Genomic DNA, 57,671 nt, shown 5'->3' with positions numbered 1-57,671 from the left:
TGGCGAAACGTTTCGGACTATTCATTGTTTTCCCCTCAATTCCCCGGTCGTATTGTGTAACAATTCCGCGCGATATACAAGCAGGGCGCGTTTCCAACGCGGATTCGGTGCGGATCTTTCGCGGTTCCAACGCGGATCTAGCGCGGGCGGTCTTCTCGTCCCACCAGCGCAAACGGCGTGCTATGCTCCGGTGCATGACCCTGTGCCTGTGCAACATATCGACGGTTGAGTACCTGCGTTCCGCGCGTGTCCTCCCGCGCGCGGTCATGCGATCCCTCTCCGCGGAGCGCTTCGCCCCGCGCGCGTCCGACGTCGAGCTGCTCGCACGCGGGGGATTCGCATGCCTTTCGATGCCGGTGCACCTTCTCGTCCCGCGCGCGTCCGACCGCCGTCGCCTCAAGCGCGCGACGTGCCATGCCTGCTCGGAGGCGTTGGTTCCGGGCTCGATCCTGCGCATCGCCCGCGACGTGTGCTCGGCCTCGCCGGAGCTGTGCTTTCTGCACCTGGCGAGCAGCCTGACGTTGCCGCGGCTCGTGCGGCTGGGGTTCGAGCTGTGCGGCTCGTATCGCCTGTCGGCTTCGAACCCTGCCGGCTTCGTCAAGGGCGACCCTCTCACGAGCGTTGCGGAGCTGGGGCGGTTTCTGGAGGCGGCGGGCAGCGCTCGGGGCGCGGTCCTCGCGAAGCGCGCGCTCGGCTACGTGCTGGACGGCTCGGCCTCGCCGATGGAGACGATCCTCGTCATGCTTCTGTGCCTGCCGCCCCGCTGGGGAGGATACGGGCTGCCCGCTCCTCGGATGAACGCCCGCGTGGACGTGACGAAGCGCGCGCGGATGGCGTCGGCGAAGGGCTATTACGTATGCGACCTGCTCTGGCCCGCGCAGAACGTGGCCGTGGAGTACGACAGCGACGCCTACCATACCGGAGCCGAGCGCATCGCCAGCGACGCGAGCCGGCGCAACGCCCTGTCGTACCTGGGCATCGCGGTGGTCACGGTGACGCGCGCCCAGGTGCTCGACTGCGGCGGCATGGACAAGACGGCGCGGGCGATCGCGAAGCTGCTCGGCAAGCGGCTCCGCTTCGACGATCGCACGTGGAAACCCGCCCGCCTCGCCCTGAGGCGCGAGCTTCTGAGCTTCTCGCACGAGGTCGTCTGAGGCGCGGCTGCGGCAAAGTGGCAGAGATCGCGCCAAATGTATGGATTTCAGCTGCGCAAAAACGCTTGCCGCAGCAAAACACCAGGTCGCGAAAAACCCGTCGCGCAGCCGCGCCCGAAAATCTGCACATTTGGCGCGATCTCTGCCACTTTGCCGGCGCTGCGGCCCATCGGGAGCCCTTTCCGGGTCGGCTTGCGCGTTTGTGGATGTTCTCTGACGGCGTGATGGCGGGGAAAGGGCGGCGCGTATAGTGGGGGCATGAAAAAATCCGAAGCGCTCGACATCCTGGGGCTATCCGACGGCGCGACCGACGACGCGGTCAAACAGGCCCACCGCAAGCTGGTGATCGCGCATCATCCCGACAAGTTCCCGCTGGGGTCGAAGGAGCGCGAAGACGCCGAGGAGTTCACGAAGCGCATCAACGAGGCGCGCGACGTGCTGCTCAACCGCTCGTGGACGCCCGAGTTCGACCCGCGCCGCGACCCGCGGCCCTACGCGAACCCTTACGCCCACCCCTCCGGCACCCCGAACCCCGGCGCGGGCGACCCCTTCGCCGGCTGGCCCTTCGGCCAAGCGCCCGGCCAGGGGCAGGGCCAAACCACCTACGTGTGGACGTCGTGGGACGAGCCGCGCTCCGGCGCCGCCGGCGCGGGCGGCGGCCAGCCGTTCGACCCCTTCGACCCCTTCGCGCCCTTTCGCGCGTCGGCCGAGCCGCGCAAGACCCCGCAGGAAGCCCTCGACGAAGTGAAGCGAGAGCTCGGCCGCGAGAGCCTCGTCGTGGCCGGCAAGGTGGCGCTTTTGGCGGTGTCGGCGCTGGTGGGAACCGTGGCCACTGGGCTGTTCCTGTACGTGATGATCTCCATCGTCTACGGGCTGTGGAAGCGGTTCGGCTCCTGCCTCATCGGTCTCATCGTCCCGCTCGTGCTGTTCGGCGCGCCGCTCGTGTTCATCATCGCGCCTCGGCAAGGGGCCGTCACCGCGGGGTTGGCCGTGGCGTTTCTGTTCGCCGTGCTGTTCGACGTGGTGAACGTCCGCAACCTCGTGCGCACGCTGCGCGTCGCGCGCCGCGTCGCGTCCTAGGACGCGCCCCGCCCTCCCGCGACGCGCCGCACGCTGGTCGCCGCACGCAACGCGTTTCGCCTGGATGGCAAGCGCGTGGTGTCGTCCGCGCGTCCCGCTTGCAGCTCGCCGCCTCATGCTATACTGAATCATTCCGTCATGGTTCGTCGAAGGGGGTCGCTGGTTGAAGAAAGCGCTGCTGCTTGTTATCGGCATCGTCGCAGTGTGCTTTCTCATCGCGAACGCCGATTACCTGGCGAGTTTCCTCGCGACGCTCAAAACCGGCGCGCTCGTGCCGCTGATCGCGGCCTGCGTGCTCATGCTGGCGCGCCACCTCGTGCAGGCGGCGTCCTACGATGCGGCGTTCGAGGCCGTCGGCCACAAAACCGGCTTCTGGCACAACGTCGTGCTCATCTTCTCGCTCGTGTTCATCAACACGTTCTGCCTGTTCTCGGGCGCCACGGGCGTGGCGTTCATCATCGACGACGCGCACCGCACGGGCGCGGACGCGGGCACGTCCACGAGCGGCGCCATCCTCTCGCAGATCGGCTACTTCGCCGCCATCCTCGTGATCTCGGTCATCGGCTTCCTCACCATGCTGCTGTCCGGCTCCATGAACACGCTGTTCCTCGTCGGCGGCCTCGCGCTGGCGGCGGTGCTGGCGGCGCTGTCCAGCATGTTCGTGGTGGGCTACCGCAAGCCGCGCATCCTGTTCCGCCTGTTCCTCGGCATCGAGTCGCTGATCAACAAGGCGCTCGGCCTGCTGAAGAAGCATCTCAAGCCGGCGTGGGGGCGCAAGATGGCCAGCTCGTTCATCTCGTCGGCCGGCATCCTGGCGAAGAACCCGCAGGGCACCCTGGTCACCGTGGCGTACGCGTCGTTCTCGGCCATCCTCAACATGGCGTGCCTCGTGGCCATCGGCTACGCGTTCGGCTTCGAGAACGTGGCCGCGCTCGTGGCGGCGTTCGCGGTGGCGGCCATCTCGGTCATCCTGAGCCCCACGCCGCAGGGCGTGGGCGTGGTGGAGGCGGCCATCGCCGCCATCCTCACGGCGCACGGATGCTCGCTGGCCACGGCCACGGCCATCGCGCTCGTGTACCGCGGCATCATGTTCTGGATTCCCTTCTGCATCGGCGCGCTGCTGCTGGGCCAGTCGGGGTTCTTCGCCGACAAGAAAAGCCCCACCGAGGAGCAGCGCGCGAAGGACACGGCCTGGCTGTCGGGCACCGTCGTGCTCGTCGTGGGCCTCGTGAACCTGGGGCTGGCGCTCATCCCGCAGACGTTCGAGCCGTTCACCACGCTCACGGACTGGATCAACATCGGCGGCCTGCTCATCGGCCCGGTCCTCATCGGGGGCAGCATCGTGCTCGTCGTGTTGGCCGTGGGCCTCATCCTGCGCTTCCGCACGGCGTGGGCGCTCACGCTGGGCGTGCTCGTGCTGGTGGCGGGCGCGGAGTTTTTGTACGTGAACACCGTGCAGGTGGCCGTGGCCGCCCTCGTGCTGGTAGTGTGGCTGTTCTGGAAGCGCGACGCATTCGACCGGCCCATCGTGCCGCACGACGACGCCCCGCGCCTCGTGCGCGAGTTTCGTGAGAACCTCGAACGGTTCCGCGCATGGCGCGCCGGCCGCGCGCAGGCCCGCGCGGCGGGGGAGTCCCCGCGCGCCGGGATCGGCAGCGCCATCGCCTCGCGTCGCGAGGAGGGCGCCGCGCAGCCGCGCGTGAAGAGGAAAACGGGTTGGGAACGGCGTGCTGAAAAAGGCGCGGAGATCAGCCGCGAGGCGGGCCATGAGGGTATACTGCCTTTTGGCGACGATGCCGAGCCGGTTCCCGCGGGTGCCGCCGCGGCATGGGACGCCGATGCTGCACCGACGAAGGAGGAGTCACACCATGATCGTGCTCGATGAGCCCTATGTGTCCGAACCGCTGATCGCCTGGCTCGAGGAGTCGCAGCACCCCGTGCTGGACAACGGCTTCGCGCACGCCGCAGGCGCCGGTCGCGCGCTGAACCTCGTGACGCCCGAAGAGGCCGTGTCCCGCATCGATGCGGGCGAGCGCGTGTACACGAACTCCGAGAACGCCCTGGCCTGGATCGTCGAGAACGCGCACAACGACAGCCTGTCGCGGGCCATCGGCCTGTTCAAGGACAAAGCCGCCATGCGCGCCGCGCTGGCCGGCCTCGATCCCGACCTGTTCTTCAAAACCTGCTCGGTGGACGAGCTGTTCAAGCTCGACTTCGCGCAGCTGCCGGTACCGTTCGTGCTGAAGCCCTCGGTGGGCTTCTGCAGCATGGGCGTCTACGCCATCCAGACCCGCGAGGACTGGGAGCGCGCCCTGGCCGACATCCAGAAGAACGCCTCGTCGTGGCACGAGATGTACCCCGAGAGCGTCATCGGCGCCGGGTCGTTCATCCTCGAGGGCTACCTCGAGGGCACCGAGTACGCGCTCGACGCGTACTTCGACGAGACGGGCCGCGCGCACATCCTCAACGTGCTGCGCCACGACTTCACCTCGCCCGAGGACACGTCCGATCGCATGTACGTGACGAGCGCCGCCATCGTGCGCGACACGTCCACGATGTTCACCTCCTGGCTCGACCGCGTGAACGCGCTCATCGGCGCGCGGAACTTCCCCGTGCACGTGGAGGTGCGCGTGTCGGACGGGCACGTGAGCCCCATCGAGTTCAACCCGCTGCGCTTCGCGGGCCTCGGCGGCACCGACGTCAGCTGGTACGGCTACGGCTACCGCACCTACCAGGCGTTCCTCGAGGACGACGAACCCGACTTCGACGCCGTCTTCGCCGACAAGGCCGACAAAGTGTACTCCATGTCGCTGCTGAACGCGCCGGCCGACGCCTCGGGCGACGAGGGCTTCGACTACGACGCGTTCCTCAGCCGCTTCTCGCACGTGCTGGAGATGCGCCCCTTCGACGTGAAGCGCGTGGGCAACTACGGCTTCCTGTTCCTGGAGACGGACGCGTCCACCACCGGCGAGCTGGACTTCCTCATGCGCTCGGACCTCAAGGAGTTCCTCCGCTAAGGCGGGGGAACGGGCGCGCGCGGGCATCGCGGTGAAGTTCAACATCCGAAACCTGCTCATCGGGCTGGTCATCGTCATCGTGCTGGCCGTGGTGCTGCTGCGCGGCGACCAGCTGGTCGAGCTCGTCGAGACCATCAAGCAGGGGGCCGTCATCCCGCTCATCGCGGCGGTGTGCACCCAGCTGGGCAAGTACTTCGCGCAGAGCTTCTCCTACTCGTACGCCTTCGAGGCCGTCGACGAGCACATGAACCCGCGCGAGACGCTGCCGCTCGTGTTCGGCACGTTCTTCGTGAACACCATCGCGCCGTCGCTCAACCTGGCCGGCACCACGCTCGTGGTGGACGACGCGCGCCGCCGCGGCATCGCGCCAGGCAAGGCCACGAGCGCGGCGCTGCTCATGCAGATCACCGTCGATTCGGGCTTCGCCACCATCATGCTCATCGGCTTCGCCATCCTCGCGGCCACGGTGGGGCTGTCGCCGCTGTGGTTCCTGCTGGGGCTGCTGGTCATCGCGTTGGTCAGCGCCATGGTGCTCGTCCTCGTGCTGGGCCGCAAGCGCCCGGCGCTCGTGCTGAAGGCGCTGCGCCCCATCGAGCGGCTCGTGAACCGCGTGCTCGTGCGGTTCAAGAAGAAGCCCATCGACCCGTGGGTCGAGCGCATCGTGGGGTCGTTCTCAGACGCCGCCGGGCTCATCGCGCACAACCCCAAGACCACGGCGAAGGCGTTCGGCTGCTCCATCGCGGCCAGCGCCTGCGAGCTGGCTTGCTTCAGCCTGGTGGGCGTCGCGTTCGGCGTGCACCAGCCCGAGCCGCTCATCTGCGGTTACGTGGTGGCCACGCTGTTCGCCATGATCTCTATCACGCCGCAGGGCGTGGGCGTGGTGGAAGCGGCCGTCGTGGTGGCGTTCACGTCGTTCGGCACGTCGGGCGCGGCGGGGCTGTCCATCGCGCTCGTGTACCGCGGCATCGTGTTCTGGATGCCGTTCCTCATCGGCGCCATCCTCATCCAAACCACCAAGACGTTCAAGCACGACGCGAAGCGGGCCGTGCGCGACCAGAAGGGGAAGGGCTCGTTGCAGGGTGCCACGGTCATGGCCCAGCGCCTCGACGACGAGACGGTTCCCGCGCAGGGTGCCGCCCCCGCGCAGCCGGAAATCCCCACGCAGCCGGAAATCCCTGATCAATCCCCTGAACCGCAAGGATCCTCCGACCCTTCCGCGGCCGCGCAGCCCGTCGATCCCGACCCTGCGCCCCGCGATCCGGAGCCTGTCGAGCCACCCCGCGCCCGCTGATCCGCCGCCCCGTTCGACGCGCACGCGCACCCCTTGGTGCTTCAATGTTAAATTGACACGGTCGCCGTGTTCTCCATGTTCTAGAATGGCATGATGCATTGAGGGCGGCGGTGTGCCGCCATTCAGGACGATGAGGGGATTATGAAAAAGAACATCATGCGCCGCGCGGGTGCGACGATCGCGCTCGCGGGGGCTTTGGCGCTGGCCGGCTGCGCGGGTGCGCCGACGTCTTCGGAGGAGCCGGCCGCGTCCGTGCTCGACCCGTCCGACCCGGTGCAGATCGAGCTGTGGACGTACTACAACGGCACGCAGCAGCAGGCGTTCGAGGACCTCGTGAAGGACTTCAACGCCACGCAGGGCAAGGACCTCGGCATCGTGGTGACGAGCTCCAGCCAGGGCGGCGTGAACGACCTCGCCTCCGCGGTCACCGATTCGGCGCAGGGGCTCGTGGGCTCCGCGTCGATGCCCGACGCGTTCCTGTCGTATTCCGACACGGCTTCGGTCATCGACGGATTCGGCATGGTGGCCGACCTGTCGGGCTACCTCACCGACGAGGAGAAGGCCGGCTTCGTGGAGGGCTTCCTGGAGGAAGGCGACCTCAACGGCAACGGCGGCCTCAAGGTGTTCCCGGTGGGCAAGTCCACCGAGACGCTGCAGATCAACATGACCGATTTCGAGACGTTCGCCGACGCCACGGGCACCTCGCTCGACGAGCTGGGCACCATCGAGGGCATCACGAAGGTGGCGCAGCGCTACTACGAGTGGACCGACGCGCAAACGCCGGACGTCGCGGGCGACGGCCGTCCGTTCTTCGGTCGCGATGCGATGGCGAACTACCTGATCACAGGCTCGAAGCAGCTCGGCCATGAAATCCTCGACATCGAGGGCGGCACGTGCACGCTGAGCTTCGACCGCGCCACGATGAAAACGCTGTGGGACAACTACTACGTGCCCATGGTGCAGGGCTGGTTCTCGGCCGAGGGCAAGTTCCGCTCGGACGCGGTGAAGACGGGCGACCTCGTATGCTACGTGGGCTCGTCGTCCTCGGTGGTGTACTTCCCGCAGACCGTCACGGTGGACGACGCCACGAGCTACCCCATCGAGCTGGGCGCGCTGCCGAACCCGTCGTTCGAGAACGGCCAGCCGTGCTCGCCGCAGCAGGGCGCCGGCTTCGTGGTGACGAAGTCCGACGAGAAGAAGGAAACCGCGTGCGCCGAGTTCCTCAAGTGGTTCACCGCCAAAGAGCAGAACACCGATTTCTCGGTGAGCGCCGGCTACGTGCCGGTCACCAAGGACGCGCTGACGCTTGAGAACCTCGAGGCTGCGGCCGGGTCCATCGAGGGCGCGTCGGACAATTACCTCGTGAACCTGCCGGCCACGCTGGAGACCATCGAGGCGGGCGTGTACGCGAACCCGCCCTTCAAGGGCGGCGTGGAAGCGCGCGCCATCCTGGAGCGCACGCTGTCGGACAAGGCCGTGGCCGATCGTGCCGCGGTGGTCGAGGCCGTCGCGGCGGGCGCGTCGACCGAGGAGGCGCTGGCCCCCTATCTGGACGACGCCGTGTTCGACGCATGGCTGGCCGACCTGGAGACGCAGCTCAAGGGAGCGATCGCGTAATATTGAGCATGCGCTCCGGACAGAAACGGAAAGGCAAGCGGCGAGGGGTGACGTTCCGCGCCCTCGTCGCCTTGCCGTTTTGCGTCGCGCTGGCCATCCAGGGCGTCGTGTGCTCGGCGGTGCTCGCCCGCAGCGAGATGCTCGGGCAGATGGAGACCGACGCGTACGACCTGTTCTCGGAGCGCGTGTCGAGCCGCGCGAGCTATCTCGAGAACGACATGATCTTCCGCTGGTCGGACTTCGACCCCCTCGTGGACAGCGTGACCGCCGACATCGACGAGACGCTCGCGGCCTACGGCGCCACGTCGGCCGATATCGAAACCGGGTCCGACTTGGCGCTTTCCCTCATCGAGTCCACGTCCGACGACCTGCTGTCGTTCTCGCACCGCGCCGAGGTGGACGGCGTGTACCTCGTGCTGACGAACAGCTCGGAGGGGGAGGCCGACAACCGGTCCGCGCTGTACATCCGCGACTCGAACCCCAAGGTCGACGTCGACAACGGCTCCGACCTCATGCTGGCCGCCTGCCCCATCAGCGTCGGGCGCCAGCTGGGCATCACGCTGGACAGCATGTGGTCGGCCACGTTCCCGCTGGCGGCCGAAGGCGACGCCCAGAGCGCGTTCTACTACGAGCCGCTGCGCGCGGCCGAGCAGTACCCCGATGCGAACGCCGGCGACCTGGGGTATTGGGGCCGTCCGGTGGATCTCGGCTGGGCCGGCACCTCGTCCATCACCTACAGCAAGCCCGTCCGCGACTCCCAGGGCGGCATCGTGGGCGTCATCGGCGTGGAGGTGCGCGTCGACCGCATCGCCTCGTTCTTCCCGTACCGCGACCTCAACGAAAGCGGCAACGGCTCGTACGTGCTCGCCATCACGGGCGAGGACGGCGGCTTCTCCCGCGACGGCGGCGTCGCGCCGCTGTCCGGCGCGGACCGCACCTACGAGGCGCTGGCCACCACGGGCGGCTCGCAGAGCCTCTACCTGGAGGATTCGTCGTTCACCGCCTCGATCGGCGAGGGCGGCCGCATGGTGGTGGATCCCACCGATCCCTCGTCCGACGCGCGCGCCATCGCGGGCGCGTCGGAGATCCAGCTGTACGACAGCACGTCGCCGTTCGCCGACGACCACTGGGCGCTCGTGGGCCTCGAGCGCGAGGACGAGCTGTTCTCCGCATCGAAGTCGTTGGCCGGCAACCTCGCCACCGTGTTCGTCATCTCGCTCGTGGTGGGCCTCGTGATCGCGGTCATCACCGCCTGGGTGTCGTCTTCGCGCCTGCGCCATCTCATGTCCGAGGTGCGCGCGGCCCAGCCCGAGCAGCCCATCGCGTTCACGCCGACGGGCATCGTGGAGGTTGACGAGTTGTCCGAGGCCATCGAGTCGATGGGCACCGAGGTGGCCCTGACCGCGTCGCGCCTGTCGCGCATCCTGCGCCTGTCCGACCGCGGCATCGGCGCCTTCGAGTACAGCCACGAGACCGGCGTCATCACCTACACCGACGGGTTCTTCGCCACGCTCGCCGTGCTCGAGCCGCCCGATCCGTCGTACTTCGACCCGCACCGCATCGCGTCGGGAACGCTGAACGCGGAGGAGTTCCAGCGCTTCATGAAGTGGTACTCCCCCTACGTCGAGGTGGAGGACGAGGGCCGCTACCTCATCTCGGGCCCGCACCGCACGTCGTGGGTGCGGATCGTCGTGGTCGAGAGCCGCGAGCACAGCCGCGTGCTGGGCCTTGTGGAGGACGTGACGCACGAGATCGAGACGCGCCGCCGCATCGAGCACGAGCGCGACCACGACATCCTCACGGGGCTGTTCAACCGCCGTGCGTTCGAGCAGGAGGTGACCGACCTGCTGGCGGAGCGCCCGCCCGCGTTCGGCGCCATGCTGATGCTCGACCTCGACAACCTCAAGTTCATCAACGACATCTACGGGCACGACTGGGGCGACCTCTACATCAAGGCGGCCGGTCGCGTGGTGGACGACGCGTTCCGGGACAAGGGGTTCTACTCGCGCATCTCCGGCGACGAGTTCCTCGTGTTCGTGGACGTGTGTCCCGACCGCGCGGCGGCGGAGGCGCTGTTCGACACGTTTCGGACCCTGCTCGACGCCAGCTCCATCGTAGCGCCCGACGGCAAGGTGCTCAAGGTGCGCGCGTCCATGGGCGCGGCGTTCTATCCCGATGACGCGGTCGATTACGCGCACTTGCGCGAGTACGCCGACTTCGCCATGTACCTGGCGAAGAGCAGCCGCAAGGGCGACCTGTTCTCGTTCGACCGGCAGAGCTACGAGGAGAAGTCGTTCATCGTGAACAACAAGGAGGACCTCAACCGCCTGCTGGAGGAGAACCTCGTCGAGTACCACTTCCAGCCCATCGTGGACCTGCGCGAAGGGGAGGTCATGGCCTACGAGGCGCTCATGCGCTCGAAGCTGGATACCATCCCCACGCCCGACCAGGTGCTGGCCCTCGCGCGCTCGCAGTCGAAGCTCTACCGCGTGGAGCACCTCACGTTCTTCGGCGCGCTCGAGGCGTTCTCGCGCTATCCCGAAGCGCACGGGGCGACCCTGTTCGTGAACAGCATCGCCACGCAGCGCCTGTCGGCCGACGACGAGCTCGTGCTGAGCGAGCGGTATCCCAGCCTGCTCAAGCACCTCGTCATCGAGATCACCGAGAGCGACTACAGCCGCGAGATGGCCCTGTACAAAGAGGCGCTCGCGCGACGCTTCGGCGGGCGCCTGGCCATCGACGACTTCGGCAGCGGCTACAACGGCGAGACGTCGCTGCTCGACTACCACGTGGACTTCGTGAAGATCGACATGGAGATCGTGCGCGACATCGACGTGGCGAAGGACCACCAGGACATCGCCCGCAACCTGATCGGGTACGCGCACGACCGCGGCATCCAGGTGATAGCGGAGGGCGTGGAAACCGAGGCCGAGCTGCGCGCGCTGCGCGTCCTGGGCGCCGACTACGTGCAGGGCTACCTGGCCGGCAGGCCCGCCCCCGAGCCGCGCGACATCCCCGACGAGATCAAGCGCCTCATCCGCGGCCTGGACGACGAAGCTTAAGCCGGGACGGGCGCGCCGGTCTGTCCGGTGCCGCGGCGCGACGGGGCGGGTATACTTGACGAAAAACCAGCAGTCCGGCCGCCGCCTCGCGGCGGCTTCGCGAAGGAGGCTTCCATGGCGTTGACCGATACGCTGCACATCGAGACCGTTTCCGCCGACAAGCGCCACGTCGAGGCGGTCATGCCCATCACGCCCGAGGTGTTCCAGCCGCACGGCTACCTGCACGGCGGCGCGACCATCGCGCTGCTGGAAACGGTGGCCAGCATCGGCACCGAGCAGAACACCGACTTCGACAAGGAGCGCCCATTCGGCATCGACGTGCAGGTGCGCCACCGCAAGAGCGGCAAGGGGGGCACGCTGCGCGGCGTGGCCGACCTCGACCGCGAGGAGGTTTCGGAGCGTACGGGGGCCGTCAAGCAGTACTGGAACGTGACGGCCTACGACGACGCGGGCGACGTGGTGTCCGACGGCGTCATCATGACGAAGATCGTGTCGCTCGACCGTCTCGCCCAGAAGGAGCGCGAGCGCGCGACGAGCTAAGCGGCCGTCCGCGGCAGCGCGATGACGACGACGGTGCCGCGCGGGTCGTTGGCGGCGAGCGCGATGGTGCCGCCGTGCGCCTCGACGATGGACCGCGCGAGCGACAGCCCCAGGCCGTGGCCGCCCGTCTCGCGCGAGCGGGCCTTGTCGGCGCGGTAGAACCGCTCGAAGACGCGCTCGCGGTCGGCGGGGTCGATGCCGCAGCCCGTGTCGGCCACCTCGATGACGCACTTCGCCCCCGACGCGCGCGTGCGCACGGCGATCTCGTCGCCGGGCGCGGTGTACTTCAACGCGTTGTCCAGCACGATTCCCAGCAGCTGCCGCAGCTTGTCGGCATCGGCTTCGACGGCCTGGCCGACCGCCGTTTCCACGGCGAGCCGCTTGCCCTGCACCGAGGCGAAATCGTCGTAGGCGGCGGCCACGTCGCGCACGAGCGCGTCGACGTCCACCGTGCTCGCGTCGAGCGTCGCGCGCCCGGCGTCGTCGAGCGACAGCGCCATGAGGTCGTCCACGAGCCGCGCGAGCCGCTTCGTCTCCGACGTGATGGCGCTCACGTCCTCGAACCGGTCGACGATGCGGCTGTCGGGATGGTCGAGCAGCAGCTCGCCCGTGGTCTGTATCACGGCGAGCGGCGTGCGCAGCTCGTGCGAGGCGTTCTGCACGAATTCCGTCTGCGCGCGCCAGTTCTCCACGATGGGCTTGAGCGTGCGCCGCGACAGCAGGTAGCTGGCCGCGGCCGACACGACCACCGCGGCGGCGAGGTAGAGGACGAGCGTGCGCGTGAAGCCGTCGAGGATGGCCAGCTCGGAGTCCACGTTGACGAGCACCTGCAGGTAGGTGGGCGCATCGTCGCCCACCAGGTCGTACGTGATGCCGCGGTACACGTGCCCGCCCGCCGACACCTGGTAGATGCGGTCGAGGTCGCCCGCATCGAAGGGGACGTCGTTCAGGTAGGCGGGGTAGGTGGCGTAGAGGCCCACCGTGTCGAGCAGGGCTCCCTGCGCGTCGCGCACGAGCGTGATGAACTGCGGGTCGGCATCGACGATGCCCCGCTGGATGGAGTAGGAGAGCTCGGCGGCCACGTCGTCAGGCGCGGTGGCGTCCGCATCGTCGGCGTCGTTCGCATCGTCCGCATCGTCCGCATCGGCGTCGTCGACGGTGTTCGCGCGCGGGGTTGCGGCCTCGGTTCCGGTCGTCGTCCGGTCGAACGTGATGAGGTCCGCGTCCGTGCCGATGGATTCCAGGTTCTCGTCGGCCGAGCGGAAGATGTTCGCGCTCACCATGGAGTAGATGCCGACGCCCAGCAGGGCGAACAGCAGCGCGAACACGAAGAACAGCAGCGCCGTCTGCTTGGCCAGCTCGCGGCGGATCAGCGTGCGCTCAGACATGGTCCTCCTCGGCGAACAGGTAGCCGGCTCCGCGGATGGTCTTGATGTAGCGGTCGTACCCCGAGGGGGCCAGCGCCTTGCGCAGCGCGCTCACGTACACCTCAACCACGTTCGACGACGTGTCGGACAGAAACCCCCAGATCTTGTCGAACAGGCGGTCCTTCGAGATGAGGCTGCCTTCATGGCTGACGAGGTACTCCAAGACGTCGTACTGCTTGCCCTTGAGCGCCAGCGGCTGCCCGTCGATGGCGGCCCGCTTCGTCTGCGTGTGCAGCACGAGGCCCTTGAACGCGATGGTGGTCACGTCGGCGCGCCCCGTCGCGCGCCGCAGGATGGCCTCGATGCGCGCGAGCAGCTCGTCGCGGTCGAAGGGCTTCGTGAGGTAGTCGTCGGCGCCCGAGCGCAGGCCGCGCAGCTTGTCGGCCGTCGTGCCCTTCGCCGTCAGCATGAGCACGGGCGTGCGCACCCCGCGCGCCCGCAGCGCCTCGAGCACCGAGAAGCCGTCGCGCCCGGGCAGCATCACGTCGAGCACGACGAGGTCGTACACGTCCTGCGCGGCGTAGAACAGGCCTTCCTCGCCGTCGAATGCCTGATCGACGGCGTAGGCGTCCCGCAAGCTGCGGGCTATGGCGTTTGAGAGGAGACGATCGTCCTCCACGATCAGCAGTTTCATGCCGCCATTCTAGCACGAGCAACCTTAACGGAGCCTGAAACGAGGGCGCCTCGCCGCCCCTTCCGTTCCCGCTCTTCCCGAACTCGCATCTCGTCCTTCCCGCTTCAGGAAGTTTTAAGGCGCCTTTCGCTAGACTGGCCGCCGTCAGGCAAGCGAAGCGATGCGCGAAGCGCGCAGTGAGGAGCAGACTATGAAGTCGAAGGGATTCAAGATCATCGTGGGCGTGCTGGTTGCCGTGATCGTGGTGTTGGGAGGGCTGCTGGCGGTCAAGACCTTCGCCCCGGCCGAGATGGGGCAACCCGCCACGTCGTCCGGCGAGCCCATTCCGGATGGCGCCGTGGAAGACATCACCTTCTCGGAAGCGCCCTCGGCCTCGGCCGACGAGGCGTAGCCGTCCCGCGAGCGAAAGAGAGCGTTCATCATGAAGAGCATCGTAGGAAAATCCCTCGTCGTCGTGCTGCTGCTCGCCTTGGCGGGCGGCCTGGCCGTCTGGCTCGCGTACGGCGACGAGATCAAGGGCGCCGTTGCGGGGGAGCCGCAGGAAGCGCCGCCGCTCACCGCGCCCGTGACGCGCGGGTCGGTGCAGCAGGCCGTCACCGGCGTGGGCGAGGTGAAGCCGCTGGCAACCGAGAAGCTGAAGTCGGCCGACAGCTGGCATTGGCTCGAGTCGTTCGACGCGCCGCTCAACAAGCGCATCGCGGCCGGCGAGAAGCTCGTGACGTTCGCGAACGGCGAGACGTGGGTCGCCCCGTACGACCTCGTGGTCACCGACTACACGCTGCCCGAGAAGAACAAGGGCGCCGTGACGAAGGACGATCACTTCATCGAGGTGCAGCGCATCGACAAGGTGAACATCGTGCTGCCGGTGTCCGAGACCGACCTGGCGGCGCTCGCCGAAGGGCAGGGGGTGAGGGTGAGGCTCGGCGCCGACGAGGCGCGCGCGTACGACGGCGTCATCTCGAACATCAACGAGGTGGGCACGTACGGGGCGACCGGCTCCAAGTTCGCCATCACGGTGGAGGTGCCCAACGACGGCAGCATCAAGCTGGGCATGTCCGCCAACCTGTCCATCACCGTCGACGAGGCGACCGACGTGCTGACGGTGCCGGTGAGCGCCGTGAACGGTGCCGGCGAGAACAAGCACGTCGAGGTGTACGACGCCGAAACCGGCGAGCGGCGCATGGTGCCCGTCACGGCCGGCATCACCGACGGCACCGTCGTCGAGGTGTCGGGCGAAGACCTGCACGAGGGCGACGACGTGATGCTCGACGAAGCGGGCTCTCTCGGCGGCGCTGACGTGGGCGACGTGGCCATCGTGTCCACGGCTCCTTCGGCCTAGGCGGGAGGTCGCGCATGATTCGCTTGAAGCACGTCGCGAAGACGTACGAGCTGGGCGGCGAGGCCATCCGCGCCCTCGATCGGGTCAACCTCGACATCAACCGCGGCGATTTCCTCGCCATCGTGGGGCCGTCCGGGTCGGGCAAGTCCACGCTCATGAACATCCTCGGGCTGCTCGACGTGCCCGACAAGGGTCGCTATCTGCTCGACGGCATCGACGTGGGCGCGCTGTCCGACCGCCGCCTGGCCGCCATCCGCAACGAGAAGATCGGCTTCGTGTTCCAGAGCTTCAACCTGCTGGGCAAGCTGACCGCCCTCGAGAACGTGAAGCTGCCGCTGAGCTACGCGGGCATGCGCGCGAAGGCGGCCGACGCCCGCGCGCGCCAGCTGCTCGCCCAGGTGGGCCTCGAGGGACGCGAGCACCACCTGCCCAACCAGCTGTCCGGCGGCCAGCAGCAGCGCGTGGCCATCGCCCGCGCGCTCGTGTGCAAGCCCGAGATCATCCTGGCCGACGAGCCCACCGGCGCGCTCGACTCGCGCACCGGCGCGGAGATCATGGAGCTGTTCGGGCACCTGCATGCGGAGGGCCAAACGGTCATCCTCATCACGCACAACCAGGACCTCGCCGACGGCGCGCAGCGCGTCGTGCGCATCGCCGACGGGCTGATACAGGAGATGGAAAGGGGGCGTCATGCGGTATAGTCAGCTGGCGCGCACGGCGGTGCACGCCGTGTTCCGCAACGGGTTGCGCACGGTTCTCACCATGCTGGGCCTCGTCATCGGCATCTCGTCGGTCATCATCCTCGTGGGCATCGGCGACGGATCGAACCAGCAGGTGAGCGAGAAGATGAAGGCGCTCGGGGGCGACGCGCTGTCGGCGTACCTCTACGACGGCGAGCTGGGCTACGACGATCTGGCCGACATGGCGAACCTCGAAGCCGTCGACGGCGTCGCGCCCTCGAAACCTCTGATGAAGAAGCTGTCGGTGGGGTCGACCGTGTCCAAGAAGGCGTTCATCGAGGCCACCGACGAGCACTACCTGCACGTGCGCAACCTCAAGCTGCAGGCGGGCCGCAACCTCAACGCGGTCGATCGCGAGAACCGCAGCAAGGTGATCGTACTCGGCGCCGACGTGGCGACCGAGCTGTTCGGCTCCCCGGCCGACGCGGTGGGCCGCACGGTCAAGCTGGACGGCGACGAGTTCACCGTCGTGGGCGTGCTGGAGAACCAGGGCCAGTCGATGGGCCTCACCACGGGCAACGTGGCCCTCGTCCCGTTCTCCACGGCGGTGGGCATGGGGGAGGGCGCCGCCATCGAGTCGTTCTACGCGAAGGCCCGCGGCAGCGACGCCATCGACGCGGCCAAGAGCGCCCTCGGCGCGCACCTCGCGAACGAGGCGGGCATCGCCCCCGGGAAGTTCGACATCGTCTCGCAGGACGAGATGCTGCGCGCCGGCAACGAGATCGACGACACGATGACGCTGCTGCTGGCGGGCATCGCGGGCATATCGCTCGTGGTGGCGGGCATCGGCGTGATGAACGTCATGCTGGTGTCGGTGACCGAGCGCACGCGCGAGATCGGCATCAAGAAGGCCCTCGGCGCCCGTCGTTCGGACATCCTCGCGCAGTTTTTGCTGGAGGCGCTCATGATCAGCGTGGCGGGCGGTGCGATCGGCATCGCGGCGGGCCTCGCGCTCGGGCTGCTCGCCACCACGGTGGGGCTCGCGTTCGTCGCGTCGTGGGGCGTGGTGGGGGTCGCGGTGGCGGCCAGCACGGCCATCGGCCTCGTCTTCGGCATCTTCCCCGCCTACCGCGCCTCCGCCAAGAACCCCATCGAGGCCCTGCGCACGGAGTAGCGCGGGGGGTGCGGGCGCGCAACGGGTCCTGCACGCTGCTGCGTTGGCGGTGAAAATGCGAAATGCGAAATTGTCGAGCATATTTCTTTTGCTTTCCAATTCGTTGTGCTATCATATCCGTCGCTGCTTGAAGCAGTATTTCGGGTTGTGGCTCAGCTTGGTAGAGCGCTGCGTTCGGGACGCAGAGGCCGCAGGTTCAAATCCTGTCAACCCGACCAGAATTTGCAGGTCAGCCGTTCGCGGCTGGCCTTTTTCTTTTGCCGAGAGGACTCAATCGGAACAAAAAGCGGCCAGCACGCCTTCGACGCTTCGCTTGCGCTCTCCTGACCAACGTTGTCTTTGGCTCCCGTCGATGCCCGAATAAACAGGTTTTGTTCTCGGTTCGTGTTAATCTTAGGGTCGATCATTCATCCGATCGGGTTTTCGGGTCTCCAGAAGTTGCTCTGATGCCTGCAATCAAAGGATTGGCTATGAAACGAGTTTCGGTACCCTTTCTAATCGGCGCGATGCTCTTCACGGTGATCGGCTTGTATGGTTGCGCTTCGGATGGCGAGCGGGTTGCGCCCGTCGACGCCTCCATCGGCGTCATCGAAACGCGTGGAACGGATGAAACGAGCAGGATCGTCTTCTACGATGGGGAGCTGAACGAGGTGACGCAGCTTCCGCTGCGCTATGCAAACTTGGGCGACGTTTTTCACGATCCCCTGGTTTACCAAGGCAGTCTTTTTGTTATTCCCCAAGGAAAGTCTAAGGTTAGAGACGGCGAGGCTGTCCTTCAGGTCGATGTAGCTTCCCTCGCTTCTAAAACGCACGCTATCGGTCGATCGGCCATGAATGATGTGGCCGTGAACGATGAGTACGTCTTCACCTGCGATTCGTCTTATATAAATCGCTGCCGGATCGACAACGGGGACGTGTCGAAGATAGCTATCGAGGGGGTTTATGTACCGAAAATAGTTTGGTACGAAGGCAGCCTGTATGTTTTCGCATTATCTCTCGATGACAACTCTTCGATGATCTATTGCTACGACGAGGACCTGGCCCTCAAAGAATCAATCGATTGCAGCACCTATAATTCGGATGCCTACCGGGTGGTTCTGCATGAAGGCAAAATCTATTTCTGCAGCGTTGGCTTGCTGGGAAAACAAATTGGCGTGCTCGACACTAAAGATAACACGTTGAGCTCCATTCCGTTGAGCAAGGGCGGTCCTTCGAGCGTGGCTATCGCGGATGGCAAGCTTTACGTTGCCCACTACAATGTCGTCCAGGGGCAAGACGATAGCGCGCTGAGCATCGTGGATCTAGAGACGGGGGCTATCGAAGAACATGCTTTCGAGCACGAAGCGATGCAGATGGTTGTGACTGAAGGGTCGATATACGTGCTCGGAGATTGGGCGATATACCAATACGATGCCGAAAGCGTAGAGCTCATCGGAAGCAAGCCGATTGAGAACATGCCCGGTAGCTATAGCTATCTTTCGGGGCTGTTCTCTGTGAAATAGAGTTTCGATACTCAAGATTTCTGCATAGGGCCGGTGGTCTCCGGCTGAATAGCGGGATTCGAAACGGGTTCAATGGGATCGGGGAATCGGCGGCGTCGCATGAGATACTGTGATCGGCCGGGGGGCACGGTTCCTTTCGGAAGAGCTGTCGGATGAAGGAGGCTGCCGTGTACGCAAGCCAGATTCGCGCCATCGCTCGGAAGGCTTTGCAGGGTACGTGGGGCATAGCGCTGCTCGTTACCTTGGTTGCGGTGATCTTGGGCGGCGTCAATGCCGCCGTGTCGCCGTCTATCACCATGCAAGCAGGTGACACCTTCGACGCGGTCAATGGTTCTGGCGGGTTTCATCAGCATGCAACGTATATCCCCTTCGAGCTTCATCCTGCTTTCGCGGAATCGTTCGCCTTCTTCGGCGTCATCGCCGCTCTATGCGGCGTTATCGCCCTGATCATCGGCGGGGCAGTGCGCCAAGGGCTTTGCCAGTTCAACATCAACTTGATCAAGAAAGACGCTCCTGCGGCATTCGACGTCCTGTTCTCCAAATTCCCGAACCTGGGCAGATGCTTTCTGTTGAATCTCGTCACGGGGCTTCTTATTTTCGCGTGGTCGCTGCTGTTCGTTATTCCGGGCATCGTCGCCGCCTATCGCTATGCCATGGCGCCTTATCTCATGGCGCAAAACCCGGATATCGGCGTGATGGACGCCATCGACCAGTCCAAAGAGCTTATGCGCGGACACAAGAGCCGCCTTTTCTGGCTGGATTTGACCTTCCTCGGCTGGGTCTTTTTGTCGGCGCTCTCCCTCGGAATAGGTTTTCTCTGGCTGAATCCTTACAAGGAAGCAGCGTGGGCAACGTTCTACCTCGAGCGAACCGGTCAGCTCCCAAGCGCGTAGGGCTTCGCGGGAAAGGCTTCTCGCCATGGCGAAGGCGGGACGCGGCGTATCGGTGGAAAAGGCGTGGAAAGGGAATTATCACCGCATTTTCTTTTACCTTTTGTAACATTGTGCTATCATAACCGTCGCTGTGAAAGCAGTTGTTTGGTTGCTAAAGGGGATGGGGAACATCCCTTTTTTGCATAGGCATGTACTCTGGCTGCGTCAGGGTGGGCGAGGCTGCGAGAGGCGCGCTTCGCACGAGCAATTTGGAGGAACGTATGAAAATCCTGGGAATGGGAATGCCTGAGCTTCTCATCATTCTCGCGGTAATCCTGCTCATCTTCGGGCCCAAGAACCTCCCGAAGCTCGGTGGTGCCATCGGCAAGACCGTCAAGAATCTTCGCGAAGGCATGGGCGGCGGCGATAAGAACATCGAAGAAGCCGATGACGAGGAAGAAGAAGTGATCGAAGAGGTCGAGGAGCCCGTCAAGAAGACGACCACGGCCAAGAAGACGACGACCGCGGCTAAGAAAAAAGCCGAGTAGCCTTTCATTCGTCTGGTTCGCGGTATGTGTAGACGCTCGGCGCTCTGCACATACCGCTTTTTTCATATAAGGTATCGGTAAGCACGCTTGACGACGAGCGTGCATGTTTTTGTAATTGGACAGGTGAGCATTCATGGCAGACAGCAACTTCATTCTCACGCAAGAAGGCAAGGACAAGCTCGAGGAGGAGCTCCACTTCCTCGAAACCGAGAAGCGCGCCGAAATCGGCGAGCGCATCAAGGTGGCGCGCGAGTTCGGCGACATCTCGGAGAACTCCGAGTACGACGACGCCAAGAACGAGCAGGGCATGATGGAGGCGCGCATCGCCGAGATCAGCCGCATCCTGTCCGAGGCGACGGTGGTCAACGCCCCGAAGCGCTCGAACAGCGTGCACATCGGCTCGACGGTGACCGTCGACATGGGCGGCCGCGAGCGCGTGTTCACCATCGTGGGCGGCGCGGAGAGCGACTCTGCTGCGGGCAGGATCTCCAACGAGTCGCCGGTGGGCTCGGTGCTGCTGGGCCACAAGAAGGGCGACGTGGTGGAGACCACGGGTCCCACCGGCCGCCAGATCACCATGACCATTCTGAAGCTGGAACACTAAAGCCCGAGGTTGAAGGATACTTGATGAGCGACACCATCGACACCACCGAGCAGATCATCGAAGACGACCCCATCGCGGTGCGCCGCGCCAAGCGCGAGGCGCTCATGGCGGCGGGCAAGGACCCGTACGGCCACGCGTTCGCGTACTCGCATCACCTGGCCGACCTGGCCGAGCGCTACGCCGACCTCGAGGACGGCGCATCCACCGAGGACGAGGTGAAGGTTGCGGGCCGCGTCATGGCGAAGCGCGACCAGGGCAAGCTCGCCTTCCTCGAGCTGCGCGACTCCACGGGCGACATGCAGCTGTTCTGCCGCATCAACGCGCTGGGCGAGGAAGCGTTCGCCGAGCTCAAGGACCTCGACGTGGGCGACTGGATCGGCGTCGAGGGCACGATGATGCGCACGAAGCGCGGGCAGCTGTCCGTGTCCGTGGCGTCGTTCGAGCTGCTGTCCAAGAGCCTGCGCCCCCTGCCCGAGAAGTTTCACGGCCTGGCCGACAAGGAGACGCGCTATCGCCAGCGCTACGTCGACCTCGTCATGAACCGCGAGGTGCGCGACACGTTCGAGAAGCGCTTCAAGGTGGTCTCCGCCATCCGCCGCTACATGGAGGATCACGGCTACTACGAGGTGGAGACGCCCATCCTGCACCCCATCCTCGGCGGCGCGAACGCGAAGCCCTTCGTCACGCACCACAACGCGCTCGACAAGGACTTCTACCTGCGCATCGCCACCGAGCTGCACCTCAAGCGCCTGCTGGTGGGCGGCTTCGAGAAGGTGTTCGAGATCGGGCGCCAGTTCCGCAACGAGGGCATGGACCCCTACCACAACCCCGAATTCACCACGATGGAGTTCTACCAGGCGTTCAGCGACCTCGAAGGCATGATGGAGCTCACGCAGGGCGTCGTCCAGGCGGCGGCGCTCGCCTCGTGCGGCACGCTTCAGGTGGAGTACCAGGGCGAGCAGGTCGACCTGAGCGGCTCGTGGCGCCGCGCGACCATGATCGAGCTGGCCAGCGACGGCGCGGGCGAGGACGTGAGCTTCGAGCGCACGCGCGACGAGCTCGTGGCCATCCTCGAGCGCAACGGCGGCCACGCCGAGGACGCGTGGGGCAAGGGCAAGCTCATCGCCGAGATCTTCGAGGCGGTTGCCGAGGAGAAGCTCATCCAGCCGACGTTCGTGACGGAGCACCCGATCGAGGTGTCGCCGCTGGCCAAGAAGAAGGCCGGCGACCCGAACCTCACCGAGCGCTTCGAGCTGTTCATCTGCGGCCACGAGTACGCCAACGCCTTCGGCGAGCTGAACGACCCGGTCGACCAGGCCGAGCGGTTCCGCGCGCAGGTGGAGGCGAAGGACCTCGGCGACGACGAGGCCATGGGCTACGACGACGACTACGTGCGCGCGCTCGAGTACGGCATGCCCCCGGCGGGCGGCTGCGGCATCGGCATCGACCGCCTGGTCATGCTGCTCACCGACGCCCCCTCCATCCGCGACGTGCTGCTGTTCCCCCACATGAGGGACGAGGCTCCGTCGGGCGCCCGCCCGCGCCCCGCGCAGCCGGCCGTCGCTGCCGAGGCTTCTGCGGCCGCGCCCATCGACTTCTCGAAGGTGGTCGTCGAGCCGCTGTTCGAGGACGAGGTCGATTTCGACACGTTCAGCAAGTCGGACTTCCGCGCCGTGAAGGTGAAGGAGTGCGTGGCCGTTCCCAAGAGCAAGAAGCTGCTGCAGTTCACGCTCGACGACGGCACGGGCGCCGACCGCGTCATCCTGTCCGGCATCCACGCCTACTACGAGCCGGAGGAGCTGGTGGGCCGCACGCTCATCGCCATCACCAACCTCCCGCCGCGCAAGATGATGGGCGTCGACTCGTGCGGCATGCTGCTTTCGGCCATCCACGAGGAGGAGGGCGAGGAGCGCCTCAACCTCCTGATGGTGGACGATCGCATCCCCGCCGGCGCGAAGCTGTACTAACACGTCCCGCACCAACCGTTTCCGAAAGGCCGCCCGCGCATCACGTCGTCGGGCGGCCTTTCCGCGTATGGGAGGCGGGCGGGTTCTTTTCGGCTCCTTTTCAGAAGCGAGCACGTTAGGAGTCATCCGCCGGGTTGCGCGCGCGAAAGGGCAGGCCGTGATACGATGGAGGGCGTCATCGTACGGTCGCAAGTTATGGAGCGAGCGTGTGCGGTGCACGCCGTGTTGGCACTCTCTTGACGAGAGTGCTAGCATGTACTACGAAACACAAGAAGCTCCGCGAGAATCGAGGCTTTACATGTCATTTGAGAAGTTTACGGACAAAGCGCGCAAGGTGCTTGTCCTGGCGCAAGATGAGGCGCGTTCGCTTCATCAGCCCTACGTGGGCACCGAGCACATCCTGCTCGGCCTCATACAGGAGAAGGACGGTCTGGCCGCCCAGGCCCTCGACCGCCTCAACGTGAAGTACGATGCCGTCGTGCAGGCCATCCGCCAGGTGGTCGCCATCGACGAGGACACCGACGTGTCCGGCCATCTGTCGTTCACGCCGCGCGTGAAGCGCGTGCTGGAGAACAGCCTGCGCGAGGCCATGCAGATGGGGCAATCCTACATCTCCACCGAGCACCTGCTGCTCGGCATCGTGCGCGAGGGCGACGGCACCGCGCTCGAGGTGCTCACGCGCCTCGGCGTGTCGGGCGACGACGTGCGCGGCGCGCTCAACGACCTGGTGGGGCAGAGCCCCGTGTACGCCGGGCGCAACCCCTTCGACCCGAACGCCGGGTCGTCGGACAGCGTGCTGAAGGAGTTCGGCACCGACCTCACGCAGAAAGCGCGCGACGGCAAGCTCGACCCGGTTATCGGCCGCGCGGGCGAGATCGAGCGCGTCATGCAGGTGCTCTCGCGCCGCCAGAAGAACAACCCGCTGCTCATCGGCGAGCCGGGCGTGGGCAAGACGGCCGTGGCCGAAGGCCTGGCCCAGCTCATCGTGTCGAACCAGGTGCCCGACATCCTGCGTGGCAAGCGCCTGTTCACGCTCGACGTGAGCGCGCTCGTGGCCGGTTCCAAGTACCGCGGCGAGTTCGAAGAGCGCCTGAAGAAGTGCATCAAGGAAGTGATGGACGCGGGCGACATCATCCTGTTCATCGACGAGATCCACACGCTGATCGGCGCGGGCTCGGCCGAGGGCTCCATCGACGCGGCCGCCATCCTGAAGCCGCCGCTGTCCCGCGGCGAGATCCAGGTGGTGGGCGCCACCACCATCGACGAGTACCGCAAGCACTTCGAGAAGGACTCCGCGCTCGAGCGCCGCTTCCAGCCCATCACCGTGGGCGAGCCGAACGAGGAGCAGGCGCTGCGCATCATGGAGGGCCTGCGCGACCGCTACGAGGCGCACCACCAGGTGCACTTCACCGACGAGGCGCTGCAAGCGGCCGTGTCGCTGTCCAGCCGCTACATCCAGGACCGCTTCCTGCCCGACAAGGCCATCGACGTGCTGGACGAGGCGGGCGCGCGCATGCGCATCCGCAACATGACGCTGCCCAAGGAGCTGCGCGAGCTCGACGAGGAGTTGCGCACCATCCGCGGCGAGAAGGATTCGGCCATCGCCGCCCAGGACTTCGAGCGCGCCGCCCAGCTGCGCGACCAGGAGTCCGAGCTCAAGGACAAGCGCATCGAGGCCGAGAAGAAGTGGGAAGAGGACGCGCAGAAGTCCGTCCACCAGGTCACCGTGGAGGATATCGCCGACGTGGTGTCCATGAGCACGGGCGTGCCCGTGTCGAACCTCACCGAAGCCGAGACCGAGAAGCTGCTGCGCATGGAAGGCGCGCTGCACGAGCGCGTCATCGGCCAGGAAGAGGCCGTCACGGCGCTGTCGAAAGCCATCCGCCGCTCGCGTTCCGGCCTCAAGGACCCGAAGCGCCCCGCCGGCTCGTTCATCTTCCTGGGCCCCTCGGGCGTGGGCAAGACGGAGCTGTCGAAGGCGCTGGCCGAGTTCCTGTTCAACTCCGAGGACGCGCTGCTGTCCTTCGACATGTCCGAGTACATGGAGAAGCACTCGGTGTCGCGCCTCGTGGGCTCGCCTCCGGGCTACGTGGGCTTCGACGAGGGCGGCCAGCTGACGAAGGCCGTGCGCCAGCGCCCCTACTCGGTGGTGCTGTTCGACGAGATCGAGAAGGCGCACCCCGACGTGTTCAACATCCTGCTCCAGATCTTGGAGGAGGGCCGCTTGACCGACGCGCAGGGCCGCACGGTGGACTTCCGCAACGCGGTCATCATCATGACCTCGAACGTGGGCGCCCGCGAGATCGCGCAGCCCACCACGCTGGGCTTCTCCACCGAGGAGCACGCGGGGCTGTCCGACAAGGAGATCAAGAGCCGCGTCATGTCCGAGATGAAGAAGCTGTTCAGGCCTGAGTTCCTGAACCGCATCGACGAGATCATCGTGTTCAAGTCCTTGAACGACGAGCAGATCTCGCAGATCGTCAAGCTCATGGTGGCCGACCTGCGCGAGCGCTTGATCGAGCAGAACATGTCCATCAACCTGACCGAGGCGGCGTGCAAGCTCATCGCCAAGGAGGGCACGGACGCCACGTTCGGCGCCCGCCCGCTGCGCCGCGCCATCCAGCGCCTGCTGGAGGACCCGCTGTCCGAGGAGATCCTCGAGGGCACGTGGACGAGCGGCTCGATCATCGACGTGGACGCGATCGACGGCGAGCTCGTGTTCACCGCCGGCTCGGGCTCCATCCCGGCGCCGCGCAAGCGCGACAGCATCGCGCGGGAAGCCGAGCTGCTGCTGACGAACTACGACCTGGGCCATGCCGGCGTGAACACCGGCGGCTCGGTGAGCGGCGGCGCGGCCGACTAAGCCCCCTCCGCCAGAGCGCCCCTGTTCCTTGGGTTGGAATCCGAAGCCCGAGGAGCAGGGGTTTCTTGTGCCCTGAGCTCACATTTGTCGTATACTAGGCACGTCGCAAGCCGACCGAAAACCGGCCCTGCCGACGTGCAAGACGACGCGGGGCGCCCTGCGGGAGGCGCAGCGGATCAACCGATTTCAGGAGGTTCCATGTTCGGAGACAACCTCGATCGCATCGTGAAAGCCATCGAGAAGAACTACGAGGCCGACGAGATATTCTTCACGAAGCCGGGACGGCGGTTTCCCAGCCGCTCGGCCGTGAAGGGCGTGCTCAAGGACCTGCGCCGGGTGTTGTTTCCGGGCTACTTCGGCGAGGAGATGCTCACGCCGTCCACCAGCCCGGAGTACTTCATCGGGGAGACGCTCATCCAGATCGAGCGGGTGCTGCGCGAGCAGATCGTCCTGGCCATCACGTATACGTCCGACGATCGCGATGCTGCGGTGGTCGATCCGGCGCGCCACCTGTGCGGTGGCAGCACGCCCGAGCACATCTGCGAGCGCGCCTCCGAGGTGTGCACGGTGTTCTTCGACGAGCTCCCCAGCATCCAGCGGGTGCTGCTCACCGACGTGCAGGCCCTCTACGACGGCGATCCGGCGGCCGGGTCGAAGGAGGAGGTCATCTTCTCGTACCCCGGCCTGTACGCCATCTACGTGTACCGCATCGCGAACGTGCTGTACCGGCAGAACGTGCCCATCATCCCGCGCATCATGACCGAGCTGGCGCACAGCGGCACGGGCATCGACATCGGCGCCGGCGCCCAGATCGGCGAGTACTTCTTCATCGACCACGGCACGGGCGTGGTGATCGGCGAGACCACCGTCATCGGCGACCACGTGAAGCTGTACCAGGGCGTCACGCTCGGCGCGCTGTCCACGCGCGGCGGGCAGCGGCTTGCCGGGGTGAAGCGCCATCCCACCATCGAGGACGACGTGACCATCTACTCCAACGCCTCGGTGCTCGGCGGGGAAACGGTGGTGGGGGCAGGATCGGTCATCGCCGGCTCCACGTTCGTCACCTCGTCGGTTCCGCCCCATTCTCGCGTGTCGCTGAAGGCGCAGGAGATCACCGTGCGCCAGCCGGGCGAGCGGGACTAGGCTCCGTGACGCTCGCAGGCGGCAGGGGCGGGGCGGCGGAAGAACAACCCAAGGCGGAGAGGAAGACCTTATGACGCAGACAATCGACCCGGTGTTCTCGTCCGCGGTGCTCAACACCCCCGAGCTCGCGCTGAACGACCTCGACTTCGACGCGCTGTCGCAGGCGATGGGCGGCCTCAAGGGCGAAGTCGACAAGAACCCCCAGACGGCCGCCATCATCCTGGCGGGCGGCACGGGGGAGCGGTTCGGCAAGGAGGGCGGCAAGCAGCTCGTGGAGATCGCGGGCAAGCCCATCCTCACCTGGTCGGCCGAGGCGTTCGACGCCGTGGGGGATATCGGGCTCATCGTCATCGTGTGCCCCGAGGACCGCTGCGACGAGTACCTCAAGCGCGCCATCGACCCGTTCCCGTTCGTCACGCCCATCGTGGTGGCGCCTTCGGGCCCCAGCCGCCAGGAATCGGCGTTCTCGGGCCTCGAGTTCGTGCCCGACGACTTCGACTACGTCATCCTGCACGACGGCGCCCGCCCGCTCATCACGCCCGACCTCATCGCGCACACCATCGCCACGCTGAAGGGCAACATCGACTGCGACGGCGCCGTGGTGGCGCACCCGGCCGTCGACACCCTGAAGGTGGTCGAGAACGGCGTGATCGTGGGGACTCCCGACCGCCGCGTGTTCTGGAACGCGCAGACGCCCCAGGTGTTCCGCGCCGGCATCTACCGCCGCGCGCACGCCTCGGCGCTGTCCGACGGCTTCATGGGCACCGACGACTCGTCGCTCATCGAGCGCTTGGGCGGCCGCGTGCTCGTGGTGGAGGGCAAGCGCGACAACATCAAGCTGACCGTGCCCGAAGACTACCTCATGCTGGCCGCCGCCGTGCGCACGATGTACATGAAGGGGGCGGAGGAGTGATGGCCGATCAGGCGTTCGATCCCGCGTCCCTGCGCATCGGGCAAGGCTTTGACGTGCACGCCTTCGCCGAGGGGCGCAAGCTCATCCTGGGCGGCGTGGACATCCCCCATACGCGCGGGCTGCTGGGCCATTCCGATGCCGACGTGCTGGCGCACGCCATCTCCGATGCGCTGCTGGGCGGCATCCGCGGCGGCGACATCGGCAAGCTGTTCCCCGACACCGACCCCGCCTTCAAAGGCGCCGACTCGCTCAAGCTGCTGGCCGCCGTGGCCGACAAGGTGCGCGCCGAGGGCTACGCCATCCTCGACGTGGACTCCGTCATCGCCGCGCAGGCACCGAAGCTTTTCCCGTATCGCGAGGCCATGCGCGAGAACCTGGCCGCCGCCATGGGCGTGCCGGTGGAGAACGTGGGCGTGAAGGCCACCACCACCGAGCATCTGGGATTCGAGGGTCGCGAGGAGGGCATCTCCGCGACCGCCGTCTGTCTCCTGGTGCGTCGCTGACCGTCTGCGCAAGCGCACGGGGCGGTCGGAGGCGTGCGCGCTTGCGAGCGCGTTGCTGTGCTAGAATTTTCAATTGACGCGCGTCCGCAGGGGTGCGACGTTCGGACAGGCAGGATGCGAGGATACTACTATGATCAGGCTATACAATACGAAGACCCGCACGAAGGTGGACTTCGAGACGCGCGAGCGCGGCAAGGTGGGCATGTACGTGTGCGGGCCGACCGTGTACAACTACATCCACATCGGCAACGCGCGCACGTTCATGAGCTTCGACGTGATCCGCCGCTACCTCATGTGGCGCGGCTTCGACGTGACGTTCGTGCAGAACGTCACCGACGTGGACGACAAGATCATCGGCAAGGCGAACGAGGAGGGCCGCAGCGCCTCCGAGGTGGCCGCCGAGTACACCGAGGCGTTCATCGAGGACATGCGCGCCGCCGGCGTGCTCGATCCCGACATCCGCCCGAAGGCCACCGAGGAGATCCCCGCGATGATCGAGCTCATCCAGGAGCTCATCGACGGCGGCCACGCCTACGACGCGGACGGCGACGTGTACTTCAACGTGCGCTCGTTCCCGGCTTACGGCGAGCTGTCGGGTCGCAACGTGGACGAGATGGAGAGCGGTCACCGCGAGCTGCGCGCCGACGACAAAGGCGTGGGCGACCGCAAGCGCGACCCGCTCGACTTCGCGCTGTGGAAGGCCGCCAAGCCCGGCGAGCCCGCGTGGGATTCGCCCTGGGGCAGCGGTCGTCCCGGCTGGCACATCGAGTGCTCGGCCATGTCGCGCAAGTACCTGGGGCTGCCCTTCGACATCCACGGCGGCGGCGCCGACCTCGTGTTCCCGCACCACGAGAACGAACGCGCGCAGAGCGAAGCCGCATGCGGCTGCACGTTCGCGAACTACTGGATGCACGGCGGCATGCTGCAGATCAACGCCGAGAAGATGAGCAAGTCGCTGGGCAACTTCAAGCTGCTGCGCGACGTGCTGAAGGTGACCGACCCGAAGGTGCTGCGCTTCCTCATGCTGCAGACGCACTACCGCTCGCCGCTCGACTTCTCCGACGAGCGCCTGGCCGAGGCGGGCGCGGCGCTGGGCCGCATCGAGAACGCGGTGAAGAACCTGGACTGGCAGCTGGAGAACGCCCAGGACATCCCCTCGCCGCTGGACACGCGCGAGCTGATGAAGCGTGCCAAGGAGGGCAAGGTCGCGTTCATCCTGGCCATGGACGACGACTTCAACACGTGCAAGGCGCTCGGCGAGGTGTTCGACCTCGTGGCCGCGGTGAACGCCCAGACCGCCGACAAGACCATCTCGCTTTCCGACGTGCCCGTCGTCCGCGACGCGCGCGCCGCGATCGTGGAGCTCATGGGCGTGTTCGGCATCGACGTGGAGGCCGCCGCCGGCGCGAGCGCCGCGGACGGGTACCCGGTCGAAGTAGTGGCGCTGGCGGCCGACATCGCGGGCTACGAGGGCTCCGACGCCGCCGAGGCCGTGGACGCGCTGCTGGCCGCCCGCGCCGACGCGCGCGCCGCGAAGGACTGGGGCCGTGCCGACGCCGTGCGCGACGGCCTGTGCGGCCTGGGCTTCACGATCGAGGACACCCCGCAGGGAGCCCGCGTGTCGTACGAGGGGTAGGACGTTTCTGTTGAGAGCGTTTTGAAGGGGCGGCCGTCGAGGCCGCCCCTTTCGGTTTACGGGAGGGGTTCTCCCAATAGAAAGTCGTATACATTCATGTGGCGCACGCCGTCTTGACCGTAATCGACGCGGTCTTTGGTGATCAGCACGCGAGGATACCCGTCGGACAGCTTGGCGAAGGGCGCAAGCTCGCGTTTGAGCGTGGCGGGGTCGAGCACGGTCTCGCTCACTTGGATGTAGAAGAGGGTGCCGCCGTCCTGTGCGACGAAATCGATCTCGGAGTTGGGCAACGTTCCCACGCTCACGTCGTACCCGCGTCGTACGAGTTCGAGAAACACCATGTTCTCGGTCAAGTGGCCGTGGTTGCTTGCGCGCAGCCCGATGACGCGGTTGCGCAGTCCGGGATCGACAACGTAGTATTTTCCGTTGGTGCGCAAGCGCTCTTTCCCACGTATATCGTAACGGTCGCAGCGGTAGATGAGGTGGGCTTTCTGCATAAGGGAGAGGTAGCTGTCGACCGTCTCCGCGCTTACCGCATGGCCGCCTGACTTGAGCGCTTTCGAAATGGCTGAGGCCGAGGTCTGATTGCCTATGTTGTCCAGCACGAACGAAGCGACGCGTGCGAAAGCGGCTTCGTTGCGAATCTTGCCTCGCAGCAAGATGTCGCGCGTGAATACGGAGTCGTAGATACCGTCGAGGATGGCGTGTTTGAGAGCATCGGTGGGAGCGAGCGCCACGGCGGGAAACCCGCCTTCGCGGACGAGGAGGTCGTAGGCTTCCTCGGATGCTCGCCGTTCGGAAACGTCTATGCCGGCGAATTGGCACAGCTCTGCCAAGGAAAGCGGTAGAACGTGGAGGCTCACGTAGCGTCCCGAGAGATAGGTCATATCCTCGCCCGCGAACATCCTCGCGTTCGAACCGGTGACGTAGATGTCCAAGCCTAACTCTGCGCGAAGGCCGTTGATCGTCGACTCCCAGTGATCGAGCTCCTGCACTTCGTCGACGAAGAGATACGTGTGCTCTTCGCGGCTCGCGCGTTCGGTCACGTAGGCTATGAACGCTTGGGGGTCGGCGAGCTCGCCGTTTGAGGGAAGCTCGAAGTCGATGTAGATGATGGAGGCGGGGGAAACGCCGCTCTCCACCAGGTCGTTGCGCAGTTGCTTCATGAGCGTGGACTTTCCGCAGCGGCGCACGCCCACGATCGTTTTGACGAGGTCGGGGGCTCGCATTTCTTCCAGCTTGTCCATGTACAGCATTCGGCGAATCATGAGTCTCCTTACTCGAGAAACGAATAGATACAGAATAACGCGATTTTCCGATTGGTAATCGGAAAAGTATCGAAAGCGTTTAATTTTCCGATTGGTAATCGGAAAATTCCTTTCTCATAGCATAGAGCGATTGCTGGAAGCCGACGTGGGACGTGCCGCAGCCGGTCGCATGTCGTGTTCGGCGCGGATCGGCGCGGCGCGGGCGCGATCGCCCCCGGTTTCCACCCCGCGCCAAAGGCGGGGCGGTCCTTGCTTCGCGTCAAGAGGCGGCACGTCCTTGCGCTTCCCCGAGCCGCCCTTCAGGGCGCGGCCCCAAGGCTTCTGCCGATGCGTTACAATACGGCGCATGCAAACACGACGGACGACATCCCCCGAGCTTCTCGCGCCGGCCGGCGGGCGGGCGCAGCTGGAAGCGGCGGTGCGCTTCGGCGCGGACGCCGTGTACCTGGCGGCCGACCGCTTCGGCCTGCGCCAGCGCGCGGCGAACTTCGCGCTGGACGACGTTCCCGCCGCGACGGCGCACGCGCACGCCGCGGGCGCGCGGGTGTACGTGACGCTCAACGCGCTCATGGACGCCGACGACCTCGCGGCGCTTCCCCCGTATCTCGAGGCGCTCGCCGCGGCCGGTGTCGACGCCTTCATCGTGAGCGACCTGGGCGCGCTGCGCCTGGCGCAACGGCATGCGCCCGGCGTGGAGCTGCACGTGAGCACCCAGGCCTCGGTGTGCAACGCCGAGGCGGCGCGCGTATGGCACGAGCTGGGCGCGAGCCGCGTGGTGTGCGCGCGGGAGATGAGCGTGGAGGACATCGCGCGCCTGCGCGCCGACGCCCCGCGCGAGCTGGAGCTGGAGGCGTTCGTGCACGGCGCCATGTGCATGGCCGTGTCGGGCCGCTGCCTGATCAGCGCCGCGCTGACGGGCCGCTCGGGCAACAAGGGCCACTGCACCCAGCCGTGCCGCTGGAGCTACGCGCTGGTGGAGGAGCAGCGCCCCGGCGAGTTCTTTCCCGTGGAGGAGGACGTGCGCGGGTCGTACGTCATGAACGCGCAGGACCTCAACATGCTGGCGCACCTCGACGACCTGGCTGCCGCCGGCGTCGATTCGTTCAAGATCGAGGGCCGCAACAAGAAGGCGTTCTACGTGGCCTCGGTGGTGCGCGCCTATCGCCAGGTGCTGGACGGCGCTCCGGCCGCCGACGTGGCCGACGAGCTGCTGGCCGTGTCGCACCGCCCTTACGGCACCGGCTTCTACTACGGCGCGGCGCAGCAGTCGCCCGCCGTGGACGGCTACACCACCGCCTGCCTGCACGCCGCCACGGTGGAGGCGTGCGAGCCCTCCGCGTCCGGCGACGGCGCGTTCCGCGTGACGGCGCGCTGCTACAACCGCTTCTGCGAGGGCGACGAGCTGGAGGCGCTGTCGCCGCGCCCGCGCATCGCCCGCGTGCGCGTGCGCAACCTCGCCTGGCTGCCCGCGCCCGCGCCCGACGACGGCGACCCGCTGCCCGAGCGCGTGCCGGTGGCCGTGGCGAACCGCTCGGCCGAGCGCTACGCGTTCGAGACGGGGGAGGAGCTGGCCCCCAGCGACTTCCTGCGCGTGCGCGTCAACGTTGAGCGATAGGCTTCTGATCTGCGCTAAAGCGACGAAATACTGCTAAGGGGCCGTTGAGGCCCGCGGCGGCCTACGGCGCTACACTGGAGTGCACCCTATCCAAGGGACCGAAGTTCGTTCCCTCAGAAAGCGAGGTGCATCATGCCCCAACATGCGTATCGCGCCGCGTCGGCGCCGAGCGTCGTGCAGCGTGCCCGCAACACGCGCACCGGTCGCAAGCTCGAGCGCGGCGGTTACCTCACCGTCGAGACCGTCACCATGTGGATCGTGTACGCCCTGACCCTGCTCGGCAACGCCATCATAGAGGGCGGCCAGGTGGGAGGAACCACGTCGGCAGACATCGCGTACGGCGTGTTCACGTGGTTCACGCCGGCCGGCTACGTGTTCGCCATCTGGACGCTCATCTACATCGCGATGATCGTGTGGCTGGTCGCGTACACGCGCACGGCTCCCACCCGCCCCGACCGCTTCAGCATGACGTCGGTCCTGTTCATCGCCAGCTGCGCGCTCAACGTGCTGTGGCTGGCCCTGTGGCACTTCGAGATGGTGGGCGTGTCGTTCGTCGTCATCGTGGCCGAATGGCTCGTGCTGGCTGCCCTGTACCTGAACGTGCGCCGCACGATGAAGACCGCCGCGGGGTGGGTCCCCGTGTCCATCTACACCGCGTGGGTCACCGTGGCCACGCTGGCCAACATGGCCATCCTCGTCACGCGCCTGCTCGACGGCGGCGTGCCGTTCTTCAACGGCCTGTTCACCATCCTGCTGACGGCCGGCGTGCTGGCCTTCGGCTACGTGATGCGCAAGGCGTACGACGACGTCGCGTTCCCGCTCGTGTTCCTGTGGGCGCTCGTCGGCGTGGGCGTGAACGTGTCGGGCGCGTCGGCGTTCACGGCGGCCATCGTGTTCCTGCTGTGCGTCGTCGGGGCCATCCTGACGTTCGCGCCCATCGGCTCGATGCGCAAGCTCGTGCGCAACCGGTAGCGCGAACGCGACGCGCTCGTGGTGAAAAGGTGCGGCTTGGCGGGGCGGTGCGCCCAGCTGAGCCGCACTTTCGTATAATGACGGCATGACCCAGATTGCCGACATATACCGCACCGCGAAAGCCGAAGGGCGCCAGCCCGTCTCGTTCGAGATATTCCCGCCGAAGGGCGATCTCTCGCTCGAAGCGGCGCACGCCATGGCCGGCCAGCTGGCCGATCTCGTGCCCGACTTCATCAGCGTGACGTACTCGGCCGGCGGCAGCGGCAACAAGCAGGCCACCGCCGAGGTGGCCGCCATGGTCCAGTCCGACTTCGACGTGCCCACCGTGGCGCATCTGACGTGCGCGGATGCCACCGACGAGGGGTTGTCGCGCACCATCGACGACCTCAGGCGCAAGGGCATCCAGAACGTGCTGGCCCTGCGCGGCGATGCGGCGCCGGCGTGCGGCGAGCCGGGGGCGGGCGCGTTCCGCTACGCGAAGGACCTCGTGGCCGTCCTCGCCGAGGAGGGTTTCTGCGTGGGGGCCGCCGCCTACCCCGAGGGGCATATCGCGTGCATCGATGCGCGCGCCAACGTCGAGCACCTCAAGCAGAAGCAGGATGCGGGCGCGGCGTTCTTCATCACGCAGCTGTTCTTCGACAACGCCTACTTCTACCGCTTCTGGGACGCCGCGCTGGCGGCCGGCATCACCGTGCCCATCGCATGCGGCATCATGCCGTTTCTGGGGAAAGCGCAGATCCAGCGCATGGTGTTCATGTGCGGCGCGTCGCTGCCGTCTCCCATCATCAAGCTGCTCGCGCGCTACGAGCACGCGCCCGACGATCTGCGCCGGGCGGGCATCGAGTACGCGAACGACCAGCTGGTCGATTTGGCGGAGAGCGGCGTGGACGGCCTGCACGTGTACACGATGAACCAGCCCGACATCGCGCGCGCGAACGTCGCGGCGCTGCGGGCGGCGTGGCAGCGGTGAGCCCGGGCTCCGACACCTCTGCGCCTGCGCTTAGGCTCGACCGCGCCGAGGCGCTGCGCTACCTCGGCTACGCCGGCCAGGAGCTGGACGAAGGGTTGCGCATGCGGTTCGAGCAGCTTGCCGACGCGTGCGAGCGCACGCTGCGCCCTGCTTGTATCCACGCGACGTTCGACGTGGACGAGGCTCGCAGCTGCTGGGACGGCGACGAGCCGCGCGTGGCGCTTGCGGGAAGCCCGCTCATGCTGGAGGGGCACTCCATCGCCGCGCATCTGCGCGGCGCGCGCAAGGCGGCGCTCATGGCGTGCACGCTCGGCGCGGCCAGCGAGCGGGAGCTGCGCAAGCACGCCGCGCTCGGGCCGGTCGACGCGTTGCTATACGGCGCGGCGGCGTCGGCGCTCGTAGAGGCCGCCGCGAACGCCGCCGAGGCCGCCATCGTGGAGGAAGCCGCCGCCGAGGGTCTCCACGCGAACTTCCGCTTCAGCCCCGGCTACGGCGATCTGCCGTTGACGGTGCAGCCCGCGTTCCTGGCGGCGCTCGATGCGCCCCGCCGCATCGGACTCGCGGTTACCGAGGGCAACCTGCTCGTTCCCACCAAAAGCATTACGGCCGTCGTCGGCCTGTTCGACCGGCCGCTGCCGAGCGCGACCGTGCGCGACGCGTGCGCGTCGTGCCAGCTGCGCCCAAACTGCCAGCTCAGGAAGAAAGGAATCACCTGCCATGGCTGACGTTTCCGCATACGACCCGCTCGACGGCATCGCCATCGCCGACGAGCACCTGGCACGCGCGCTGCGCGGCGAGGACTTCCTCGTGTTCGACGGCGGCATGGGCACCCAGCTGCAGGCGTGCGGCCTGGCGGACGCGGGCGCGGTGCCCGAACTGCTGAACTTCTCGCATCCGCAGGCCATCGCCGCCATCCATGCGGACTACGTGGCGGCGGGCGCCGAGGTGATCACCACGAACACGTTCGGCGCGAACGCCCGCAAGCTGGAGGGCCGCGCGAGCGTGGCCGAGGTCTACCGCGCCGCCGCGGCGTGCGCGCGTGAGGCGGGCGCACGCTACGTGGCGGGCGACATCGGGCCTTTGGGCGTGCTGCTGGAGCCGTTGGGAACCTGCACGTTCGAGGAGGCGTACGATTTGTTCGCCGAGCAGGTGGACGCCGTATGCGCCGCGGGTTGCGACCTCGTGCTCATCGAGACGATGGCCGACCTGCGCGAGGCGAAGGCGGCGCTGCTGGCCGCGCGGGAGCGCTGCGACCTTCCCGTGTTCGCCACGATGACGTTCGGCGAGGACGGGCGCACGTTCCTCGGCACGCCGCCCGAGGTGGCGGCCGTGACGCTGTCGTCCATGGGCGCGCACGCGGTGGGCCTCAACTGCTCGCTCGGGCCCGACGAGCTGCTGGGGGCCGCGCAGGCCATGACGCGCTTCGCCCGTTGCCCCGTGCTCGTGCAGCCCAACGCCGGCCTGCCGCGCATGGAGGGCGGCCGCACGGTGTACGACGTGGATCCGGCGTCGTTCGCGCGCGCTATGGAGCGCATGCTGGAGGCGGGCGCCAGCATGGTGGGCGGGTGCTGCGGCACGAGCCCGGCGTTCATCGAGCGCGTGCGCGCGCTCGTGGACGACGTCGGCGCGCCCAAGCCGCGGCCCTTCGAGCGCGCCTGCGTGCTGACGAGCGCCCAGGAGGCCGTCGTGCTGCCGGCGGGACGGGCGCGCATCGCGGTCATCGGCGAGCGCATCAACCCTACGGGCAAGCCGAAGCTCAAGGCCGCCCTGCGTGCCGGCGACTTCGACTACCTGGTGGGCGAGGCGGTGGCCCAGCAGGAGGCCGGCGCCGACGTGCTGGACGTGAACGTGGGGCTGCCCGAGCTGGACGAGCCGGTCGCCCTGCGCGCCGCGGTGGAGAAGCTGCAGGCCACGGTCACGCTGCCGCTCGTGGTGGACTCGAGCGACCCGGCCGCCATCGAGGCCGCCGTGCGCGGCTACGCGGGCAAGCCGCTCGTGAACTCCGTGAACGGCAAGCGCGAGAGCCTCGATGCGGTGCTGCCCATCGTGAAGCGCTACGGCTGCGCGGTGGTGGCGCTCGCGCTCGACGAGGACGGCATCCCTCCCACGGCCGAGGGGCGCTACGCCGTCGCTGCGCGCATCGTGGAGGAGGCCGAGCGCCGCGGCATCCCGCGCGAGGACGTGGTGGTGGACTGCCTCGTCATGGCGGCGGCTACGAACCAGGACGAGGGGCGCGAGATCCTGCGCGCCGTCGCGCTCGTGAAGGAGCGTCTCGGCGTGCGCACGGTGCTCGGCGTGTCGAACGTCAGCTTCGGCATGCCGCAGCGCGGGCTCGTGAACGCCACGTTCCTGGCGGCGGCGTTCGGCGTGGGCCTCGATCTGCCCATCCTGAACCCGATTGCGGCCCGCTACCGCGACACGGTGGCTGCCTTCAAGGTGCTGAACGGCCAGGATGCAGGCGCGGCGGCGTTCATCGACGCCTACGGCGACGCTCCCGACCCCTATGCCGCGCCCGTCCCGGGCGGGTCCGAGCGAGGAGCCGCGCCCGCCGTGCCGCCTCGCGACGTCCTTGTGGCCGACGACGCCGTCCCCGTGCCGCCCGCGTTCGCCGACGCCGCCGACGAGGTGCGCGCGCTCGTCCATCTCATCTTCACCGGTCGCAAGGGGCCGGTGCCCGACGCCGTCGCGCGCCTCCTGGAACACCACGATGCGCTCGCGCTCATCGACGGCGTGTTCATCCCGGCGCTCGATGCGGTGGGCGAGAAGTTCGAGCGCGGCACGTTCTTCCTGCCGCAGCTCATGGCCTCGGCCGAGGCGGTGAAGGCGGGGTTCGACGTGGTGAAGGAGCGCGCGGCCGACCCGGCTGCGACGGCCGACGACGCCCGCGCCATCGCGGTGGCCACGGTGAAGGGCGATATCCACGACATCGGCAAGAACATCGTCAAGATGCTGCTGGAGAACTACGGCTTCCGCGTGGTGGACCTCGGCCGCGACGTGGAGCCGGCCGAAGTGGTGCGCGTGGTCAAGGAGCAGGGCATTCGCCTCGTGGGGCTGTCGGCCCTCATGACCACCACGGTGAAGGCCATGGAGGAGACCGTGCGCCTCGTGCACGAGGAGGTGCCGGATGCGGCGGTGTTCGTGGGCGGGGCAGTGCTCACGCCCGAGTACGCCCGTCAGATCGGCGCCGACTTCTACGGCAAGGACGCCGCCGAGGCCGCACGCATAGCCGAGCGCTTCTTCGCCGCGAAAACGGGCTGAACGATTCTGGCATTTCCGATGCAACCGCTGACGGTTCTTGCTATGATAACGCCAAGGTGTTTTTCGGACGAAAGGGGCCGTTATGGGAACGAAAGCTGCGGAGGCGCTCGACGTATCCTTCGACGAGCTGCCGAACTACCTGCACGCGAAGCACTCCGTGTACATGGAGATCGGCAGCGAAACGTACTACCTGACCGACGTCAACGACCGATACTGGCGCGCGCAGGACACGGCGAAGCTCAACGACAAGGGACACTACGTCGATGCGAGCGAGCTGGTGCCCACGGTGAGCGAGTTCCTGACGCTTCCCTTCATCGACGGCAAGTCGGTGGGCGAGGTGTTCGACCAAGCGGTATTCTACGCGTCTGAAAAAGCGTAACGACAACGGGGGCGGTCGCGCGAACGACCGCCCCCGTTTTGTTTGCTAAGCGGGATCGCTCGGTTCGATGGAACCGGCGGCGAACTGCGCGTCGGAGGCGTCCCGGGGAACGGGCCGCGAATAGAGGAAGCCCTGCGCGATGGTGCGGTCGTCCATGCGCACGAGCATGGACGCCTGGTCGCGCGTCTCCACGCCCTCCACCACCACGTCCACGTCCAGCTTGTCGGCGATGGACACCACGCCGTCGAGGATGGCCTTGCAGCGCTCCCCGCTCTCGCTGCTCATGAGGAAGCTGCGGTCGAGCTTCAGCACGTCGATGGGCAGGTTCTGCAGCGTGCCGAGCGACGAGTAGCCGCTGCCGAAGTCGTCGATGGCGATGCGGAACCCGAGGTCCTTCAGCCGCCGGCACAGGCGCTCGGCACGCTCGAGGTCCTCCATGACGATGTTCTCCGTCAGCTCGAGCTCCAGCAGCTCCACGGGCACGCCGTACTCGTCCACGATGCCCTTGACCGTTTCGGGGAACGCGTCGTTCTGCAGGTGCAGGCGCGAGAAGTTGCACGCGATGACGAGCGCTTGCTTCCCGGTGTCGAGCTGCTCGCGGATGCGGGCGCAGGCGAGGCGGAGGATGTGCAGGTCGAGGTCGATCACGAGGCCGGTGCGCTCGAACAGGGGGATGAACTCATCGGGCGGCACGAGCCCGCGCTCGGGCGACACCCAGCGGGCGAGCGCCTCGAAGCCCACGAGGCGGTTCGTGGCGATCTCCACCTTCGGCTGGTAGAAGGCCGTGAACTCGCCGCGCTCGAGCGCGTCGTGCGCCACGGCCACGAGCGCGCGCTCGGCGACGTCGCGGTCCTTCATGCCGGCCGAGTACTGCGCGGCGGCGCTGCGCGAGATGTCGCCGATGCTGTCGCGGGCGTAGCGCGCGCTGTCCACGAACTCGATGATGGTCTGCGCGTCGATGCGCGGCGTCTCGGGGCTGCGCTCGATGACGCACGCGCCCGCCTGCAGCAGGAGGCGATGCGACAGCTCGGCCAGCGTGCTCGTGCCGTTGAAGCGGCGGTCGAGCTCGCCGAAGCGGTCGAGCAGCGCCTCCCAGCCGTTCCAGCGGACCAGCAGCACGAACTCGTCGGCGATGACGTGCGCGTAGCGCTCGTCCGGCGCCCTCATGGCGGCCAGGGTCTCGTTGAGATCGAGCAGCACGCGGTCGCCGGTGGCGTAGCCGAACGCGGCGTTGAAGCTTTTGAATCGCTTGATGTCGAGGTACACGATGGCGTACGTGCCGTCGGGGGCGTTCGCGATGCGCGTGCCCACCTCGGAGCGGAAGCGGGCGAGGCTCCAGCCGCCCGTCAGCGGGTCGGTGAACGAGAACTCCTCCACGCGCCGCGCCGCGCGCAGCTTCACGCGGCTGATGTAGAGGGCGGCGCCGAGGACGATGCCGAACAGCGCGATGACGGCGGCGATGGACTGTACCGGGTACTGGCGCAGGAAGTCGAGGGGGCTCGTGGGGTGCACGGCCAGCGAGCTCTGCGACAGCCACGTGGTCATCTTGCTGTCGGCGGTGTACTGCACGCAGCGGTCGAGGATGCTGACCAGCCGGTCGTCGAGCCCGCGCCCGACGCCGATGCTCATGCTGTTGGAGAAGCTGGTGATGGTGGTCACGCTCAGGCTCGCGTACTGCGACTCCGTCAGCAGGTAGTTCGCCACGTGGGTGTCGGCGTACGCGATGTCGGCGCGGCCTGCGAGCACGGCGTCGAAGCAGTCCTTGGGCGTGTCGTAATAGGTGACGTCGTCGGCCGCGTGCGCGGTCTGGGCCATGTTCGTGGCCAGTGCGAAGCCGTGCGGCAGGGCGACGCGCGTGCCGGACGGGTTCGCCCCCACGATGAGCGCCATGGGGTCGCGCAGGTAGGGGCCGGTGGTGGACAGCTGCCCGGCGGCGTCGGGGTCGGAGTCGCGATCGATGGCGTAGACGATGTCGGCCTCGCCGCTCTCCACGAGCTCGAGGGCCTCGTCGTGGCGATCGACGGGGACGAACTCGAACTGCAGGCCGGTGATGCGCGTGATGTCTTCGAACAGCGAGGCCGCCGCTCCGGAGAATTCGCCGGTCTCCGGGTCGGTGTAGGACAGCGGCGCCCTGAACGAGTCGTAGGTGACGCGCAAGGTGGGCGCCGAGGCGAGGTAGGCGTACTCGTCTTCGGTGAACACGGGGTCCTGATCGGTGTTGATGCCGAAGTAGCGGTCGTACAGCGTCGTGGAGAAGTCGGGGTCGCGCAGCTTGAGGCGGCCCATCGCCTCGTCGAGCTCCTCGGCCACGTCGGAGCGCTCGGGGGAGATCGTGATGTACAGCGGCTCGGGGGCGAACTGCGCGATCGTGCGGAAGCGCGAGTTCCTGCCGAGGTACGTGATGGCGATGGCGTCCACGTCGCCGTCGTCGAGCGCGCTCAGCAGGTCGCTCGTGGCGCCGTAGGGGACGACGTCGACGGAGAACTCGTTCTGCTCGCTGTAGCGCACGAACGCTTCGGCGTCCTGGCTGTTCGAGATCACGCCGACGCGCATGCCGGAGAACGTCTTGAAATCCTCGTAGGCGTAGCGCGTGTCCTCGAGCCGCACGTTGAGCGTCGTGTAGATCTCGCACAGCGACGATGCCGAGTAGGTCATGCGCTGCGCGCGGTCCTCGGTGTAGTACACGAGGGGCAGCAGGTCCACCTCGTTCGCCTCGAGCGCGGCGTAGGCCTCTTCCCAGCTGGGGTAATCCACGAACTCGTACGTCCAGTCGGCGTAGCGGGCGATCTCGTTGAGGTACTCGACGTTGTACCCGACGTAGTTGCCGTCCTCGTCGATGGACATGTAGTCGCCGTCTTCGAAGTAGGCGACGGTCACGACGCGCTCGCCGTACGTGGTGAACTCGTCGGCGAGGGCGCGCGAGGGGAGGCAGGCGATCGAGGCCAGCAGCGCGCAGGCGCATGCGATGGCGCAGACCCATGCGGATGCTGTCGGGTGAAAGCGCGAGGCGCTGTGTGTTCCTGCCGGTGCTATCCTTCGCTCCGATCAACGGGTTGGTATCGCCGGATGGGGTAGGGGTTACAGCGTATCACCTTACCACATAACAGGTCGGTGCCGATAGGACATCCGGGGGTGTGTTTGTGGCGATTTTCGGGTATGACGAGGTGCGATGGGGTCATGGTTCGGCGCGGCACCGCGATGATTCATCCTGTCTTTGAGCGGGTGCGCAACTTTTTTCGAAAAAAGTGCTTGACCGCGTTTCTGCTTCCGGTATACTAGGCTTCGCACTTTTTCGGGGCCTTAGCTCAGCTGGGAGAGCGCATGGCTGGCAGCCATGAGGTCAGGGGTTCGATCCCCCTAGGCTCCACCATTCATGTTACGACGGATGCGATGCGCATCCGTCGTTTTTTGTTTGCGCGGTATGCGCGGCGCGGATGACGACGGCGAGCGAGGTGAACGAGCATGGCCGAGACGGCGGACGAACGCACGAAGACGGTGCCGGTGGGCGACGACGGAACCCCGATGACCACATGGCAGGTGTGGCTGCGCCGCCTGTGCCTGTTCGTCATCGTGTGGGCCGTCGCCGAGCTGCTGCTGGGCGCCGCGCTGTGGGGCGGCTACCTGTTCGGCCGCATGGTGCTGGGCGCCGAGCCCTCCGTGCTGGCCGAGCCCGTCGTGGGCGCCATGTCCATGGCGGGCGCGTGCCTCAACCTGATCATCGGCTTTTTGGGCCTGCGCGGCGCGCGGAACCCGCGCAAGATCACCCTGTTCTTCTGGATCACGTTCATCGACGCGATGCTGACGGCCTGGGCGCTGGCCAGCAGCGTGTCCACGGGATCGTGCGACCTCACCTCGCTCGTGAGCGGCCTGTTCGTCATCGCGCTGGCCGTGTGCACGTGGCAGGTGCGCGGGCAGACCGGCTACTTCGACGTGCATCCCTGAGGGCTTCCGGGCGTGAAAAAACCTCCCCGGGGTTTCGAGGAGGCTTTCGGGTGCGGTCCGTTCGCTTGGCGGCTGCGCGCGGCGCGGCGCTAGTTCTGCTCCACCGCTTCGATCTGGGCGATGACGGGGTCGAGCGCGCCGGCCACGTCGTAGTCCTCCACCTTGCCCGCGTCGCACAGGCGCGCGAAGCTGGGGTCGATGGGCAGCGTGGCGTAGGCGGGGATGCGGTAGCGCTCGGCCACGGCCGCGCCCTGGGGCTCGCCGAAGATGTGGTGCTTCTTGTCGCATTCGTCGCACACGAAGTAGGCCATGTTCTCCACGAGGCCCAGCAGCTCAACGTTCATCTCGTGCGCCAGGTTCACGGCCTTGCCCACGATCATGGCCACGAGCTCCTGCGGAGCCGACACGGTGACGATGCCGTCGACCGGCAGCGACTGGAACACGGTGAGCAGCACGTCGGAGGTTCCCGGAGGCATGTCGACGAACAGGTAGTCGATGTCGCCCCAGTTCGTCTCGCTGTAGAACTGGCGGATGGCGTTGGACACCACCGGGCCGCGCCAGGCGACGGGGATGTCGTCCTTCGGCAGCATGAGGTTGGTGGACATCACCTTGATGCCGCTTTGCGTCTGCGCGGGGATGACCCCGTCGGCGTCGGCGGTCAGCGGGTTCGTGATGCCGAAGGTCTTGGGGATGGACGGGCCGGTGACGTCGGCGTCGAGGATGCCCACCTTCTTGCCGCGCTTCTGCATCTCGCTGGCAAGCAGGCTGGTGACCAGCGACTTGCCCACGCCGCCCTTGCCGGACACGACGCCGATGACGTGCTTGACGTTGGAGCGGGAGTTCGTCTCGATAGTGCTCGGGCCCTGAGCGGTGCGGTCGCCGCAACCGGACTCGCCGCAGCTGCTGCACTCGTGCGTGCATTCTTCTGCCATGGTTCCTTCTTTCTGGGTTTTCAGCGCCCGCGCGCGGCGGACGCGCCACTCGTCTTATCGGGATGATAGCATAAGCTCTATAGTTGGACAGAAGGAATCGACCCGCAGGCCGGACAAGCGTGCGGAGGAGAAGGAGCGCGCATGCTGTTCGCGGACATCGACCTGCTTGACGAGAACCTCGACTACCGCACCCACCAGTGGGTGGGGGTGCGCGACGGCCGCATCGCCTATCTCGGCGACGCCGCGCCGGCGGGCGAGGACGCCGCGGCGTACGGCGAGGCGTACGACGGCCGGGGCAAGCTGCTGGCGCCCGCGTTCTACAACGCGCACGCGCACGCGCCCATGACGCTGCTGCGCGGCTACGCCGAGAACCTTCCTTTGCAGGCGTGGCTCAACGACCAGGTGTTTCCCTTCGAGGCGAAGATCACGGCCGAAGACTGCTACTGGGGCACGCTGCTCGCGTGCGCCGAGATGGCGCGCTACGGCTGCGTGAGCTTCTCGGACATGTACTACCACATGGAGGAGGGCGCGCGCGCCGCGCTGGACGCCGGCCTCAAGATGAACCTCTCCGACTCGCTGCTGGCGTTCAACGGCGAGGGGCTCGACGAGCTGCCCGTGGACGCGCAGAACCGCCGCTTGCTGCGGGACCTGCAGGGTGCGGGCGACGGGCGCATCGTGGTGGACTGCAACATCCATGCCGAGTACACGTCGAACCCGCGCGCGGTAGCCGACCTCACGGCGTTCGCGCGCGAGCAGGGGATGCGCGTGCAGGTGCACGTGTCCGAGACGCGCTCCGAGCACGAGGAATGCCAGCAGCGCCACGGCGGCTTGACGCCCGTGCGCTACTTCGACAGCCTGGGCCTGTTCGACGTGCCCGTGACGGCGGCGCACTGCGTGTGGGTGGACGATGGGGACATCGACGTGCTGGCCGCGCGCGGGGTGTTCGTGGCGGCGAACCCCGCGTCGAACATGAAGCTGGGCAGCGGGTTCGCGCCCGTGCCGAAGATGCTGGAGCGGGGCGTCAAGGTGTGCCTGGGCACCGACGGCATGGCGTCGAACAACAACCACGACATGATGCAGGATCTGTACCTGCTGGCGCTGCTGTACAAGGGCTCGACGCACGATCCGGCCGTGGTCACGCCGAAGCAGGCGCTGGAAGCCGCCACGCGCATGGGCGCGCTGTCGCAGGGGCGCGACGATTGCGGGTACGTGGCCGTGGGCGCGAAGGCCGACCTGTGCGTGTTCGACGTGTCGGGACCCTCGTGGGCGCCGATGACGAACCCGCTGGTGAACGTCGTGTACGCCGGCCACGGCGCCGACGTGTGCCTCACCATGTGCGACGGGCGCGTGGTGTACCGCGACGGCGCGTACCCCACGCTCGACGTCGAGCGCGCGAAAGCCGAGGTGAACGCCCGCACGAAGCGCATCATCGGCGAGCTGTAGGGCGCGCCTCGCGCGTGCGCGTCGGCGTACGTGTTTCACGTGAAACATTCGTTCGTTTTCGGTTTCGGGTCGAGGCATCTTTGTGCCGCGCCGACGGTACGTTGCGCCCGTCGCGAGCCGGCGTGGCACGCGCCCGCCCGCCTCTGGCGCGCACGAATCCAGCGGCCGCGTGCGCGCCGATCGCGCGCGGTTCGCGCGATGCTGTACGTAAAGTACAGCTAGCCGCGTCGCGCGCGTTGGTCTATTCTGGGATGGCTACAATCGTGAAGAGGGAAGGGGCGGCATGCTGAGACTATCCGATGCGCGTATCGACGGGTTCATCGCCGAGGACGTGCCCTACGTCGACCTCACGTGCGCGGTGCTGGGCGTCGGCGACGAGCCGGGCGAGATGGCGTACTTCACGCGCGAGGACTGCGTGCTGGCCGGCGCGAACGTGGTGCGGCGCATCATGGGCAAGCTCGGCTGCGACGTGGTGGAGGCGCGCCGCGACGGCGAGCGCGCGGCCGCGGGCGAGGAGTTCTTCCGCGTGCGCGGCACCGCGGGCGACCTGCATGCGGCGTGGAAGGTGTGCTTGAACGTGTTCGACCACCTGTCCGCCGTGGCGACGAAGACCCGCGCGATGGTGGATGCGGCGCATGCCGCGAACCCGCGCTGCGAGGTGCTGACCACGCGCAAGAGCATGCCGGGTGCGAAGGACCTGCTGACCGAGGCCGTCATGGCCGGAGGGGCGTTCCCGCATCGGCTGGGGCTGTCCGAGACGGTGCTCGTGTTCGACCATCACCTCACGTTCTTCGGCGGCTTCGACGCGTTCGTGGAGCAGCTGCCGGCCATCAAGGGCCGCTGCATCGAGAAGAAGCTGTTCGTGGAGGCCGACGCCGAGCGCGCTCGCGTGCTGGCGCGCGCCGGGGTGGACGGCATCCAGGTGGACAAGGTGCCGGTAGCCGAGCTGGCGCCGCTCGTGCAGGAGCTGCGCGCCATCGACCCGCGCGTCACGCTCATCGCGGCCGGCGGCGTGAACCCGCAGAACGCGGGCGCGTATGCGGCCACCGGCGTGGACGGCCTCGCCACGACGGCCCCCTTCGCCGCCAAGCCCCTCGACATGAGCGTGCGCATGAGCCGCCGGTAGGGAAGACGGCGCCCGCCTTCTGGCACGGGATGTTTCACGTGAAACATTTGTATGCTATACGATGGAAAGGAATCGCCATGGTTGAAGAGACGTTGAGGGTTACGGGGATGCACTGCCCGAAGTGCACGGCGCGCGTGGAGAAGGCCGTGGGCGCGCTGGCGGGCGTGGAGTCGGTGGTCGCCGACCACGAGGCCGACACGGTGAGGCTCGCCTACGACGGCACCCCCGAAACCCTCGCCGCCGCCAAAGCCGCCATCACCGCCGAGGAATTCGCGGTGGAGGGGTAGCCGAAAAGGAGCGCCGGGAGGTTCCTAGGCGCTCCGATTTTCATGCGGGGGGGGGGGTGCTCCTATGAGCGCCCTCGAACGCGCCCGGCAAATCGGAGAACATCTGCATGAGCTCCTTCTTGCTGTGCACGCCAAGCTTGTCGTAGGCGTTCTTGCTGTGGAACTTCACCGTGCGCTCGGTAATGAACAGGTCTTCGGCGATGCCGCCCATCGTCTGCCCGTCGAGGATCATCACCACGATCTGCTGCTCGCGCTCGGTCAGCCCGTAGGGCTCCATCGCCTTGAGCTGATGGGCTTGCAGCGCATCGCGGATATCCTCGAGCGTCATAGGCTCGGTGGCCGGCGCGCTGCGGTCGCGCTGGTCGTGACTCATCTGGCGCACGCGCGCCGACATGTACAGGATGACCAGCACGGCGACGAAGGCGATGAGCGCCGTGGCCGTGCTGGTGAGCGCATCGAAGCCGATGGACATGCTCTTGTTGATCCATGCGCCCAGGTACGGTGCGTACAGCGTGCCGCTGACGAAGACGAGCAGGGCGAAGCAGGGGACGAAGGGAAGCTTGGCGTCGGCCACGGCGCGCGGGAAGAGCACCCAGCACAGGATGACGAGGCAATTGCCTGCTCCGAGGATCATGCCGAGCGCCGTGGTGAGGGTGCCGGGAAGCTTCGTGGACAGCAGGAGCAATCCACCGATCAAGAGGATGAGCGCGATGCTTGAATTCAGGTGCATGAGGAGGGTCGACTCGCGGCTTTCCTCATCGGGTGCCGCGGTGCCGTCGAAGCCCTCCGTCGCGCGGGAACTCTTCCATCGCATGAAGCCCGATCCTGCGAAGCCGATGAGCAGCAAGCCGATGGCGGTGATGGCCAGCATGTCGCTGAGCAGCGTGTGCGAGTTCGCAAGGTAGGGATTGGTCGCCATGCCGCCGAACAGCAGCGTGGCGAAGGTGCACAGGCACAGCACCACGATGAGCATCCAGGGCATGTCGCGCAACGTGCCCGCTTCGATAGGCTCGAGCGTGGGCCGACCGCTGTGCGCGGCGGTGGCCGCATGCGGTTCCTCGTCCTCGCGCTGCGCCGATCGGTTGGACGAGGCGCACAGGAGCAGGCCGGAGCACGTGGGCAGCAGCATGGCGGCCAGCGATGCGAGCGGCGCGGGTGCGACGGAGCACGCGTACAGCACGGCCGCAGCGCCGATTCCGCCGACGCATGCGAGGGGAAGCAGCGTGCGGTACGGGAAGAGCGTCAGCCGTTCGCCCCACGACACGACGAGCAGCGCGCAGCACCCCGCTTGCAGGGAGAAGCACAGCAGCCGCATTCCGTCCGATCCGCCGCATGCGTATCCTGCGCCCAGCACGGCGGCGACGAGCGCGACGCCCAGGAGGAACCCTCGGCCGAGCTCGATGGCGACAAGGCGATTGAAAAGCGCGTACAACAGCAACGTCACGGCGAACACGGCACCTGCGACGAGGCTGCCGTTGTGCACGACGGCATCGCGCGCGAGAGAAAGCTGCTCGCTGGTTTGGAGCCAGGCGAGCATGCAGGAAAAGCCGAGGAATGTCGGTATCACGGGAGGCATGGCGTCAGTATAGCTCCATTTTTCGCGAGGAAATGTTGCACGAAGGAGTTTATTATCCTTCCATCCGAATAATTCAAATCCTGTACCTAAAGTACAGGGCACGGATTATACTTCCCTGGCTATTATTCTTGCTCGGATAAGCAAAATGCGGATACCTGTCTCCTGCGTTCGGGAGACGGGAGCGTACGCATTGCGCGATTTCCAGGGCAGGAACGATAGACAGGAAAGGAGCATAAGGGATGAACAGTTCTAAGAGGAAGAGCAGCTGCAAAGGGGGTGCGATGAGAAGAGGAAGCGCGGTTTGCGCGTCTCGTTTGCCGGCTGCGTTCCGGGCATTCGTGGCCGCGGTGCTGTGCATGGGGTTGATGGTTCCCACCAACCTGATGCCGAGCACGGCGTTTGCGGCGGACGATGCGCCCTCCAAGTACAGCCATGGCGACATGACCATCACGGCGGATTCCGACGAGAACGTCATTGAGCTGGAAGTGGGCGGGAAGGCCGTGGTCACGGTCGCCCCGTACCAGCATGTGCAGTACGTCGGGTGCGAGAAGCCCGGCTGTCCGGAGAAGTGCGACGGCATGGTTCCCGGCGGCGAGTGCTTCGTGCCGCTCAAGGGCTGCACGTGCGCTCCCGAGAACGGCACGACGCTGCTGACGGCGGAGGTTTCCGCCTCGTCGTCAAAGCAGGACGTCGCGACGGTATCCGACATCGTCGCCAGCGAGGACATCGCGAAGGCCGATGTCGCTGCGACCAACACCGGCGCCATCACGATCGAGGGCAAGGCCGACGGCGAAAGCACCGTCACCGTGTCCTCGAGCCTCAAGGACTGGGCGGGTGCTTCCGTCACCTATACCGTCCGCGTGGGCAAGGGCGGCTCCGAGACTCCGGAGCCCGAGCCGGAGCCCACCAAGGCTCCCTCCATCGTCGCCGATCAGAAGATCGGCCTGCGCGCCACCGACGGCAACGGCCGCAACGTCGAGATCGACCTCGACGACGCCACGTCCGCATGGGCCGACAAGGTGTCCAAGGTCGTCGTCGTCCCCGTCGGCAACGACGGCAAGGACGAGGCCGCGATCGAGCTGACGTCCGATCAGTACACGGTGGACGTCAAGGACGGCGTGCTCGTCATCAAGCGCACGGGCGAGAACCCCGTCATCAACCCGAAGGCCGGCGACACGATCGACGGCAAGGGTATGAGCGTTCCCGGCCGTTGGGGCGACACCGTCTACCCCAACGCCAAGAAGTACCGGGTGACGATCTCGGCCGAAGGCTATGAGGATTCCAAGGCGGACGTGTCGTTCGGCACGCTGTACTCCGACACCCTCACGCTCAAGCAGGCCGACGCCTCGGGCAACGTGACCGCGGCCAAGACGATCACGCCCGCCGATCTCGAGAAGTACGATACCTACGGCTTCCAGAACGGCAGCTCGCAGTGCGGCATGGCCGGCGTACGCACGTTCTCGGGCAACGGCACGCCCGTGCTCGACATGCTGGCCGACGCGGGCATCGCCATCGAATCGGGCGACAAGATCACGTTCGAGTGCACCGACGACTTCAACAAGACGTTCACGTACGACGAGCTGCTGGGCGTGAACCGCTACTTCGTCCAGGGCGTGTACGATAACAAGGACGTCCAGGACGCCTACGTGAAGATGGCGACGGCGAGCGAGGCTGAGGCAGATGCCGCCGCGCTCAACTTCCGCAAGGTCGCTGCTCAGGCAGCGCTTGAGAGCGATACCGCTATGCAGCCCATGATCTCGGACAACTACACCGAGACGGTGCTGTCCGGCACGGATTGGGTGGGCAAGACGGACGTCCCCACGGCCGCCAACACCAAGCGCGACGAGCTCGTGAGCCTCGAGAACCAGTTCCGCTTCATCTTCGGCATCCGCGTTGATGACAAGCATACGGTTTCCTTCGACACGGGCGTCGAGGGCCTCAACGTCGATTCCCAGACGGTCAAGTGCGATCCCGTCCTGTCCGACGAGAACACCACGATCAACTCCAAGTACTGGGTCAAGGGCGTCACGGTGACCAAGGGCGCCTACGAGCCCGTAGCCGAAGGCGAGGTCAAGGACAGCCTGGAGAAGCCTGCCGATCCCAAGCGCGACGGCTATTCCTTTGCCGGATGGTACACCGACAAGAACCTGACCGAAGCGTTCGACTTCGAGAAGGCCGGCGAGATCACGAGCGACATCAAGCTGTATGCGAAGTGGGTCAAGACGCCCACCATCGCCGCCGATCAGCAGATCGACCTGCGCGCCACCGATGGCGACGGTCGCGATGCCGAGATCGCCATCAACGAGTACGATCAGGCATGGGCCGACAAGGTGACCAAAGTCACCGTGACCCCGATCGGCGCCGACGGCAAGGAGGAGGCGGCGCAAGAGCTGACCGCAGACCAGTATGCCCTCGATTCTTACGAGGATCGATGGGGCGACACCGTCAACGCGCTGGTCCTCCACCGCACGGGCGATGCGCCGATCATCAACCCCAAGGCGGGCGATAAGATCGACGGCTCCATTCCCAACAGCGACGACGGGTGGACGGGTGCCAAGCGCTACAAGGTCGCCATCTCGGCCGACGGTTTCTCCGACGTGGAAGGCACCGTCACCGCGGGCGTTCTGTACTCCGACACGCTCACGCTCAAGCAGGCCGACGCCTCGGGCAACGTGACCGCCGCCAAGACGATCACGTCCGACGACCTGAAGAACTACAAGAGCTACGGCTTCCAGAACGGCAGCTCGCAGTGCGGCATGGCCGGCGTACGCACGTTCTCGGGCGAGGGCGCCTCGGTGCTCGACATGCTGGCCGACGCGGGCATCGCCATCGGCTCGGGCGACAAGATCACGTTCGAGTGCACCGACGACTTCAACAAGACGTTCACGTACGACGAGCTGCTGGGCACGCCGCGCTACTTCGTGCAGGGCGTGTACGACGATAAGGACGTGCAGGAAGCCTTCAAGATGGACGCGAGCGATCCGGTAAGCGTCATCGAGTTCCGCAAGGCCGCGGCTGCCGACGCGCAAGAGCGCAACACGGTCATGAATCCGATGATCTCGAACCACTACACGGAGACGGTGCTGTCCGGTTCTGACTGGATGGGCAAGACGCCCGTTCCCGATGCCGACAACGTCACCATCGACTCGCTCGTGAGCCTCGAGAACCAGTTCCGCTTCATCTTCGGCGTGAAGATCGAGGATCGCCATACGGTGACGTTCAATACGGGCGAAGGCACCGCGGTCGAGACGCAGACCGTCGCGTGCGATCCGGTGATCTCAACCGAGAACACCACGATCAACTCCAAGTACTGGGTCAAGGGCGTCACGGTGACCAAGGGCGCCTACACGCCGGAGAAGCCGGTCGAGCCGGCCGACGCGCTGAAGACCCCTGAAAACCCGACGCGTGCAGGCTTCACGTTCGGAGGCTGGTACACCGACAAGAAGTGCACGGACGGCAACGAGTTCGACTTCTCGACGGCGACCACGGTGTACAACAACACCACGCTGTTCGCGAAGTGGATTCCCGACATCGATCTGGGCATGGCGTTCCCCGAAGATCCCGAGTACATCTCCACCGATATGGGTGCGAACCCTGCGGGCAAGGTGGACTTCGATCTGACCGCCTCGGCCGACGCGCTTTCCGCGTACCAGGCTGCCCATGAAGGCGCTACGGCACAGGACATGATGGATGCATGGATCAAGAGCATCACGTCGGTCACCCTCGACGGCGTGAAGCTGACGGGCAAGGCGTTCGAAGACTGGAAGAGTGAATTGACCACGCCTGCGGGCGACGCCAACAAGCTCAAGTACTACGAGCTGAACGGTGACGGCATCGAGGCGAAGCTGACATTGCCGGTCGCGCTGTTCGATACGACGCAGGGCTTCGACACCAAGCAGGTGGTCATCGAGTCTTCCGAGTTCAAGACCGTCGCCGGCGACGTGACGTACCGCAACATCGGCGCCGACACGCTGGTCGTGCGCACGCTCGACAGCGCCGGCAACGTGAAATCCGTGAAGCCGCTCACCATGGACGAGCTCAAGGGCCTCACGGTGCAGGAGCACTACAACACGAGCGCGAACTGCGGGATGGCAGGATTGCGCGCATACAACAGCGAGGGCGTGCTGCTGACCGACGTGCTGGCTGCGGCCGGCGTCGACTTCGGTCCGGGCATGTCGTTGAAGCTGCGCGTGAACGACTACCTCGATGAGAACGGCACGGTCGACACGACCGAGGGCGGTTACGCGAAAACGTTCACGTACGAAAACCTCCTGGGCACGAGCCGGTACTATTATCCGGCCGGTTGGGACACCACGTCACGCGACGAGCTGGGCGGCAAGTCCGTCTACGAACTGCTTGCCGCGGACAAGAGCGCTTGGAAGGCCGGCAACAAGGCGAGCGCCGAGGACAAGGCGCTGGCCGAGACGCTGGCGAAGCTCATCGGCGCCTCTAAGCAGGAGGTCAAGCCGATTCTCGCGTGGTCGTGGAACGAGGGCGTCATCTCGTTCGGCGGCTCCAACCCCGCCGACGAAGAAGGCTACAACGGCTACACCGAGCAAGAGGCGTTCCGCTTCCTGTTCGGCATGAAGGCCAACGACGACGGCTCCATCGCCGATGACGGCACGACGTTCGACAACACGTACGGCGTGTTCGGCATCGACGTGGTGGCATCCGACGCGCCGGATGTTCCGGATACGCCCGACACCCCGGATACCCCGGATACCCCGGACACTCCCGATACTCCGACGGTTGGAACGACGACTGATACGCGGACGGGCGTGACGGCGAGCGGGACGGTGCTGGCTGCCGATGGTTCCGTCCACGACGCCAACCTGGCCGTGAGCGAGTACCCGGCGACGAGCGAGCGCTTCCAGGAGCTGAAGAAGCAGTACGCGCCGGCGAACAACCTGTTGTTCAAGGTGTTCGACGTGGAGCTGCAGGATGCGAACGGCGCCGTGATCACCGATCTGGGAGCCGATGGCCTGACCATCTCGTTCCCGGTTGGGACGCAGTACAACGGCAAGCCGGGTGCCATCGTGCATCTGCATAAGAACGCCGACGGCACGGTGACCGAGCAGCGCACGTCCAGCGACCTGAAGGTGGTCGACGGCATGCTGACCATCACGGGCGTCAAGAACTTCTCGGAGTTCGTCGTCATGGTGAACGATACCGCGACGCAGACGTCCGCAGCGACGGCGGCGACGCCGAAGACGCTGACGAAGACGGGCGACGGCACGCCGATCATCCCGATCGCCTGCTTTGCGGGCGCGGGCTTGGCGCTTGCCGGCATATGCCTGCTCATGAGCCGCAAGAAGACCCATCGTCGCTAGCCGATAGACGGTGGCGAACGGCAGGGAATGAAGAGAGGCGGGGCGGTTTTCGCGCCCCGCCTCATCAGGGTTCGACGGTCGGATGCGAAGACGGGGCATCCGACGATACAACAAGGGGGATCATGTGGTTTCGAAACCAGCTGTCATAACAACGGGCTCCACGACGGGCTGCGCCGTGCTCGGCCTGCTGATCGCGCTTGCGTTGGCGCTCAGCATGCTGCCTGCTCAGGCGTACGCGTACTACAACCGTGGGAGCGTGTCGGTTGCTTTGGGAACCACGGCGGTGGAGGTGCAGGCGGGCGCGACGTCGAGCGTGACGGTTGCCATCACGCCCTCCTCGGACGATCAGACCGAGGGCTGCGGCATGCCGAAGTGCCCGCAGGGCTGTTCGGAGTCGTGCGCCGACGAGAACGGCCAGTGCCAGTGCTCGGGCTCCGAGTACACCACGTACCATGCGAGCGCGGTCGCCACCTCGAGCAACGCGAGCGTGGCGACCGCCGTCTACAACGGCGGGGCGCTGAGCGTGTACGGCAAGGCCGAGGGCGAGGCGACCATCACGGTGCGCGCGTCGCTGCGCCAGTTCATGGATGCCGAGGCGACGCTCAAGGTGACGGTGTCCGGCACGGCCGAGGGCGCGGGCGCGAGCTCGGCGGCGCTCGTCGACGTGCCGGAGACGGCGGGCGTCCAGCAGGAGGACAAGGCCGACGTGGTGGAGAAGACCGTCATGGGGCGCCCGGTGCACAACGTGCGCATCGGCGAATCCTGCGACGTGGAAGGCCGTCTTGCGGAGATGGCGGGCATCGACGGGGACGTGATCTTCTGGCAGGGCGACACGTACTACCACCCCGCGTACTCGCTCACGTTCAACGGCACCACGTACGGGGCGGGCGACGTCGTTGCGTGCGACGTGAGCTTGGACGTGGCCACGGAGGCGCGCGGCGCGCTCAACCAGCCGCTCGACGGCGTGTCGAACTTCGTCGTGGTGGACTTCGCGCAGAAGGGCGCCCTGTTCGCCCCGGCGACGGTGTACGCCCTGGCCGAAGGCGCGCTCGCCGACGGCGAGGCCGTGGCGCTGTTCTCGTACGACGAAGCGGCCAAGGCGTTCGTGAAGGAGGATGCCCAGGCGTCGGTGTCGGGCGGGTACGCCGTGTTCACCGCGCAGGAGGGCAAGACGTACGTGGTGTCGTCGCGCGATCTGACCACCGAGGCGAAGACCATCGTGACGGGCGGCTCGAGCACCATGCAGGGCGGCAGCTGCTGCGATCCCGCGCCGGCGGCAGCCTCGCAGGGCGATATGCCGTCGTGCTGCGAGAATCCCGCCGCGCATGCGGTGCCGCCGTTCGCGTTCGTGGCGGCGGGCGTTGCGGTCGCTGCCGTGGTGATCGCCGCCATCGTCGCCGTCGTCGTGCTGCGGCGCAAGCGCGCGAACGCGGCGGCTCCGAGCGATGCGTCGTCGCAAGACGGAAAGGATCGGTAACATGACGAAGGGATTCCAACAGACGTCGGTGCGGGCCTGGAGCGCGCCGGCCGCCCTGCTCGCCCTCGCGCTGGCGCTGGCGCTCGTGGCCAGCTTCGTGCCGCTTTCGCAGGCATCGGCGTACTTCAACTTCGGGACGGTGGGCGTGTCGTTGGGCACCACGTACGTGAGCTTGCAGGCGGGCGCATCGACGAACGTGAGCGTGTCCATCAATCCTTCGGCATCCGACCAGACGCAGGGGTGCGGCATGGCGAAGTGCCCGCAGTCGTGCGACACGAAAGAGACGATCGCTGCCGGGTACGCGTGCTTCGACGCCAACGGCCAGTGCACATGCAACGGGGGCGGCTACTCGACGTACTACCCGCAGTCGTACGCCTCTTCCAGCAACGCTGGCGTGGCGTCGGCGTACATGAGCGGCTCCACGCTGGTCATCACCGCGAACGGGGCGGGATCGGCCACCATCACCGTGGGGGCTTCGCTGCGCCAGTACACCGACGGCGCCGCATACGTCCAGGTGGACGTCAGCGCGCCTCCCGCGCCCGTCGAGCCCCCATCGTCCGGCGGGTCTTCGTCCGGCGGAACGTCCTCGGGCGGCGGGTCCTCGTCCGGCGGCGAAGCGCCCGCCGCGCTCCCGTCGGCCGCGCCCAGCAGCTCGGGCGTGCCCGAGGCGGCCGAGTCGCGCGACGACGACGTCAACGAGAAGGAGATGGAGACCGACGGCGGCAAGGTCATCCTGTCGGAATGCAACAGCCACCTCGACGCGCCGGCGACGCTCGCGAAGATCGTCGGCACCGAGGACCAGGTGATCTTCTGGTCGGGAACGTCGTCGGAGCGTCCGGACTACTCGTGGACGTTCACCGGCGACAAGCTGAAGGAGGATGCGGCCGATCGGGCGTTCGATCCCACCATCGCCGTGTCGAAGCTGGGGACGGGCAACGTCGCCAACATCATGAAGCAGGCGAAGGACGGCATCGTGCTGGACTTCGCGCATTCCGGCGACCTGCCGGGCGAGGCCTCGGTGTACGTGAACGTGGACGCGTCCTTCGACGACGGCACCGTGCTCAAGCTGTACTGCTTCGACCCCGACAAGGTGGCGTTCGGCGAGGCCGAGGCCGAAACCACGGTGGAGGCGGGCTACGCGTCGTTCACGCTGACGCACTGCTCCACGTGGGCGCTGTCGACCGACGACCTGTCCGGCTACCAGCTGCAGGAGACGAACACGCCCGGCGCGAAGAAGCAGGCGACGTCCCAAACGGCGGGCGCGTCCGACACCATCGGCTCCGATGCGGGCGCGGGCTCGTGGATCGTGCCGGCGGCCGCGGGCATCGTGGCCTTGGCCGCGATCGCGGGCGCGGTGGTGCTCGTCGTGCGCAGGAGGAAGCGCGCGGGTGAAGGCGAGGACGGGGAAGTCGTCGGCGGTGAGTCCGCGAACGAGGAGGCTGCCGACGACGGCGCAGCCGTCGAGGAGGCTTCCGGCGAGGAACCTGCCGCTGAGGAGCTCCCAGCCGAGGAGCCTGCAGCTGGCGAGTCGGAGGGCGAGGCTGGTGAAGGCGATGCCGACAAGGCCGAATAGCGCGACGCCGCCCGCGCGCCTCGCGCACGCCGCCGTCGCGCTGCTGCTGGCGGCGGCGCTCGCCGTCGCGTTCCCCGCGGGTGCGCTCGCGGCCGACATGGGCGGCTCGCCGGACGCAACGGCGTCCGGCGAGCCCGTCGCAACCGTCGACGAGAACGCCGAGCAGCTCGGCCTCATGCCGCACCTGTACCGGCTGACGGGCGAGAGCCGCGCCGCGACCGACGACGCCGCGCTGCCGACGGAGGCGGTGGGCGCCATCTTCCCGAACCTGCTGTCCGTGAACACGACGCCGCAGTCCATCAGCACCGGCATCCAGTGCCACATGGACGAAGTGTGCGGCTACGACCCCTGCACGTGCGGCAAGCCCGACGCGTGGGGCCATTGCGCCTGCGGCGGGTTCGAGGAGACGGTGCCTTCCGTGTCCGTCTCGACGAGCGACGCGAACGTGGCCACGGTGGTGCAGGCGCTCGGCCAGACGTGGATCGTGCCGGTGTCGCCGGGCACCGCGACGGTCACCATCACGGCCGACCTCGTCCACTACCGCAGCGCCAGCTACGCGTTCGACGTGGAGGTGGCGCCGTTCGGGCCCCTCGACGCGCTGCTCATCGTCGCGGCGCTGCTGCTGGTCGCCGGGGTGTTCGCGGGGCTGTTCTTCCTGGCGCGCTTTCTCGTGCGCCTCGCGCGCCGCAAGCTCGCCCAGCGTCGTCGGTGGAAGGCGCGCGGCGAGGAGCTGAAAGCGGAGTTCCCGCTGACCTGGCGCGCCAAGCTCACGTCCGAGAAGTACGCGCGCTCACGCCGCGGCCGCCGCGGCCGCGCGGGGCATCGCCGCCCGTTCGCGCACGATCTGCTGTTCTCGCTGCGCCAGGCGTTGCCGGTGCTGCTGGCGGGGCTTGCGCTGTTCGTCGTGCTCGTGCCGGTGTCCACCTCGGTGGTGAACGACATCTCGGTGTTCAACGTGAACTTCACGCACGAGCAGCTGAAGTACCAGTTCTTCGCCCAGGACCTCGCGCCGGTGGTCAACGCGGCGTGCGTGCTGTTCGGCGCGGTGCTGGCCATCGTCCTGTTCCGTTTCCTGCTGGTGAAGCGCGCCACCACGGCGTTCTTCTCGGTGGGCCTGTCGCGCGTGAAGCTGTTCTTCTCGCGCTACGCGGCGGGCGCGCTGTGCATCGTGGTGGGCATCGGCGTGCCGTTCGCGCTGTCGCTGCTGCTCAACCATCTGGCGCTCGGCCTGTACCAGGGCGAGGTGCACGAGTTCTTCTACGTCGCGTGCGGCTACGTGACCGTGGCGCTCGTCTCGTTCTCGCTGGCGGGGATCGCGGTCATCTGCGCGGGCACGCTGTTCGAGACGTGCTCGTTCGCCGTCGCGCTGCTGGCCGGCGTGACCGTGGTGCTGTGGGGCGTCGGCATGCTGGCCGACTACCTCCTCGTGGGCAACGCCGCGGGCGCGCTGCTGTACGGCCAGGCCGTCGAGGTGGCGCCGTCGTATCTGGACGAGTTTTCCTGGTTGAACCCGTTGCTGTTCTTCGCCGACGCCGGCGCGCAGCACCAGTTCTTCATGGCGCTCCATCCCGTGTACTTCCCCGAGCTGGGCTCGTGGAGGCTCGTGCTGGGGTGGTTCGCCGCCTATCTGGCGCTGTCGGCGCTGGGGCTCGCAGCCCTGTGCCGTCGCCGCGGCGAGCAGGCGGAGATGGCGGGCAAGTCGCCCGCGTTCTCGCTGTTCTCGGTCGCCGTGTTCGGGTTGGCGGCGTTTTCCGCGTCCGTCGCGCTGCTGGGGTCGGTGGACGTGGCGGTGGCGCTCGTGGTGGGTGCGGCGCTGTTCGTGCTCGTCTCGCTCGTGCTGCTGTTCGGGCCGTTGCGCGGCCGCACGCCGCGGGGCACGACGCTTCTGTGCGTGGGCGGCGAGCTGGCGGTGATGGCGGCCGTCGTGGGCGTGGTGTCCACGGGCGCGTTCGGCTAC

The 57,671-nt window shown here is 66.9% G+C and carries 43 protein-coding genes and 2 tRNA genes (2 of these 45 running past the window's edge); 38 read left to right on the top strand and 7 right to left on the bottom strand.

Going from position 1 to position 57,671, the window contains the following annotated elements:
* On the bottom strand, positions 1-25 hold the start of the coding sequence (locus tag H8S61_RS15260) for a helix-turn-helix transcriptional regulator (protein ID WP_186939581.1). The gene continues 1,406 nt to the left of window position 1, outside the view; the window shows 25 of its 1,431 coding nt (coding positions 1-25); the start codon lies at positions 23-25; the stop codon falls past the left edge of the window.
* 325 nt (positions 26-350) lie between these two features.
* On the opposite strand from H8S61_RS15260, the gene H8S61_RS15255 reads away from it, so the two are divergent.
* From H8S61_RS15255 to H8S61_RS15220, 8 genes are all read left to right on the top strand, one after another.
* Positions 351-1,154 carry a hypothetical protein gene (locus H8S61_RS15255; RefSeq protein WP_186939580.1) on the top strand — a complete coding sequence of 268 codons (804 nt, stop codon included), beginning with the start codon at positions 351-353 and terminating at the stop codon, positions 1,152-1,154.
* Between the two features lie 258 nt (positions 1,155-1,412).
* Positions 1,413-2,234, top strand: coding sequence for a J domain-containing protein (locus H8S61_RS15250; protein ID WP_186939579.1), 822 nt, complete (start codon positions 1,413-1,415; stop codon positions 2,232-2,234).
* A gap of 163 nt (positions 2,235-2,397) precedes the next feature.
* On the top strand, positions 2,398-4,119 hold the full coding sequence (locus H8S61_RS15245) for a lysylphosphatidylglycerol synthase transmembrane domain-containing protein (protein WP_186939578.1): 1,722 nt from the start codon (positions 2,398-2,400) through the stop codon (positions 4,117-4,119).
* Positions 4,103-5,251 carry an ATP-grasp domain-containing protein gene (locus H8S61_RS15240; RefSeq protein ID WP_160942958.1) on the top strand — a complete coding sequence of 383 codons (1,149 nt, stop codon included), beginning with the start codon at positions 4,103-4,105 and terminating at the stop codon, positions 5,249-5,251. The genes H8S61_RS15245 and H8S61_RS15240 overlap by 17 nt, the downstream gene beginning before the upstream one ends.
* A 31-nt stretch (positions 5,252-5,282) precedes the next feature.
* Positions 5,283-6,542 (top strand): flippase-like domain-containing protein, encoded by a 1,260-nt coding sequence (locus H8S61_RS15235; protein WP_366458567.1) that lies wholly within the window; start codon positions 5,283-5,285, stop codon positions 6,540-6,542.
* A 141-nt stretch (positions 6,543-6,683) separates the two neighbouring features.
* A complete protein-coding gene (locus tag H8S61_RS15230; RefSeq protein WP_160942957.1) occupies positions 6,684-8,159 on the top strand; it encodes an extracellular solute-binding protein in 1,476 nt (491 codons plus the stop codon).
* A 47-nt stretch (positions 8,160-8,206) separates the two neighbouring features.
* Positions 8,207-11,221: a bifunctional diguanylate cyclase/phosphodiesterase gene (locus H8S61_RS15225; protein WP_366458565.1), complete on the top strand. Its 3,015-nt coding sequence runs from the start codon at positions 8,207-8,209 to the stop codon at positions 11,219-11,221.
* Between the two features lie 114 nt (positions 11,222-11,335).
* On the top strand, positions 11,336-11,761 hold the full coding sequence (locus H8S61_RS15220) for a PaaI family thioesterase (RefSeq protein ID WP_160942956.1): 426 nt from the start codon (positions 11,336-11,338) through the stop codon (positions 11,759-11,761).
* Here H8S61_RS15220 and H8S61_RS15215 read toward each other — a convergent pair.
* Complete coding sequence (locus H8S61_RS15215; RefSeq protein WP_186939577.1) at positions 11,758-13,149, bottom strand: sensor histidine kinase; 1,392 nt, start codon at positions 13,147-13,149, stop codon at positions 11,758-11,760. The genes H8S61_RS15220 and H8S61_RS15215 overlap by 4 nt on opposite strands.
* Positions 13,142-13,822, bottom strand: coding sequence for a response regulator transcription factor (locus H8S61_RS15210; RefSeq protein WP_186939576.1), 681 nt, complete (start codon positions 13,820-13,822; stop codon positions 13,142-13,144). Before H8S61_RS15210 ends, H8S61_RS15215 begins: the two co-directional genes overlap by 8 nt.
* A 190-nt stretch (positions 13,823-14,012) precedes the next feature.
* Between H8S61_RS15210 and H8S61_RS15205 the strand changes: the two genes are divergently transcribed.
* The 15 genes from H8S61_RS15205 to cysS all read left to right on the top strand — a co-directional run bounded on the left by H8S61_RS15205 (position 14,013) and on the right by cysS (position 29,566).
* Positions 14,013-14,213 (top strand): hypothetical protein, encoded by a 201-nt coding sequence (locus tag H8S61_RS15205; protein WP_186939611.1) that lies wholly within the window; start codon positions 14,013-14,015, stop codon positions 14,211-14,213.
* A gap of 30 nt (positions 14,214-14,243) precedes the next feature.
* Positions 14,244-15,161 (top strand): efflux RND transporter periplasmic adaptor subunit, encoded by a 918-nt coding sequence (locus tag H8S61_RS15200; RefSeq protein ID WP_186939575.1) that lies wholly within the window; start codon positions 14,244-14,246, stop codon positions 15,159-15,161.
* 14 nt (positions 15,162-15,175) lie between these two features.
* Positions 15,176-15,862 (top strand): ABC transporter ATP-binding protein, encoded by a 687-nt coding sequence (locus tag H8S61_RS15195; RefSeq protein WP_160942952.1) that lies wholly within the window; start codon positions 15,176-15,178, stop codon positions 15,860-15,862.
* Positions 15,852-17,015, top strand: a complete 1,164-nt coding sequence (locus tag H8S61_RS15190; protein ID WP_186939574.1) for an ABC transporter permease — start codon at positions 15,852-15,854, stop codon at positions 17,013-17,015. The genes H8S61_RS15195 and H8S61_RS15190 overlap by 11 nt, the downstream gene beginning before the upstream one ends.
* A gap of 141 nt (positions 17,016-17,156) precedes the next feature.
* Positions 17,157-17,233 (top strand) — tRNA-Pro (locus tag H8S61_RS15185).
* Positions 17,234-17,485: 252 nt separating this feature from the next.
* A complete protein-coding gene (locus tag H8S61_RS15180) occupies positions 17,486-18,517 on the top strand; it encodes an NHL repeat-containing protein (protein ID WP_186939573.1) in 1,032 nt (343 codons plus the stop codon).
* 167 nt (positions 18,518-18,684) lie between these two features.
* Positions 18,685-19,410, top strand: a complete 726-nt coding sequence (locus H8S61_RS15175) for a DUF975 family protein (RefSeq protein ID WP_186939572.1) — start codon at positions 18,685-18,687, stop codon at positions 19,408-19,410.
* A gap of 260 nt (positions 19,411-19,670) precedes the next feature.
* Positions 19,671-19,937 carry a twin-arginine translocase TatA/TatE family subunit gene (gene tatA, locus H8S61_RS15170; protein WP_154334317.1) on the top strand — a complete coding sequence of 89 codons (267 nt, stop codon included), beginning with the start codon at positions 19,671-19,673 and terminating at the stop codon, positions 19,935-19,937.
* A gap of 133 nt (positions 19,938-20,070) precedes the next feature.
* Complete coding sequence (greA, locus tag H8S61_RS15165; RefSeq protein WP_154334318.1) at positions 20,071-20,541, top strand: transcription elongation factor GreA; 471 nt, start codon at positions 20,071-20,073, stop codon at positions 20,539-20,541.
* A 23-nt stretch (positions 20,542-20,564) separates the two neighbouring features.
* Positions 20,565-22,508, top strand: a complete 1,944-nt coding sequence (lysS, locus tag H8S61_RS15160) for a lysine--tRNA ligase (protein ID WP_186939571.1) — start codon at positions 20,565-20,567, stop codon at positions 22,506-22,508.
* Between the two features lie 298 nt (positions 22,509-22,806).
* Positions 22,807-25,371, top strand: coding sequence for an ATP-dependent Clp protease ATP-binding subunit (locus tag H8S61_RS15155; protein WP_154334320.1), 2,565 nt, complete (start codon positions 22,807-22,809; stop codon positions 25,369-25,371).
* 198 nt (positions 25,372-25,569) lie between these two features.
* A complete protein-coding gene (locus H8S61_RS15150; protein ID WP_160942947.1) occupies positions 25,570-26,514 on the top strand; it encodes a serine O-acetyltransferase in 945 nt (314 codons plus the stop codon).
* Between the two features lie 70 nt (positions 26,515-26,584).
* On the top strand, positions 26,585-27,427 hold the full coding sequence (gene ispD / locus H8S61_RS15145) for a 2-C-methyl-D-erythritol 4-phosphate cytidylyltransferase (protein ID WP_154334322.1): 843 nt from the start codon (positions 26,585-26,587) through the stop codon (positions 27,425-27,427).
* Positions 27,427-27,930, top strand: coding sequence for a 2-C-methyl-D-erythritol 2,4-cyclodiphosphate synthase (gene ispF / locus H8S61_RS15140; protein WP_186939570.1), 504 nt, complete (start codon positions 27,427-27,429; stop codon positions 27,928-27,930). Before ispD ends, ispF begins: the two co-directional genes overlap by 1 nt.
* A gap of 130 nt (positions 27,931-28,060) precedes the next feature.
* On the top strand, positions 28,061-29,566 hold the full coding sequence (gene cysS, locus H8S61_RS15135; RefSeq protein ID WP_186939569.1) for a cysteine--tRNA ligase: 1,506 nt from the start codon (positions 28,061-28,063) through the stop codon (positions 29,564-29,566).
* A 56-nt stretch (positions 29,567-29,622) separates the two neighbouring features.
* Here cysS and H8S61_RS15130 read toward each other — a convergent pair whose 3' ends face one another.
* Positions 29,623-30,834: an ATP-binding protein gene (locus H8S61_RS15130; protein WP_186939568.1), complete on the bottom strand. Its 1,212-nt coding sequence runs from the start codon at positions 30,832-30,834 to the stop codon at positions 29,623-29,625.
* A 346-nt stretch (positions 30,835-31,180) separates the two neighbouring features.
* Between H8S61_RS15130 and H8S61_RS15125 the strand changes: the two genes are divergently transcribed.
* The 6 genes from H8S61_RS15125 (at position 31,181) to H8S61_RS15100 (ending at position 38,028) form a co-directional block, all read left to right on the top strand.
* The gene (locus H8S61_RS15125) at positions 31,181-32,449 is read left to right on the top strand and encodes a U32 family peptidase (RefSeq protein ID WP_186939567.1); all 1,269 of its coding nucleotides are present in this window, start codon (positions 31,181-31,183) and stop codon (positions 32,447-32,449) included.
* Between the two features lie 132 nt (positions 32,450-32,581).
* Positions 32,582-33,421 carry a TspO/MBR family protein gene (locus H8S61_RS15120; protein WP_160942943.1) on the top strand — a complete coding sequence of 280 codons (840 nt, stop codon included), beginning with the start codon at positions 32,582-32,584 and terminating at the stop codon, positions 33,419-33,421.
* Between the two features lie 85 nt (positions 33,422-33,506).
* On the top strand, positions 33,507-34,391 hold the full coding sequence (locus H8S61_RS15115) for a methylenetetrahydrofolate reductase (RefSeq protein ID WP_186939566.1): 885 nt from the start codon (positions 33,507-33,509) through the stop codon (positions 34,389-34,391).
* Positions 34,379-35,116: a vitamin B12 dependent methionine synthase gene (locus H8S61_RS15110; protein WP_366458558.1), complete on the top strand. Its 738-nt coding sequence runs from the start codon at positions 34,379-34,381 to the stop codon at positions 35,114-35,116. The genes H8S61_RS15115 and H8S61_RS15110 overlap by 13 nt, the downstream gene beginning before the upstream one ends.
* Positions 35,109-37,649 (top strand): homocysteine S-methyltransferase family protein, encoded by a 2,541-nt coding sequence (locus H8S61_RS15105; RefSeq protein WP_186939565.1) that lies wholly within the window; start codon positions 35,109-35,111, stop codon positions 37,647-37,649. Before H8S61_RS15110 ends, H8S61_RS15105 begins: the two co-directional genes overlap by 8 nt.
* Before the next feature lie 82 nt (positions 37,650-37,731).
* Positions 37,732-38,028, top strand: a complete 297-nt coding sequence (locus tag H8S61_RS15100) for a CDP-alcohol phosphatidyltransferase (RefSeq protein ID WP_154334330.1) — start codon at positions 37,732-37,734, stop codon at positions 38,026-38,028.
* Positions 38,029-38,073: 45 nt separating this feature from the next.
* Here H8S61_RS15100 and H8S61_RS15095 read toward each other — a convergent pair whose 3' ends face one another.
* Positions 38,074-40,905, bottom strand: a complete 2,832-nt coding sequence (locus H8S61_RS15095) for an EAL domain-containing protein (RefSeq protein ID WP_366458555.1) — start codon at positions 40,903-40,905, stop codon at positions 38,074-38,076.
* Positions 40,906-41,322: 417 nt separating this feature from the next.
* Between H8S61_RS15095 and H8S61_RS15090 the strand changes: the two genes are divergently transcribed.
* Positions 41,323-41,398 (top strand) — tRNA-Ala (locus H8S61_RS15090).
* Positions 41,399-41,490: 92 nt separating this feature from the next.
* Positions 41,491-41,970: a hypothetical protein gene (locus tag H8S61_RS15085; RefSeq protein ID WP_186939564.1), complete on the top strand. Its 480-nt coding sequence runs from the start codon at positions 41,491-41,493 to the stop codon at positions 41,968-41,970.
* An 89-nt stretch (positions 41,971-42,059) separates the two neighbouring features.
* Here H8S61_RS15085 and H8S61_RS15080 read toward each other — a convergent pair whose 3' ends face one another.
* Positions 42,060-42,902, bottom strand: a complete 843-nt coding sequence (locus H8S61_RS15080; RefSeq protein ID WP_154334335.1) for an Mrp/NBP35 family ATP-binding protein — start codon at positions 42,900-42,902, stop codon at positions 42,060-42,062.
* Positions 42,903-43,043: 141 nt separating this feature from the next.
* On the opposite strand from H8S61_RS15080, the gene H8S61_RS15075 reads away from it, so the two are divergent.
* The 3 genes from H8S61_RS15075 to H8S61_RS15065 all read left to right on the top strand — a co-directional run bounded on the left by H8S61_RS15075 (position 43,044) and on the right by H8S61_RS15065 (position 45,758).
* Positions 43,044-44,345, top strand: a complete 1,302-nt coding sequence (locus H8S61_RS15075; protein WP_186939563.1) for an amidohydrolase — start codon at positions 43,044-43,046, stop codon at positions 44,343-44,345.
* A 283-nt stretch (positions 44,346-44,628) separates the two neighbouring features.
* On the top strand, positions 44,629-45,471 hold the full coding sequence (modD, locus tag H8S61_RS15070; RefSeq protein ID WP_160942938.1) for a ModD protein: 843 nt from the start codon (positions 44,629-44,631) through the stop codon (positions 45,469-45,471).
* Between the two features lie 77 nt (positions 45,472-45,548).
* On the top strand, positions 45,549-45,758 hold the full coding sequence (locus tag H8S61_RS15065) for a heavy-metal-associated domain-containing protein (protein ID WP_160942937.1): 210 nt from the start codon (positions 45,549-45,551) through the stop codon (positions 45,756-45,758).
* Positions 45,759-45,798: 40 nt separating this feature from the next.
* Here H8S61_RS15065 and H8S61_RS15060 read toward each other — a convergent pair whose 3' ends face one another.
* Positions 45,799-47,334 (bottom strand): helix-turn-helix transcriptional regulator, encoded by a 1,536-nt coding sequence (locus H8S61_RS15060; protein ID WP_186939562.1) that lies wholly within the window; start codon positions 47,332-47,334, stop codon positions 45,799-45,801.
* 281 nt (positions 47,335-47,615) lie between these two features.
* Between H8S61_RS15060 and H8S61_RS15055 the strand changes: the two genes are divergently transcribed.
* From H8S61_RS15055 to H8S61_RS15040, 4 genes are all read left to right on the top strand, one after another.
* Complete coding sequence (locus H8S61_RS15055; protein WP_186939561.1) at positions 47,616-52,664, top strand: InlB B-repeat-containing protein; 5,049 nt, start codon at positions 47,616-47,618, stop codon at positions 52,662-52,664.
* A gap of 124 nt (positions 52,665-52,788) precedes the next feature.
* Positions 52,789-54,141, top strand: a complete 1,353-nt coding sequence (locus tag H8S61_RS15050; protein ID WP_186939560.1) for a hypothetical protein — start codon at positions 52,789-52,791, stop codon at positions 54,139-54,141.
* A 1-nt stretch (position 54,142) separates the two neighbouring features.
* Positions 54,143-55,714 (top strand): hypothetical protein, encoded by a 1,572-nt coding sequence (locus tag H8S61_RS15045; RefSeq protein ID WP_186939559.1) that lies wholly within the window; start codon positions 54,143-54,145, stop codon positions 55,712-55,714.
* Positions 55,695-57,671 carry the 5' portion of a hypothetical protein gene (locus tag H8S61_RS15040; protein WP_186939558.1) on the top strand. It continues 1,077 nt past the right edge of the window, so the window shows 1,977 of its 3,054 coding nt (coding positions 1-1,977); its start codon is at positions 55,695-55,697; its stop codon lies off the right edge, out of view. Before H8S61_RS15045 ends, H8S61_RS15040 begins: the two co-directional genes overlap by 20 nt.

The sequence above is a fragment of the Eggerthella hominis genome (assembly GCF_014287365.1).
GTDB lineage: Bacteria > Actinomycetota > Coriobacteriia > Coriobacteriales > Eggerthellaceae > Eggerthella > Eggerthella guodeyinii.
Note: the sequence above shows the minus strand (reverse complement) of the source record. Positions and strands in the feature narration are given on the sequence as shown.

What these genes read in the sequence shown, in the direction of transcription:
- H8S61_RS15255 (WP_186939580.1), top strand. Translation starts at nt 351, where the DNA reads ATGCCGGTGCACCTTCTCGTCCCGCGCGCGTCCGACCGCCGTCGCCTC.
- H8S61_RS15250 (WP_186939579.1), top strand. Translation starts at nt 1,413, where the DNA reads ATGAAAAAATCCGAAGCGCTCGACATCCTGGGGCTATCCGACGGCGCG.
- H8S61_RS15240 (WP_160942958.1), top strand. Translation starts at nt 4,103, where the DNA reads ATGATCGTGCTCGATGAGCCCTATGTGTCCGAACCGCTGATCGCCTGG.
- H8S61_RS15230 (WP_160942957.1), top strand. Translation starts at nt 6,684, where the DNA reads ATGAAAAAGAACATCATGCGCCGCGCGGGTGCGACGATCGCGCTCGCG.
- H8S61_RS15220 (WP_160942956.1), top strand. Translation starts at nt 11,336, where the DNA reads ATGGCGTTGACCGATACGCTGCACATCGAGACCGTTTCCGCCGACAAG.
- H8S61_RS15215 (WP_186939577.1), bottom strand. Translation starts at nt 13,149, where the DNA reads ATGTCTGAGCGCACGCTGATCCGCCGCGAGCTGGCCAAGCAGACGGCG.
- H8S61_RS15210 (WP_186939576.1), bottom strand. Translation starts at nt 13,822, where the DNA reads ATGAAACTGCTGATCGTGGAGGACGATCGTCTCCTCTCAAACGCCATA.
- H8S61_RS15205 (WP_186939611.1), top strand. Translation starts at nt 14,013, where the DNA reads ATGAAGTCGAAGGGATTCAAGATCATCGTGGGCGTGCTGGTTGCCGTG.
- H8S61_RS15200 (WP_186939575.1), top strand. Translation starts at nt 14,244, where the DNA reads ATGAAGAGCATCGTAGGAAAATCCCTCGTCGTCGTGCTGCTGCTCGCC.
- H8S61_RS15195 (WP_160942952.1), top strand. Translation starts at nt 15,176, where the DNA reads ATGATTCGCTTGAAGCACGTCGCGAAGACGTACGAGCTGGGCGGCGAG.
- H8S61_RS15190 (WP_186939574.1), top strand. Translation starts at nt 15,852, where the DNA reads ATGCGGTATAGTCAGCTGGCGCGCACGGCGGTGCACGCCGTGTTCCGC.
- H8S61_RS15180 (WP_186939573.1), top strand. Translation starts at nt 17,486, where the DNA reads ATGAAACGAGTTTCGGTACCCTTTCTAATCGGCGCGATGCTCTTCACG.
- tatA (WP_154334317.1), top strand. Translation starts at nt 19,671, where the DNA reads ATGAAAATCCTGGGAATGGGAATGCCTGAGCTTCTCATCATTCTCGCG.
- greA (WP_154334318.1), top strand. Translation starts at nt 20,071, where the DNA reads ATGGCAGACAGCAACTTCATTCTCACGCAAGAAGGCAAGGACAAGCTC.
- lysS (WP_186939571.1), top strand. Translation starts at nt 20,565, where the DNA reads ATGAGCGACACCATCGACACCACCGAGCAGATCATCGAAGACGACCCC.
- H8S61_RS15155 (WP_154334320.1), top strand. Translation starts at nt 22,807, where the DNA reads ATGTCATTTGAGAAGTTTACGGACAAAGCGCGCAAGGTGCTTGTCCTG.
- H8S61_RS15150 (WP_160942947.1), top strand. Translation starts at nt 25,570, where the DNA reads ATGTTCGGAGACAACCTCGATCGCATCGTGAAAGCCATCGAGAAGAAC.
- ispD (WP_154334322.1), top strand. Translation starts at nt 26,585, where the DNA reads ATGACGCAGACAATCGACCCGGTGTTCTCGTCCGCGGTGCTCAACACC.
- ispF (WP_186939570.1), top strand. Translation starts at nt 27,427, where the DNA reads ATGGCCGATCAGGCGTTCGATCCCGCGTCCCTGCGCATCGGGCAAGGC.
- cysS (WP_186939569.1), top strand. Translation starts at nt 28,061, where the DNA reads ATGATCAGGCTATACAATACGAAGACCCGCACGAAGGTGGACTTCGAG.
- H8S61_RS15130 (WP_186939568.1), bottom strand. Translation starts at nt 30,834, where the DNA reads ATGATTCGCCGAATGCTGTACATGGACAAGCTGGAAGAAATGCGAGCC.
- H8S61_RS15125 (WP_186939567.1), top strand. Translation starts at nt 31,181, where the DNA reads ATGCAAACACGACGGACGACATCCCCCGAGCTTCTCGCGCCGGCCGGC.
- H8S61_RS15120 (WP_160942943.1), top strand. Translation starts at nt 32,582, where the DNA reads ATGCCCCAACATGCGTATCGCGCCGCGTCGGCGCCGAGCGTCGTGCAG.
- H8S61_RS15115 (WP_186939566.1), top strand. Translation starts at nt 33,507, where the DNA reads ATGACCCAGATTGCCGACATATACCGCACCGCGAAAGCCGAAGGGCGC.
- H8S61_RS15105 (WP_186939565.1), top strand. Translation starts at nt 35,109, where the DNA reads ATGGCTGACGTTTCCGCATACGACCCGCTCGACGGCATCGCCATCGCC.
- H8S61_RS15100 (WP_154334330.1), top strand. Translation starts at nt 37,732, where the DNA reads ATGGGAACGAAAGCTGCGGAGGCGCTCGACGTATCCTTCGACGAGCTG.
- H8S61_RS15085 (WP_186939564.1), top strand. Translation starts at nt 41,491, where the DNA reads ATGGCCGAGACGGCGGACGAACGCACGAAGACGGTGCCGGTGGGCGAC.
- H8S61_RS15080 (WP_154334335.1), bottom strand. Translation starts at nt 42,902, where the DNA reads ATGGCAGAAGAATGCACGCACGAGTGCAGCAGCTGCGGCGAGTCCGGT.
- H8S61_RS15075 (WP_186939563.1), top strand. Translation starts at nt 43,044, where the DNA reads ATGCTGTTCGCGGACATCGACCTGCTTGACGAGAACCTCGACTACCGC.
- modD (WP_160942938.1), top strand. Translation starts at nt 44,629, where the DNA reads ATGCTGAGACTATCCGATGCGCGTATCGACGGGTTCATCGCCGAGGAC.
- H8S61_RS15065 (WP_160942937.1), top strand. Translation starts at nt 45,549, where the DNA reads ATGGTTGAAGAGACGTTGAGGGTTACGGGGATGCACTGCCCGAAGTGC.
- H8S61_RS15060 (WP_186939562.1), bottom strand. Translation starts at nt 47,334, where the DNA reads ATGCCTCCCGTGATACCGACATTCCTCGGCTTTTCCTGCATGCTCGCC.
- H8S61_RS15055 (WP_186939561.1), top strand. Translation starts at nt 47,616, where the DNA reads ATGAGAAGAGGAAGCGCGGTTTGCGCGTCTCGTTTGCCGGCTGCGTTC.
- H8S61_RS15045 (WP_186939559.1), top strand. Translation starts at nt 54,143, where the DNA reads ATGACGAAGGGATTCCAACAGACGTCGGTGCGGGCCTGGAGCGCGCCG.